56 protein-coding genes and 2 pseudogenes (1 of these 58 only partly in view) are annotated in these 54414 nt (G+C 69.9%); 36 read left to right on the top strand and 22 right to left on the bottom strand.

Annotation, left to right across the window (positions count from 1 at the left end):
* The 8 genes and pseudogenes from AB0G47_RS13195 to AB0G47_RS13230 all read left to right on the top strand — a co-directional run.
* A pseudogene (locus AB0G47_RS13195) lies at positions 1-813 on the top strand (hypothetical protein); the annotation flags it as partial.
* A gap of 66 nt (positions 814-879) precedes the next feature.
* Positions 880-1509: a TlpA disulfide reductase family protein gene (locus AB0G47_RS13200; RefSeq protein WP_360768044.1), complete on the top strand. Its 630-nt coding sequence runs from the start codon at positions 880-882 to the stop codon at positions 1507-1509.
* A 10-nt stretch (positions 1510-1519) separates the two neighbouring features.
* Positions 1520-2287: a cytochrome c biogenesis protein CcdA gene (locus AB0G47_RS13205; RefSeq protein WP_360768047.1), complete on the top strand. Its 768-nt coding sequence runs from the start codon at positions 1520-1522 to the stop codon at positions 2285-2287.
* Between the two features lie 3 nt (positions 2288-2290).
* The gene (locus tag AB0G47_RS13210; protein WP_360768049.1) at positions 2291-4141 is read left to right on the top strand and encodes a cytochrome c biogenesis protein ResB; all 1851 of its coding nucleotides are present in this window, start codon (positions 2291-2293) and stop codon (positions 4139-4141) included.
* Positions 4138-5244, top strand: a complete 1107-nt coding sequence (gene ccsB, locus AB0G47_RS13215; protein ID WP_360768052.1) for a c-type cytochrome biogenesis protein CcsB — start codon at positions 4138-4140, stop codon at positions 5242-5244. Before AB0G47_RS13210 ends, ccsB begins: the two co-directional genes overlap by 4 nt.
* Before the next feature lie 109 nt (positions 5245-5353).
* On the top strand, positions 5354-5983 hold the full coding sequence (locus AB0G47_RS13220) for an RNA polymerase sigma factor (RefSeq protein ID WP_360768054.1): 630 nt from the start codon (positions 5354-5356) through the stop codon (positions 5981-5983).
* Entirely contained in the window at positions 5980-6906 is a 927-nt protein-coding gene (locus AB0G47_RS13225) for a CU044_5270 family protein (RefSeq protein ID WP_360768057.1), read from the top strand. The genes AB0G47_RS13220 and AB0G47_RS13225 overlap by 4 nt, the downstream gene beginning before the upstream one ends.
* Before the next feature lie 84 nt (positions 6907-6990).
* Positions 6991-7515: an SRPBCC domain-containing protein gene (locus AB0G47_RS13230; protein ID WP_360768059.1), complete on the top strand. Its 525-nt coding sequence runs from the start codon at positions 6991-6993 to the stop codon at positions 7513-7515.
* Between the two features lie 4 nt (positions 7516-7519).
* On the opposite strand, the gene AB0G47_RS13235 is transcribed toward AB0G47_RS13230, so the two are convergent.
* The 3 genes from AB0G47_RS13235 to AB0G47_RS13245 form a co-directional block, all read right to left on the bottom strand.
* Positions 7520-8512, bottom strand: a complete 993-nt coding sequence (locus tag AB0G47_RS13235) for a 2-oxoglutarate and iron-dependent oxygenase domain-containing protein (RefSeq protein WP_360768062.1) — start codon at positions 8510-8512, stop codon at positions 7520-7522.
* Positions 8513-8549: 37 nt separating this feature from the next.
* The gene (locus AB0G47_RS13240; RefSeq protein ID WP_360768065.1) at positions 8550-9512 is read right to left on the bottom strand and encodes a phospholipase; all 963 of its coding nucleotides are present in this window, start codon (positions 9510-9512) and stop codon (positions 8550-8552) included.
* 91 nt (positions 9513-9603) lie between these two features.
* On the bottom strand, positions 9604-10053 hold the full coding sequence (locus tag AB0G47_RS13245; RefSeq protein WP_360768068.1) for a nucleoside deaminase: 450 nt from the start codon (positions 10051-10053) through the stop codon (positions 9604-9606).
* A 133-nt stretch (positions 10054-10186) separates the two neighbouring features.
* Between AB0G47_RS13245 and AB0G47_RS13250 the strand changes: the two genes are divergently transcribed.
* On the top strand, positions 10187-11104 hold the full coding sequence (locus AB0G47_RS13250; RefSeq protein WP_360768071.1) for a DMT family transporter: 918 nt from the start codon (positions 10187-10189) through the stop codon (positions 11102-11104).
* Here AB0G47_RS13250 and AB0G47_RS13255 read toward each other — a convergent pair.
* On the bottom strand, positions 11049-11975 hold the full coding sequence (locus tag AB0G47_RS13255; RefSeq protein ID WP_360768074.1) for a LysR family transcriptional regulator: 927 nt from the start codon (positions 11973-11975) through the stop codon (positions 11049-11051). The two genes, AB0G47_RS13250 and AB0G47_RS13255, sit on opposite strands and share 56 nt — an antisense overlap.
* A gap of 15 nt (positions 11976-11990) precedes the next feature.
* A complete protein-coding gene (locus AB0G47_RS13260) occupies positions 11991-12317 on the bottom strand; it encodes a PLD nuclease N-terminal domain-containing protein (RefSeq protein ID WP_360768077.1) in 327 nt (108 codons plus the stop codon).
* 71 nt (positions 12318-12388) lie between these two features.
* Here AB0G47_RS13260 and AB0G47_RS13265 point away from each other — a divergent pair, with 71 nt between their 5' ends.
* Genes AB0G47_RS13265 through AB0G47_RS13275 form a run of 3 tightly spaced genes read left to right on the top strand, consistent with a single transcriptional unit; the run spans position 12389 to position 15448 of the window.
* On the top strand, positions 12389-13840 hold the full coding sequence (locus AB0G47_RS13265; RefSeq protein WP_360768078.1) for a menaquinone biosynthesis decarboxylase: 1452 nt from the start codon (positions 12389-12391) through the stop codon (positions 13838-13840).
* Positions 13841-14764: a menaquinone biosynthesis prenyltransferase MqnP gene (gene mqnP / locus AB0G47_RS13270; protein ID WP_360768081.1), complete on the top strand. Its 924-nt coding sequence runs from the start codon at positions 13841-13843 to the stop codon at positions 14762-14764. It begins immediately after the preceding gene.
* 9 nt (positions 14765-14773) lie between these two features.
* A complete protein-coding gene (locus AB0G47_RS13275; protein WP_360768084.1) occupies positions 14774-15448 on the top strand; it encodes a UbiX family flavin prenyltransferase in 675 nt (224 codons plus the stop codon).
* Positions 15449-15531: 83 nt separating this feature from the next.
* Here the strand turns inward: AB0G47_RS13275 and AB0G47_RS13280 are convergent, their stop codons facing one another.
* Positions 15532-15657 carry a hypothetical protein gene (locus AB0G47_RS13280; RefSeq protein WP_360768087.1) on the bottom strand — a complete coding sequence of 42 codons (126 nt, stop codon included), beginning with the start codon at positions 15655-15657 and terminating at the stop codon, positions 15532-15534.
* Positions 15658-15790: 133 nt separating this feature from the next.
* On the opposite strand from AB0G47_RS13280, the gene AB0G47_RS13285 reads away from it, so the two are divergent.
* The 6 genes from AB0G47_RS13285 to AB0G47_RS13310 all read left to right on the top strand — a co-directional run bounded on the left by AB0G47_RS13285 (position 15791) and on the right by AB0G47_RS13310 (position 21169).
* A complete protein-coding gene (locus AB0G47_RS13285; protein WP_190117749.1) occupies positions 15791-16246 on the top strand; it encodes an Lrp/AsnC family transcriptional regulator in 456 nt (151 codons plus the stop codon).
* 52 nt (positions 16247-16298) lie between these two features.
* Positions 16299-17462, top strand: coding sequence for an aminofutalosine synthase MqnE (mqnE, locus tag AB0G47_RS13290; RefSeq protein ID WP_266863526.1), 1164 nt, complete (start codon positions 16299-16301; stop codon positions 17460-17462).
* 162 nt (positions 17463-17624) lie between these two features.
* A complete protein-coding gene (locus AB0G47_RS13295; protein ID WP_360768090.1) occupies positions 17625-18149 on the top strand; it encodes a GNAT family N-acetyltransferase in 525 nt (174 codons plus the stop codon).
* A 94-nt stretch (positions 18150-18243) separates the two neighbouring features.
* The gene (locus AB0G47_RS13300; protein WP_360768092.1) at positions 18244-18534 is read left to right on the top strand and encodes a DUF4229 domain-containing protein; all 291 of its coding nucleotides are present in this window, start codon (positions 18244-18246) and stop codon (positions 18532-18534) included.
* A gap of 433 nt (positions 18535-18967) precedes the next feature.
* Positions 18968-20329, top strand: a complete 1362-nt coding sequence (locus AB0G47_RS13305) for a dicarboxylate/amino acid:cation symporter (protein ID WP_360768094.1) — start codon at positions 18968-18970, stop codon at positions 20327-20329.
* A gap of 222 nt (positions 20330-20551) precedes the next feature.
* Positions 20552-21169, top strand: a complete 618-nt coding sequence (locus AB0G47_RS13310; protein WP_360768996.1) for a TetR/AcrR family transcriptional regulator — start codon at positions 20552-20554, stop codon at positions 21167-21169.
* Here AB0G47_RS13310 and AB0G47_RS13315 read toward each other — a convergent pair.
* On the bottom strand, positions 21155-22000 hold the full coding sequence (locus AB0G47_RS13315; protein ID WP_360768096.1) for a MaoC family dehydratase: 846 nt from the start codon (positions 21998-22000) through the stop codon (positions 21155-21157). The two genes, AB0G47_RS13310 and AB0G47_RS13315, sit on opposite strands and share 15 nt — an antisense overlap.
* A 206-nt stretch (positions 22001-22206) precedes the next feature.
* Entirely contained in the window at positions 22207-23532 is a 1326-nt protein-coding gene (locus tag AB0G47_RS13320; protein WP_360768099.1) for a 3-oxoacyl-ACP reductase, read from the bottom strand.
* Between the two features lie 72 nt (positions 23533-23604).
* Here AB0G47_RS13320 and AB0G47_RS13325 point away from each other — a divergent pair, with 72 nt between their 5' ends.
* The 3 genes from AB0G47_RS13325 to AB0G47_RS13335 all read left to right on the top strand — a co-directional run bounded on the left by AB0G47_RS13325 (position 23605) and on the right by AB0G47_RS13335 (position 28593).
* Positions 23605-24882, top strand: coding sequence for an acetyl-CoA C-acetyltransferase (locus AB0G47_RS13325; RefSeq protein WP_360768102.1), 1278 nt, complete (start codon positions 23605-23607; stop codon positions 24880-24882).
* A 96-nt stretch (positions 24883-24978) separates the two neighbouring features.
* Positions 24979-26880, top strand: a complete 1902-nt coding sequence (locus AB0G47_RS13330; protein WP_360768105.1) for an AMP-dependent synthetase/ligase — start codon at positions 24979-24981, stop codon at positions 26878-26880.
* Between the two features lie 84 nt (positions 26881-26964).
* Positions 26965-28593, top strand: coding sequence for an alpha/beta hydrolase (locus AB0G47_RS13335; protein WP_360768106.1), 1629 nt, complete (start codon positions 26965-26967; stop codon positions 28591-28593).
* Between the two features lie 6 nt (positions 28594-28599).
* On the opposite strand, the gene AB0G47_RS13340 is transcribed toward AB0G47_RS13335, so the two are convergent.
* Positions 28600-29454, bottom strand: a complete 855-nt coding sequence (locus AB0G47_RS13340) for a helix-turn-helix transcriptional regulator (RefSeq protein ID WP_360768109.1) — start codon at positions 29452-29454, stop codon at positions 28600-28602.
* 180 nt (positions 29455-29634) lie between these two features.
* On the opposite strand from AB0G47_RS13340, the pseudogene AB0G47_RS13345 reads away from it, so the two are divergent.
* The 3 genes and pseudogenes from AB0G47_RS13345 to AB0G47_RS13355 form a co-directional block, all read left to right on the top strand.
* Positions 29635-30216: pseudogene (locus AB0G47_RS13345) on the top strand (MFS transporter); the annotation flags it as partial.
* Between the two features lie 124 nt (positions 30217-30340).
* Complete coding sequence (locus AB0G47_RS13350) at positions 30341-31048, top strand: MFS transporter (protein WP_360768999.1); 708 nt, start codon at positions 30341-30343, stop codon at positions 31046-31048.
* 43 nt (positions 31049-31091) lie between these two features.
* Positions 31092-31751: a DinB family protein gene (locus AB0G47_RS13355; RefSeq protein ID WP_360768112.1), complete on the top strand. Its 660-nt coding sequence runs from the start codon at positions 31092-31094 to the stop codon at positions 31749-31751.
* Between the two features lie 808 nt (positions 31752-32559).
* Here the strand turns inward: AB0G47_RS13355 and AB0G47_RS13360 are convergent.
* Genes AB0G47_RS13360 through AB0G47_RS13370 form a run of 3 tightly spaced genes read right to left on the bottom strand, consistent with a single transcriptional unit; the run spans position 32560 to position 34077 of the window.
* A complete protein-coding gene (locus tag AB0G47_RS13360) occupies positions 32560-32973 on the bottom strand; it encodes a DUF4440 domain-containing protein (protein WP_360768115.1) in 414 nt (137 codons plus the stop codon).
* Positions 32951-33214 carry a DUF397 domain-containing protein gene (locus tag AB0G47_RS13365; protein WP_360768117.1) on the bottom strand — a complete coding sequence of 88 codons (264 nt, stop codon included), beginning with the start codon at positions 33212-33214 and terminating at the stop codon, positions 32951-32953. Before AB0G47_RS13365 ends, AB0G47_RS13360 begins: the two co-directional genes overlap by 23 nt.
* A complete protein-coding gene (locus AB0G47_RS13370; RefSeq protein ID WP_360768119.1) occupies positions 33211-34077 on the bottom strand; it encodes a helix-turn-helix transcriptional regulator in 867 nt (288 codons plus the stop codon). The genes AB0G47_RS13365 and AB0G47_RS13370 overlap by 4 nt, the downstream gene beginning before the upstream one ends.
* A gap of 127 nt (positions 34078-34204) precedes the next feature.
* Here AB0G47_RS13370 and AB0G47_RS13375 point away from each other — a divergent pair, with 127 nt between their 5' ends.
* Positions 34205-34636: an ATP-binding protein gene (locus AB0G47_RS13375; RefSeq protein ID WP_360768122.1), complete on the top strand. Its 432-nt coding sequence runs from the start codon at positions 34205-34207 to the stop codon at positions 34634-34636.
* A gap of 27 nt (positions 34637-34663) precedes the next feature.
* On the opposite strand, the gene AB0G47_RS13380 is transcribed toward AB0G47_RS13375, so the two are convergent.
* The 5 genes from AB0G47_RS13380 to AB0G47_RS13400 all read right to left on the bottom strand — a co-directional run bounded on the left by AB0G47_RS13380 (position 34664) and on the right by AB0G47_RS13400 (position 38415).
* Positions 34664-34939 (bottom strand): DUF1876 domain-containing protein, encoded by a 276-nt coding sequence (locus tag AB0G47_RS13380; protein ID WP_360769001.1) that lies wholly within the window; start codon positions 34937-34939, stop codon positions 34664-34666.
* Positions 34940-35050: 111 nt separating this feature from the next.
* Positions 35051-36208, bottom strand: a complete 1158-nt coding sequence (locus AB0G47_RS13385) for a lipase family protein (RefSeq protein WP_360768124.1) — start codon at positions 36206-36208, stop codon at positions 35051-35053.
* Positions 36209-36312: 104 nt separating this feature from the next.
* On the bottom strand, positions 36313-37335 hold the full coding sequence (locus AB0G47_RS13390) for an AraC family transcriptional regulator (RefSeq protein WP_360768127.1): 1023 nt from the start codon (positions 37333-37335) through the stop codon (positions 36313-36315).
* Positions 37336-37448: 113 nt separating this feature from the next.
* Positions 37449-37820: a hypothetical protein gene (locus AB0G47_RS13395; RefSeq protein WP_266863486.1), complete on the bottom strand. Its 372-nt coding sequence runs from the start codon at positions 37818-37820 to the stop codon at positions 37449-37451.
* A gap of 46 nt (positions 37821-37866) precedes the next feature.
* Entirely contained in the window at positions 37867-38415 is a 549-nt protein-coding gene (locus AB0G47_RS13400; protein ID WP_360768130.1) for a hypothetical protein, read from the bottom strand.
* Positions 38416-38692: 277 nt separating this feature from the next.
* On the opposite strand from AB0G47_RS13400, the gene AB0G47_RS13405 reads away from it, so the two are divergent.
* The gene (locus AB0G47_RS13405; RefSeq protein ID WP_360768132.1) at positions 38693-40537 is read left to right on the top strand and encodes a long-chain fatty acid--CoA ligase; all 1845 of its coding nucleotides are present in this window, start codon (positions 38693-38695) and stop codon (positions 40535-40537) included.
* Here the strand turns inward: AB0G47_RS13405 and AB0G47_RS13410 are convergent.
* Both AB0G47_RS13410 and AB0G47_RS13415 read right to left on the bottom strand, forming a co-directional pair.
* On the bottom strand, positions 40503-40817 hold the full coding sequence (locus tag AB0G47_RS13410) for an AzlD domain-containing protein (protein ID WP_360768135.1): 315 nt from the start codon (positions 40815-40817) through the stop codon (positions 40503-40505). The genes AB0G47_RS13405 and AB0G47_RS13410 overlap by 35 nt on opposite strands.
* Positions 40814-41596, bottom strand: coding sequence for an AzlC family ABC transporter permease (locus tag AB0G47_RS13415; protein WP_360768137.1), 783 nt, complete (start codon positions 41594-41596; stop codon positions 40814-40816). The genes AB0G47_RS13410 and AB0G47_RS13415 overlap by 4 nt, the downstream gene beginning before the upstream one ends.
* 87 nt (positions 41597-41683) lie before the next feature.
* Here AB0G47_RS13415 and AB0G47_RS13420 point away from each other — a divergent pair, with 87 nt between their 5' ends.
* Together AB0G47_RS13420 and AB0G47_RS13425 are read left to right on the top strand one after the other, a co-directional pair.
* On the top strand, positions 41684-42262 hold the full coding sequence (locus tag AB0G47_RS13420; RefSeq protein WP_360768140.1) for an XRE family transcriptional regulator: 579 nt from the start codon (positions 41684-41686) through the stop codon (positions 42260-42262).
* A gap of 113 nt (positions 42263-42375) precedes the next feature.
* Positions 42376-43227 carry an MBL fold metallo-hydrolase gene (locus AB0G47_RS13425; RefSeq protein WP_360768143.1) on the top strand — a complete coding sequence of 284 codons (852 nt, stop codon included), beginning with the start codon at positions 42376-42378 and terminating at the stop codon, positions 43225-43227.
* Positions 43228-43332: 105 nt separating this feature from the next.
* On the opposite strand, the gene AB0G47_RS13430 is transcribed toward AB0G47_RS13425, so the two are convergent.
* Positions 43333-44253, bottom strand: coding sequence for a MurR/RpiR family transcriptional regulator (locus AB0G47_RS13430; RefSeq protein ID WP_360768146.1), 921 nt, complete (start codon positions 44251-44253; stop codon positions 43333-43335).
* Between the two features lie 109 nt (positions 44254-44362).
* Here AB0G47_RS13430 and AB0G47_RS13435 point away from each other — a divergent pair, with 109 nt between their 5' ends.
* From AB0G47_RS13435 to AB0G47_RS13460, 6 genes are read left to right on the top strand one after another with little or no spacing between them, the layout of a single operon-like run.
* Complete coding sequence (locus tag AB0G47_RS13435) at positions 44363-45511, top strand: C45 family peptidase (protein ID WP_360768149.1); 1149 nt, start codon at positions 44363-44365, stop codon at positions 45509-45511.
* The gene (locus tag AB0G47_RS13440) at positions 45508-47169 is read left to right on the top strand and encodes an ABC transporter substrate-binding protein (protein ID WP_360768150.1); all 1662 of its coding nucleotides are present in this window, start codon (positions 45508-45510) and stop codon (positions 47167-47169) included. Before AB0G47_RS13435 ends, AB0G47_RS13440 begins: the two co-directional genes overlap by 4 nt.
* Positions 47170-47181: 12 nt before the next feature.
* A complete protein-coding gene (locus AB0G47_RS13445) occupies positions 47182-48132 on the top strand; it encodes an ABC transporter permease (protein WP_360768152.1) in 951 nt (316 codons plus the stop codon).
* The gene (locus tag AB0G47_RS13450; protein WP_360768154.1) at positions 48132-48977 is read left to right on the top strand and encodes an ABC transporter permease; all 846 of its coding nucleotides are present in this window, start codon (positions 48132-48134) and stop codon (positions 48975-48977) included. The genes AB0G47_RS13445 and AB0G47_RS13450 overlap by 1 nt, the downstream gene beginning before the upstream one ends.
* Positions 48978-48985: 8 nt before the next feature.
* Entirely contained in the window at positions 48986-49927 is a 942-nt protein-coding gene (locus AB0G47_RS13455; RefSeq protein ID WP_360768156.1) for an ABC transporter ATP-binding protein, read from the top strand.
* Positions 49927-50745 carry an ABC transporter ATP-binding protein gene (locus AB0G47_RS13460; RefSeq protein WP_360768159.1) on the top strand — a complete coding sequence of 273 codons (819 nt, stop codon included), beginning with the start codon at positions 49927-49929 and terminating at the stop codon, positions 50743-50745. Before AB0G47_RS13455 ends, AB0G47_RS13460 begins: the two co-directional genes overlap by 1 nt.
* A 201-nt stretch (positions 50746-50946) precedes the next feature.
* Here the strand turns inward: AB0G47_RS13460 and AB0G47_RS13465 are convergent, their stop codons facing one another.
* Positions 50947-51150 (bottom strand): cold-shock protein, encoded by a 204-nt coding sequence (locus tag AB0G47_RS13465; RefSeq protein ID WP_006138897.1) that lies wholly within the window; start codon positions 51148-51150, stop codon positions 50947-50949.
* A 359-nt stretch (positions 51151-51509) separates the two neighbouring features.
* Here AB0G47_RS13465 and AB0G47_RS13470 point away from each other — a divergent pair, with 359 nt between their 5' ends.
* Positions 51510-52367 (top strand): menaquinone biosynthesis protein, encoded by an 858-nt coding sequence (locus AB0G47_RS13470; protein WP_360769004.1) that lies wholly within the window; start codon positions 51510-51512, stop codon positions 52365-52367.
* A 104-nt stretch (positions 52368-52471) separates the two neighbouring features.
* Positions 52472-54196: a serine/threonine-protein kinase gene (locus tag AB0G47_RS13475; RefSeq protein WP_360769007.1), complete on the top strand. Its 1725-nt coding sequence runs from the start codon at positions 52472-52474 to the stop codon at positions 54194-54196.
* A 58-nt stretch (positions 54197-54254) separates the two neighbouring features.
* Here the strand turns inward: AB0G47_RS13475 and AB0G47_RS13480 are convergent, their stop codons facing one another.
* Positions 54255-54414: the final stretch of an FtsK/SpoIIIE domain-containing protein gene (locus tag AB0G47_RS13480; RefSeq protein ID WP_360768163.1), read on the bottom strand. The gene runs 4538 nt beyond the window's last position; 160 of the gene's 4698 nt are visible here — the last part of the coding sequence; the start codon falls outside the window, past its right edge; it ends in the stop codon at positions 54255-54257.

Raw genomic sequence — 54414 nt, forward strand, 5'->3', positions numbered from 1 at the left:
GGCGCGTCCGACATCGGCTATCTCACCGACGGTCACATCAAGGAGACCCTCAAGTACGTGCGCCAGGCCTGGCTCGAGGGCCATGAGATCGGCACACACTTCAACGGGCACTTCTGCGCCGGCACCGGCACCGTCGGCAATTGGACGCCCGCGCAGTGGCAGGACGAGATCGACCAGGCCAAGTCCTTCGTCAAGGAATGGCGTACGAATACGGGTTGGACCGATCTGCCGTCGCTGCCTTTCGACTACGACAAGGAACTCATCGGCGGCCGCACGCCCTGCCTCCTCGGCCAGGACAATCTGCTGCCGACGGCGAAGAAGCTCGGCTGGCGCTATGACGCGTCCTCGCCCGGCGGCCGTCAGCGCTGGCCCGAGAAGAAGCTGGGGATCTGGGATCTGCCGCTGCAGGCCGTGCCGTTCCCCGGGCACTCCTTCGAGGTCCTCTCGATGGACTACAACATCCTCGCCAACCAGTCGCAGAACTCCACGAAGGCGCCGCCGGCCAACTACCCGGGCTGGCGCAAGCAGGCGACCGAGGCCTATATAGCCGGCTTCAAGCGGGCCTACGAGACGAACCGCGCGCCGTTCTTCATCGGCAACCACTTCGAGGAGTGGAACGGCGGCATCTACATGGATGCCGTCGAGGAAGCCCTCAAGCACATCGCCGGCAAGAAGGACGTACGCCTCGTCTCCTTCCGGCAGTTCGTCGACTGGCTCGACGTCCAGGACCCCAAGGTGCTCGCCGAACTCCAGGGCCTCGACGTCGGACAGCGTCCCGGCGGCGGCTGGAAGGGGCTCGGAAAGGCCGCCTGAAATGGGACTTTCCGCTACCGCGGGGGGTGCGGAAGATCCCCGAAACAGACATGCGAAACTTTTCACATGAGTGCCGCCTGCCGCGCCCCCCACAGCACTGACCGCAGCCGTAGCCGCAGCCGCGCCGCCCTTCTGGGCGCTGGGGCCGCGGTCGCCGCGCTGACCCTGTCGGCGTGCGGCTCCGGCGGTACGTCGGGAGGCTCGGGCAACACCAACTTCGTGGCCGGCTCCGACGGCATCGCCACCCTCGGCAAGGGCGATCGCCAGGACGGCCCGAAGATCGAGGGCAAGACCCTCGAGGGCGAGAAGCTGAGCCTCGACGACTACAAGGGCAAGGTCGTCGTCCTCAACGTCTGGGGTTCCTGGTGCCCGCCCTGCCGGGCCGAGGCGCCGAACTTCGTGAAGGTCGCCAAGGACACCGAGGACGAGGGCGTGCAGTTCGTCGGGATCAACACCCGCGACAACGACAAGGGCCCCGCGCTCGCCTTCGAGAAGGACTACAAGGTCCCCTACCCGAGCCTGCACGACCCGATGGGCAAGCTGATGCTGCGCTTCCCCAAGGGCACGCTCAACCCGAACTACATCCCCTCCACGATCGTCATCGACCGGGACGGGAAGGTCGCGGCGCGCTCGCAGCAGCCGCTGAACGAGAAGAAGCTGCGCAAGATGATCGACCCGCTGATCGCGGAGAAGTGATCTCCTCGTGATGTCTCATCTCGCCGCCGCCGTCGGCGAACCCAACCAGACCGTGATGAACGGGGCGCTGCTGCTCGCGCTGCCCGTCGCCCTCCTCGGCGGTCTCGTCTCCTTCTTCTCGCCGTGCGTACTGCCGCTCGTGCCGGGCTATCTCTCGTACGTCACCGGGGTCGGCGGCACCGATCTCGCGGAGGCCAAGCGGGGGCGGATGGCCGCCGGTGCCGGTCTCTTCGTGCTCGGCTTCACCGCCGTCTTCGTCTCCACCGGCGCGCTCTTCGGCTATGCGGGACAGAACCTGCAGGACTACCAGGACGTCATCACCAAGGTGCTCGGCGCGCTGATGATCGTCCTCGGCATCTTCTTCATGGGGCTCATGCCCTGGCTGTCCCAGCGCGAGTTCCGCTTCCACAAGAAGCCCGCCGCCGGGCTCGCGGGCGCCCCGGTCCTGGGCGCGCTGTTCGCCGTCGGCTGGGCGCCCTGCGTCGGGCCGACCCTCACGTCCGTCAACACCCTGGCCCTGGACCAGGCGAGCGCGGGCCGCGGGGCCATACTGAGCGTCGCGTACTGCCTGGGGCTCGGCGTCCCGTTCATCCTCGCGGCCATCGCCTTCCGCAAGGCGCTCGGCGCGTTCAGCTGGGTCAAGAAGCATTACGTCTGGGTGATGCGCATCGGCGGCATCATGATGATCGCGACCGGACTGCTCCTCGTCACCGGCGTGTGGGACGGCATCGTGCAGCAGATGCAGGTCTGGTCGAACGGCTACACGGTGGGGATCTGATCCATGAGCGACACCAAGACGAACACCACGGCCACGGACGACGGCAAGGCGACGGACGACGGCAAGGCGACGGACGACGGCAAGGCGACGGACGAGGGCGCGCAGGACCTGGGAGCCGCGGGCGCCCAGCTGTCCACCGCCCCCGTGGACCGGGCGATGCCCGGCTCCTTCGGCGGGAAGCGGGCGCCCGGTGCCGCAGGCTGGCTGGCCTGGTCGGGCCGCGAGGCCGTCGGCTGGGTGCGCTGGATGTGGCGCCAGCTGACCTCCATGCGGGTCGCGCTCCTTCTGCTCCTGCTGCTCTCGCTCGGCGCGATCCCCGGCTCGCTGATCCCGCAGACCAGCATCGACGAGCTGAAGGTCGCCGACTTCAAGAAGGCCCACACCACGCTCGCGCCGATCTACGAGAAGTTCCAGCTGTTCGACGTCTACAGCTCCGTGTGGTTCTCGGCGATCTACATCCTCCTTTTCGTCTCCCTCATCGGCTGCATCGTGCCCCGCACCTGGCAGTTCATCGGCCAGCTGCGCGGCCGCCCGCCGGGCGCCCCCAAGCGGCTCGACCGGCTGCCCGCGTACACCACCTGGCGCACCGATGCCGAGCCCGAGCAGGTGCACGAGGCGGCGCTGACGCTCCTCAAGGGGCGCCGCTTCCGTGCGGACCTCACCAGCCGTCAGGGCGCGGCCGGCGCTTCCGTCGCCGCGGAGAAGGGCTATCTGCGCGAGGCCGGCAACCTCTTCTTCCACATCTCGCTGATCGTGCTCCTGGTGGCCTTCGCCGTCGGCGCGCTGTTCAAGTCCGAGGGCGGCAAGCTCGTCGTCCAGGGCGACGGGTTCTCCAACACCCTCACCCAGTACGACAACTTCAAGTCCGGCAGCCTCTTCGACACCGAGGAGCTCGCGCCGTTCAGCTTCCGCCTTGACAGCTTCGAGTCGTCGTTCGAGCGGAAGGGCCCCGAGAAGGGGACGGCCCGCACCTACCGGGCGAACGTCACCTACACCGAGGGTGCCGACGGCCCGGAGAAGAAGCAGGCCATCGAGGTCAACAAGCCGCTCGAGGTCGACGGCTCGAAGGTCTACCTCATCGGCCAGGGCTACGCGCCGACCGTCACGGTCCGCGACGGCAAGGGCAAGGTCGTCTACAAGGCGTCCGTGCCGCTGCTGCCCATCGACTCCAACGGCACCGCCACCGGCGCCATCAAGGTCCTCGACGGCTACCGCGACAAGAACGGCAAGAAGGAGCAGCTGGGCTTCAACGCCTTCTTCGTGCCGACGTTCGCGGGCTCCGGCCAGGGCAACATGTTCTCCCAGTTCCCCGCGCTCGACTATCCCGTGCTCGCGCTGTCCGCGTACCACGGAAGCCTCGGCGTGGACTCGGGTCTGCCGCAGAACGTGTACCAGCTGGACACCAGCAAGATGACGAAGTTCGAGGACTCCAAGGGCGAGCTGCTCAAGCAGCGGATCAGGCCCGGCGAGACGATGAAGCTTCCGAACGGGGCCGGCTCGATCACCTTCGAGAAGGACATCAAGCGCTGGGCCACCTTCCAGATCTCCCAGCAGCCCGGCAGCATGTGGGCGCTCGTCGGGGCGGTCTCCGCCATCGTCGGGCTCGCCATGTCGCTGTTCATCCAGCGCCGCCGCGTGTGGGTGCGGGCCGTGCCGGGCGCCGACGGCGTCACCGTCGTCGAGATGGCCGGGCTCGGCCGCAGCGAGTCCGCGAAGCTGCCCGAAGAACTGGCCGACCTCGCCGCACACCTTCACGAGACGGCGCCCAGCGCGCCTGACCCGGCCGACCCCGCCGACCCGGACCGTTCCGACCCCACCCCCGATGTTGTTCCTGCCGAAGGGGCTGAGAAGTGAATCTCGCCACCACCCTCGCCGCCGAACCGAACGAGAACCTCGCGAACATCAGCAATGTGCTGATCTACTCCGCGATGGCCGTCTACCTCCTTGCCTTCTTCGCGCACATGGCAGAGTGGATCTTCGGCAGCCGCAGCAAGGTCGGCCGCACGGCCGCCGCGCTGACCGCCAAGGCCGACACCGAGGCCAAGGCGCCCGCGGTCACCGTCAAGGCCAAGGGCGGCACCGCCGTCCTGGAGCGGCCGAAGGCGGCTCCCAAGGTCGTCACCCGGTCCGTGAGCGGATCACGCGATGTGCCGGACGGTCCCGGTGCGGCGGCCGGTGACGAGAAGGGCGATCTCTACGGCCGTATCGCCGTGTCCCTCACCGTGCTCGCCTTCCTCGTGGAGTTCGGCGGTGTGCTCACCCGCGCGCTGTCGGTGCAGCGGGCCCCCTGGGGCAACATGTACGAGTTCAACATCACCTTCTCCACCATGGCCGTCGGTGTGTACCTCGTACTGCTCGCCCTGAAGAAGAACGTGAGCTGGCTCGGGCTTCCGCTGATCACCACGGTCCTCCTCGATCTCGGCCTCGCCGTCACTGTCCTGTACACCGCCAGCGACCAGTTGGTTCCCGCCCTGCACTCGTACTGGCTGTGGATCCACGTCTCCACCGCGATCTTCTGCGGCGCGACGTTCTACCTGGCGGGCGTCGGGACGATCCTTTACCTCTTCCGCGACTCCTACGAGAACAAGCTCGCGAGCGGCGGTCAGCCCGGCCGCTTCGCGACCTCCGTCCTGGAGCGGCTGCCCGCCGCGGCCAGCCTCGACAAGTTCTCCTACCGCGTGAACGCCGCCGTCTTCCCGCTGTGGACGTTCACGATCATCGCGGGCGCCATCTGGGCCGGCGACGCGTGGGGCCGCTACTGGGGCTGGGACCCCAAGGAGGTCTGGTCCTTCATCACCTGGGTCGCCTACGCCACCTACCTGCACGCCCGCGCGACGGCGGGCTGGAAGGGCCGCAAGGCCGCCTACCTGGCCCTGATCGCCTTCGGCTGCTGGCTGTTCAACTACTACGGCGTGAACATCTTCGTCACCGGCAAGCACTCGTACGCCGGGGTCTGAACCCCCGTACCGCCGTTGCCTGTTGAGGCCGGTTCCCGTGACCTGTGATCCATGTGATCCAGGCCACGGGAACCGGCCTTCGTCGTACGGACAGATAAGGGGTGTGGAGATGAATCAGGGGGAACATCAGGCACGCCTCAGAGCCTTACGCGTCCGTATCAGGGACGGTGACGCGGACGCCTTCGGCGAGCTCTTCGACGCGTACGCGCGCTCCGTCTACAACCACGCCTACCGCCTGACCGGCGACTGGTCGGCCGCCGAGGACGCCGTCTCGCTGACCTTCCTGGAGGCGTGGCGGCTGCGCGGCAGGGTCGACGAGGACGGCGGTTCGCTGCGGCCGTGGCTGCTGGGCGTCGCGACGAACGTGACGCGCAACGCCCGGCGCGCGACCCGGCGGCACGCGGCGGCCGTCGCGCGCCTGCCGCGTGACGAGACCGTCGCCGACTTCGCCGACGAGGTCGCCGAGCGCATCGACGACAAGGAGCAACTGGCTCTCGTACGCAAGGCGCTGAACGCCCTGCGCCGTCCCGAGCGTGAGGTGCTTGCCCTGTGCGTCTGGTCGGGGCTCGGCTATGCCGCGGCCGCCGATGCGCTCGGCATCCCGGTCGGCACCGTGCGCTCCCGGCTCTCCAGGGCCCGTACAAAACTCGCGAAACATATGGAACCGCCTGCCGGGCGCGGACAGATGAGAGATGGCCGCACCACCGCGGTCAGGCCCATCAGGGAGGGAAACCGATGAGTGAATTTCCCGAGCGCGACCTTCCGCCGGGCCGTCATCACCTGCTCAGGGAGCACCTGTTGACAGAGATCCGGCAGAGCGGGGCCGCGTCCGCGGCTTCGCCGAAGAAGACCTCCAAGCGCTGGTTCCGCCCCGCGCTCATCGCGGGAGCGGTGGTCGCGTCCGTCGCGGCGGGCGTGCTGGTCACCTCGCCGTTCGGCGGCCAGTCGGCGCAGGCCGCGCCGTCGGAGGAGACCGTGCAGATGTTGGAGGACATTGCCGCGGCGGCGAAGAAGCAGCCCGTGCCCAAGGACATCCGCGACGACCAGTACGTGTACATCAAGAGCAAGGGAGGCTACTTGGAGATGGAGGAGGGCAAGCCCTCCAAGCTCGATCCCGTGCACCCGCGTGAGTTCTGGCTCTCGGTGGACGGCAAGCACGACGACCTGCTGCACGAGCCCGCCAACGGCTTCAACCACGAGGTCCTGAAGGCGGAGGGGCCGCCCATGCCGTCCGACACCAATTACCGCAACCTGGAGAAGCTGCCGACCGACCCCGTCAACATGCTGGACTGGCTCCACAAGGAGAGCGATGGCAGCTCCAGCGAGGACCAGGCCACCTTCGTGCTCGTCGGCGACCTTTCCTACGAGTCGCTGATGCCGCCCAAGCAGGCGGCCGCGCTCTACCTCGCGGCTTCGAAGATCCCCGGCGTCAAGCTGATCGACGACGCGGTGGACGCCGATGGGCGGCACGGCGTCGCCATCGCCCGCGAGGACCAGGGGGAGCGTCAGGAGCTGATCTTCGACAAGGAGACGAAGCAGTTCCTCGGGGAGCGGCAGGTCGCGGTGGAGGATCTGCCGGACGGGACCAAGAAGGGTGACGTGATCGGCCGCAACGCGGTCCTGGAGCGGACGGTCGTCGACAAGGCGGGCCAGCGCCCGTAAGCAGTCCTGTCAGTGGTCCCGTCAGTAGTCCTGTAAGCAGTCGCAGGGGGTGCGGAACGGGACGTACCGGGCCAGGCTTGTGCCATGAACGCGACGATCGGGCAGGGCACAAGCCGGACGGAGGGCTCCACCGGTACTGGGGGGCCGACCCAGCACCTCCACTACGAGATCCACCTTCCCCACCCTGTGGAGGAGGTCTGGGCGGCGGTCGCGACCCCGGAGGGACTTCCGGGGTGGCTGGCCGCCGCCGACGTGCTCGAACCCCGGCTCGGCGGTGCGGTCACGCTGCGCTGGCTCAACGGGGGCGAGGCGGCGAGCCACTCCGGGCACATCACCGCCTGGGACGTCGAACACGTCGCCGAGTACACGATCGACCTGCACGGACGCTGCCGCTTCCATCTGGAGCTCGCCGCCGGGAAGACCGGCACGACCGTCCGCTTCACCAACGAGTTCACCGGCGACGACGAGCTGCGCCTCGACTGCCTGGCCGGCTGGCACAACCACTTCGAGTTCCTCGTCGACGCGCTCGACGGGCACCCGAAGGACTGGTCGACGTGGAGCCTGGACCGCTGGCACGAGCTGCGGGAGATGTACCGCGCCGCCGAGTGATGAGTCAGGCCACCGTGATCGAGTCCAGCTTGGCCCGCAGATACGTGTGCGAGTCCACCGGCTCGTACGCGACCCGCCCCACCGGCGCGGGCACCGACTCCACGAGCGTGCCCGGCGTGCACTCGCCGAAGTAGACCAGGGACATCAGTTCCTCGGCCGGTGCGTCGGCCGGCGGCGGAAGCACCCGGTGGCGGCCCGAGCGCCAGCGGTCGCCGGTCCAACGGGCCATCAGATCCCCGATGTTGACAGTGAGGGCGTCCGGGTCGTACGGCGCGTCAGCCCAGCCCCCGGCGTCGGTGAAGACCTGAAGACCGCCCTTGCCCGACTGCCGGTCCAGGACGGTGACCGTGCCGAAGTCGGTGTGCGGGCCGATGCGGAACTGGCCCGGCCGGGGTGTGCCGACGACGTCCGTGCCCGGATACCAGTTGATGTTGAAGCCGTACGTGGGGTGGCTCATGTGCCGGGTGAAGAAGTCGGGCTCCTCGCCGAGCGCCTCGCCGAGCAGGGTCAGGAGCCGGTTGGTCAGCTCCTCCATCCGGGACAGGTAGTCCGCGCACAGCGCCTTGAGCCCGGCGGCCTCCGCGGGCCAGACGTTCGGCTCGTACCACTCGGCGTTCACCGCCGGGTCGTCGAAGGGGCGGTCGGTCGCGAAGGTCAGGGACTCCTTCAGGTCGGGCGGCGTCTCGGTGCCCTCCGAGTAGGCGTTGGCCTCGGCGCCGGGGCCGAGCCAGCCGCGGCCGCCGACCTTCGCGGCGTAGCGCTCCTTGACCGGCGCGGGCAGCGTGAAGAACGCGCGGGCCGCCGCGCGGATGCGGGTGCGCAGGGCAGGGTCCACGCCGTGGCCGGTGACCAGCAGGAAACCGGCTGTCCGCAGCGCGCGGTCGACGGTCCGCGCGACGGCGGCGCGGTCCGCCGGGCCGCCCGTGAGCCACGGCCGGAGGTCGATGGTGGGGATGCGGGGCTCGTCCCTGGCGGGTTCTCCGGAGGAGGTCGTCATGGTGACCACTCTCCTCCGCCGGCGGGCGTCCGGAGGGTCAGCTGCCGAAGGGGATGTCCGCCGGGGTGGCCATGCGGCGGGTGTCCGGGTGGGCCTTGACGTAGTCCGTGATGTACGAGAGCGACTCCCGCACGCCGCTGTCGTCGGTGCCGCAGCCCTTCAGGCCGCTGACGCCGTCCGGGTAGCACGACATCCGGTTGCCGTAGATCAGGCTGTCCACCGCGGCGCTCCCGTCGGACGCGTCGAGCAGCGTGGCGGCGCGCTCCCCGTCGCCCTTGCCCACCGTCCAGCCGACGGTCTGCGCGAGCTCTCCGGCATCCCGGGGCTTCCTGGCTGCCTCCAGCTCCTGCCGGATGCTGCCGAACTTCAGCGCCATGTTGAACAGGCCGTTGTCCATCACGCGCTGGCTGCCGGGGACGTTCGGACCGTGCTCGGCGAAGCCGTCCCGGACGTCGGCGTAGGCGCCGCTGTAGCTGACGGCTTCCTTGGAGTTCAGGGCGCCGAGGGCGTTCTTCCAGCCGCGGCCGCCCTCCGTGCCGTAGAAGCCGTAGAGCACCCGGATGCCCCTGCTCTCCAGCTTCTCGCGCGCCATGTCCCGCAGGGCGGCCACGGAGCAGTGGCGCCACTCGGGGTCGGCGCTGTCGCACCAGTCGGGGTTCTTCATGTCCAGCCAGACGAAGGAGACTTGGCGCCCGCCGTCGTGCTCCTTGGCCACCTGGTCGAACATGTCCGACATGGTGTCGCCGGCGCTGGTGAGGGTGCCGTCGTGGTCCGCCCACCAACCCTGCTTCCAGGCCGTGGCGTCGATCTCCAGCGCGTTGGCCCCGTTCCCGAGCGCCGTGGTCACTCCGCCCGTCGTCAGCACGCGGTGGGCGATGGCCCAGGTGGGGCGCTGCTCGGCGGTGCTCGGCGCGGCACTGCTCGGCGTGGTGAGGGTGACCGCGGAGACGGCCAGGGCCAGCGGGAGCAGTGCGGCGCGAAGGCGGCGTGGGGCGGCCATGAGGACGGGTCCTTTCGTTGCCTGGGCTGAGTGCAGCACTGTACGTCAAGTTACCCGCGGGTAATCGTCGGCTGCGCTGCGTACTCGGCCGCTACTTCCCGATGTCCTCGTTCCACAGCTCCGGACGCGCCGCGATGAACTCCCTCATCATCGCCGCGCACCGCGCATCGTCGAGCACGACGATCTCCACGCCGTGCTCGGCCAGCCAGTCGTGCCCGCCGTGGAACGTCTCCGCCTCGCCCACCACGACCCGCGAGATCCCGAACTGCCGCACCAGGCCGCTGCAGTACCAGCAGGGCGAGAGCGTCGTCACCATCGTCGTGCCGCGATAGGTGCGCTGCCGTCCGGCATCGCGGAACGCCGCCGTCTCCGCGTGCAGGGACGGATCGCCGTCCTGCACACGCCGGTTGTGCCCGCGCCCCAGCAGCGTGCCGTCGGCGCCGTAGAGCGCGGCGCCGATCGGGATGCCGCCCTCCGCGAGCCCCTGCCGGGCCTCGTCGACGGCGGTCGCGAGCCATGCGCGGGCCTGTGCCTGATCCATGGACACACCTTTCGGTACACACCTTTCGGTACACGCCATCGTCGGGACCCATCGTCCCCGCCGATGGCCCCATCGGCAGGACGCCCCACTGGCGCGTGGACCAGGGCATACGCCCGCTCGTAGCTTCATGGGCATGACCTCAGAGAACAAGGGCACGGCCCAGCTCACCGCCGCGATGGTGCTCTCCGGCACCCTCGGGATCTTCGTCGTCGAGTCCGGCGCGTCGGCCTTCAACGTCGTCTTCTTCCGCGTCCTGTTCGGCGCCCTCGCTCTCGGGGCGTACGCGTTCGCCCGCGGCTACTTCAAGAACCACGGCCTCACCCCGAAGAAGCTCGGCCTTGCCGCGCTCGGCGGGGCGTTCATCGTCTTCAACTGGGTGTTCCTCTTCAAGGCGTACGAGGCCACCTCGATCTCCCTGGCCACGGTCGTCTACCACACGCAGCCGTTCCTGCTGGTCCTGATGAGCGCCGTCATCTTCCGCGAGCGGCTGACGAAGCATCAACTGGGCTGGCTTGCCGCCGCGTTCGCGGGGCTCGTGCTCGTCTCCGGGGTGCGGCCCGGCGACCTCGGCTCGCTCGCCGGCATCGGCTTCGCGCTCCTGGCGGCCCTCCTCTACGGCCTCTCCACGCTCGTCACCAAGCGCGTCGCCGGGGTGCGCCCGCACCTCATCGCCCTTGTCCAAGTCCTCGTCGGCATCCCGCTGTTGCTGCCCTTCGCCGACTTCGGCGCGATGAGCGGCACGGGCACGGGCTGGGGCTGGCTCGTCGGGCTCGGCGTCATCCACACCGGTCTGATGTACGTCCTGATGTACGCGGCGTACGCCAAGCTCCCCACCGCCAAGATCGCGGTGCTCGCGTTCACCTACCCGGCGGTCGCGATGGTCGCCGACTGGGCCGTCTACGGGCACCACATCGGCCTGGTCCAGGCACTCGGCGTACCGCTGATCGTGCTCGCCAGCCTGAAGATCAACCGCGCCAAGTCGCCGAGGACGGTGGCTAGTTCACCGGCTCCGCGGCCTGCTCCCGCACCAGCCGCACCGTCTGCTCGATGAAGAGCCGCACATGGGCAGGGAGCCGCTTCCCCGACCGCCACGCCAACTGCGTGTGCAGCACGAACGGCGGCTCCCACGGCAGCGCGACGAGCACCCCCGAAGCCAGCTCGTCCCGCACCGCCATCCGAGGCAGCAGCGCCACCCCGAGGCCACCGGCGACACCCCGCTTGGTGGCCTCGATCGTGCCGAACTCCATGAACGGCGGCGGTGCGCCGTTGCGCTCGCGCAGCTCGTCCTCGAAGAGGTCGCGGTACGGACAGCCGGGCTCCGTGCCGACCAGCTGGACCGCCGCCAGATCACCCGTGGCGAGCGAACCGGCCCCGTCCGAACCGGCCCCGTGCGCGGCCAGCGGATGCGTCGGCGAGCAGACGAGCACCAGCGGCTCCTGAGCGAGCACCTCGGTCTCCAGGCCCTGGTGCGCGGTCTCCCGCTCCATCAGGAATCCCACGTCGTACGTGCCCTGGCGCAGCGCCTGACGCGTCTCGTCGCCGAGGGTGGGCCGCAGCGAGAGCTGCACCTTCGGGTAGCGGTGGTGGAAGAGCTCGAGGAGCGGCGGCAGGCGGTAGGAGGTCAGGGACTCCATCGTGCCGACCGCGATCGCGCCGCTCGGCTCCCCGGCGTCGACGACCGCAGCCCGCGCCTCGTCCGCGAGCTCGATGATCTGCCGCGCGTACGGCAGCAGGCGTTCGCCCGCGGCCGTGAGGCGGATCCGGCTGCCGAGCCGGTCGAAGAGCTCGGCGCCGAGCGAGGACTCCAGGGAGCGGATCTGGCTGGTGACGCTGGACTGGGCGTACTTCAGCTCGGCGGCGGCCTGCGTGAAGCTCAGGACGGTCGCGACCTTCTCGAAGGTGATCAGCAGCCGCAGTTCCATCAGCCCTCGCTGCCCCTAGTCCTTCTTCTTCTCGTCCGGGTCCTCGTCCCGCAGGGACTTCAGGAACTCGGGGTTGTCGTCCGGCGCCACCCACTGCCCGCCGCGCCCGCCGCGTACGGAACTGCCGCCGCCCGGAGCGTTGCGCACCTTGCCGGTGACGAACCAGGCGATCGGCCCGAGCAGCACCTCGCCGAAGAGCAGCACGATGATGACCCACACCACCTTCGGCAGATGCCTGACCTCCTTCTCCGGAGTGTTCAGGACATCGATGAAGGCGTAGATCCACACCGCGAGGACGAGCAGGAACGGCAGATACCTGAGCATGGTTGCGCGATTCCCCAAGCGACGAAGGTAGGGCAGTGTCAGGGCCCCGGTGACGGGGCCAGGGTAGCCGGTGACCGATACTGGAACGCATGGCTTATGACGATCTTCGCTCCCTGCTCCGGGCTCTGGACCGCGAGGGCGATCTCAAGCGCATCAAGGCCGAGGTCGACCCGTATCTGGAGGTCGGCGAGATCGTCGACCGGGTGCAGAAGTCCGGCGGTCCCGCGCTTCTCTTCGAGAACGTCAAGGGCTCGGCGATGCCCCTGGCCATGAACGTGTACGGGACGGACCGCCGCCTCCTGAAGGCGCTCGGCCTGAAGTCGTACAGCGAGATCAGCGACAAGATCGGCGGCCTGCTCAAGCCGGAGCTGCCGCACGGTTTCGTCGGCGTGCGGGAGGCGTTCGGCAAGCTCGGCGCCATGACGCACGTGCCGCCGAAGAAGGTGAAGGACGCTCCCGTACAGGAAGTGGTCCTCACCGGCGACGACGTCGACCTGGAGCAGCTGCCCGCGCTCTTCACCTGGCCCGAGGACGGCGGCTCCTTCTTCAACCTGGGCCTGACCCACACCAAGGACCCGGACACCGGCGTACGCAACCTCGGTCTGTACCGCCTGCAGCGCCACGACAAGCGCACCATCGGCATGCACTGGCAGATCCACAAGGACAGCCGCAACCACTACCAGGTGGCCGCCCGCAGGGGCGAGAAGCTGCCGGTCGCGATCGCCTTCGGCTGCCCGCCGGCCGTCACGTACGCGTCGACGGCGCCGCTGCCCGGTGACATGGACGAGTACATGCTGGCCGGGTTCATCCAGGGCAAGCGCGTCGAGATGGTCGACTGCAAGACGGTCCCGCTGCAGGTCCCGGCGAACGCCGAGGTCGTCATCGAGGGCTGGCTCGAGCCCGGCGAGATGCTCCCGGAAGGCCCCTTCGGCGACCACACCGGGTTCTACACGCCGCAGGAGGACTTCCCCGCCCTGAAGATCGACTGCGTGACGATGCGGAAGCGTCCGCTGCTCCAGTCGATCGTCGTCGGCCGCCCGCCGACGGAGGACGGCCCGCTCGGCCGCGCCACCGAACGCTTCTTCCTGCCCCTCCTCAAGGTGATCGTCCCGGACATCGTGGACTACCACCTGCCCGAGTCCGGCGGCTTCCACAACTGCGCGATCGTCTCGATCGACAAGAAGTACCCGAAGCACGCGCAGAAGGTCATGCACGCCATCTGGGGCGCCCACATGATGTCGCTGACCAAGCTGATCGTGGTCGTGGACAAGGACTGCGACGTCCATGACCTGCACGAAGTGTCCTGGCGTGCGCTCGGCAACACCGACTACGCACGCGACCTGACGGTGGCCGAAGGTCCCGTCGACCATCTCGACCACGCCTCCTACCAGCAGTTCTGGGGCGGCAAGGCGGGCATCGACGCGACGAAGAAGCTGCCCGAAGAGGGATACGTACGGGACGGGGGCTGGCCCGACATGGTCGAGTCCGACCCGGAGACGGCGTCGAAGGTCGACCGCCGCTGGAAGGAGTACGGGCTCTAGATGAGTGCTGATTCAGCAACCTCGGATCTCTTCGGCCCGGAGCCCGCGCCGCCCGGCAAGGTCAAGGCCTTCCTGCGGCTCGTGATGATCGAGCACTCGGTCTTCGCGCTGCCCTTCGCGTACATCGCGTCCCTGACCGCCATGTACCAGTGGGACGAGAACATCCACTGGGCGCGGCTGCTCCTGGTCACCATCTGCATGGTCGGCCTGCGGACCTTCGCCATGGCGGCGAACCGGATCATCGACCGCGAGATCGACGCCCGCAACCCGCGCACCGCGCATCGCGAACTCGTCACGGGCGCCGTGTCGGTGAAGTCCGCGTGGACCGGCGCGCTCATCGCGCTCGTGGTGTTCCTCGGCTCGGCCGCGCTGCTCAACCCGCTGTGCCTGGCGCTCGCGCCGATCGCGGTGATCCCGATGGTGGTCTATCCGTACGGCAAGCGGTTCACGAACTTCCCGCAGGCGATCCTCGGCTTCGCCCAGGCGATGGGCCCGGTCGGCGCCTGGATCGCGGTCACGGGGGAGTGGTCGGGGCAGGCGGTCATCCTCGGGCTCGCCGTCGGCGTGTGGATCGGCGGCTTCGACCTGATCTACGCCTGCCAGGACGTGGAGACGGACCGCGAGGTCGGCGTGCTCTCGGTGCCCGCCCGCTTCGGCATCCCGGCCGCCGTCCGGGGTGCGCGCGGCTGCCATCTGGTGACCACGGCGCTCTTCGTCTGGTACGCCGCTTCGACCGACGCGGGAGGGTTCTTCTGGCTCGGCATCGCGATCGTCGCCGGCGCGTTCGTCTACGAGCACTCCATCGTGAAGCCCCACGATCTGTCCCGGCTCAACCGCGCCTTCTTCCAGGTCAACGGCTTCATCGGCATCGCGCTGTTCGTCTGCGCGCTGCTCGACCTGCTGGTGCGTGGTCTCACCGTCTAGGCTCACAGTGTGAACCCAGGAGATACGCAGCGTAAGCCTTGGATCGTGGGGGTGTCCGGCGCCTCGGGGACTCCGTATGCCGCAGCCGTGCTGCGCGCGCTGCTCGCGGCCGGGGAGAGCGTGGACCTCGTCGTCTCGCGGGCCTCGCGCCTGACGCTGCTCGACGAGACGGGCATCGCGTTCCGGGACGCGCACTGGCGCGACGATCTGCACGCGTGGCTGGGCCGTGGCGCCGACGGGAAGCCGGAGACGTTCGACGTGCCGGTGGACGACGTGCGGTACTGGGCGCCCGGTGATCTGGCCGCGGGCCCCTCGTCGGGGTCGTACGCGACCAAGGGAATGCTGATCGTGCCCGCGTCCACGGCGTGCGTGGCGGGGGTGGCGCTCGGTCTCTCGAAGGACCTGCTGCAGCGGTCGGCGAGCGTGACGCTCAAGGAAGGCAGGCAGCTGGTCGTCTGCGTACGCGAGACGCCGCTGAACGGGCCGACGCTGAAGCACTTGGTGAGCCTGAACGAGGCGGGCGCGATCGTGCTGCCCGCCTCTCCGGCGTTCTACGCGGGGGCGACACACATCCAGGACCTGGTGGACTTCGTCGCCGGACGGGTGCTGGACGCGGCGGGTGTGCCGCACACGCTGTACCGCCGGTGGGAAGGGGAACTAGGAGGCGCTTCCCGTGCGGGATGAGCGCCCCCGAAGGGGCGCGGGGAACTGCGCGAGCAACCACGACGAACCTGCAGCCGGTGCTGATCCGCACTCCCGCGGCGGGACTACCGCTTCTTGGCGCCCCGCGGCTTCTTGGCGGTCTTCTGCGCCGCCGCAACAGTCGCACGCGAGCGGTTGGCTATGTCCTGAAGCTCGCGCATCCGGGCGTAGGCCATCTCGATCGAGTACACGGGTGACTCACTCCTGAAGGATCGTCGTTGATCTGCTGAGATTGAGAAAGATTCACAGGGTGTAGACCCTGTTGCGCCTTAGATTCTACACATAGACTCGCGGTATCGCTGAATAATGAAAGGCATCGCACCTATGGACGCCGTGGACAGGCAGCTCATCCAGGCCCTGCGGGAGAACGGCAGGGCCTCGTACGCCGAACTCGGCCGCCTCGTCGGCCTCTCCGGCCCGAGCGTCACGGACCGGATCAACCGCCTGGAGGCGGCCGGTGTCATCACCGGTTACCGCGCGACCGTCGACTCGGCATCGCTGGGCCTCGGGGTCATCGCCCTCATCGGCATCTCGCTCTCGGACGCCGCCGACCACGAGGACGTGGCGCGCCGTCTGAAGGACCTGCACGAGATCGAGGACTGCTGGTTCATCGCGGGCGACGACTCGTACATGCTCAAGGTCAGGGCCAGTGACGTGGACGGCCTGGAGAAGACGATCCGCAGGCTGAGCGGCACGAAGGGCGTCTCCAGGACGCGTACGACGATCGTGCTCTCCACGAAGTGGGAGAACCGGGTCGGGGAACTGCCTGAAGAGGTGTAGGCGTACCGTGGGCGAGGCCTGATTTACGTAGACATTGGAGAGGCGGCCGGGTATGGACGCGGGGCTGAAGCGCGAGCTGGAGCAGAAGGTTCGGGCCGGCGAGCGGCTGTCCCGCGAGGACGGCATCGCGCTCTACGCGTCGGACGATCTGGCCTGGCTCGGCGGTCTCGCCCACGAGGTGCGCACCCGCAAGAACGGCGACGTGGTGCACTTCAACGTCAACCGTCACCTCAACATGACCAACGTGTGCACGGCGTCCTGCGCCTACTGCTCGTTCCAGCGCAAGCCGGGCGAGAAGGACGCGTACACGATGCGCATCGAGGAGGCCGTCCGCCTCGCCAAGGCGATGGAGGGCGAGAACCTCACCGAGCTGCACATCGTCAACGGCCTGCACCCGAACCTGCCGTGGCGGTACTACCCGCGTTCGCTGAGCGAGCTCAAGAAGGCGCTCCCGAGCGTCTCCCTGAAGGCCTTCACGGCCACGGAGATCCACCACTTCGAGACGATCTCCGGGATGTCGGCCTCCGACATCCTCGACGAGCTGATCGAGGCGGGCCTGGAGTCCCTCACGGGCGGCGGCGCGGAGATCTTCGACTGGGAGGTCCGCCAGCACATCGTGGACCACCGCACCCACTGGGAGGACTGGTCGCGCATCCACCGCCTCGCGCACGAGAAGGGTCTGAAGACCCCGTGCACGATGCTGTACGGCCACATCGAGGAGCCCCGGCACCGCGTCGACCACGTCCTTCGGCTGCGTGAGCTGCAGGACGAGACGAACGGCTTCCAGGTCTTCATCCCGCTGCGCTACCAGCACGACTTCGTGGACATGAAGGACGGCAAGGTCCGCAACAAGCTCCAGGCGCGTACGACCATGGCGTCCGGCGCGGAGGCCCTGAAGACCTTCGCGGTCTCGCGGCTGCTCTTCGACAACGTCCCGCACGTCAAGGTCTTCTGGGTCATGCACGGCCTGCAGACGACGCAGCTCGCGCTGCAGCACGGCGCGGACGACATGGACGGCTCGGTCGTCGAGTACAAGATCACGCACGACGCGGACGACTTCGGCACGCCGAACAAGCTGACGCGCGAGGACCTCCTCGACCTCATCCGCGAGGCCGGCTTCCGCCCCGTGGAGCGCAATACGCGGTACGAGGCGATCCGTGAGTACGAGGGTCCCGACCTGTCGCTGCGGGAGACCCCGCAGGCGATGCGGGTCTGACCCGTCCCTTCTCGAACCGTGTGCGAGCCCCGGCCTCACAAGGCCGGGGCTCGCTGCGTCTGGCAGAGGTCCGATCGGAGGTCTGTCCGAGGTCCGTCCGAGGTCTGTCCGGGATGCGAAATGCGCTTGAGGCGGAGAGCCTGTAATGGTTAGTCTCCCATTATGGTTCTTACCTTCCGTCTGGATCCGGAGATCGACCCCGCCCTCCGCGACGGCGTGCTCGCGCTCTGGGCCGATGTGTCCAACGCCGGCGGCGCGGTCGGTTTCGTACCGCCCGTGACGGTCGAGGACATACGCCCCGAGTGGCTCAAGCGCCTTGCCCAGCTGAGCCAGGGGGAGACTCGGCTGCTCGTCGGGTACGACGAGGACGGTGCCGTCGCCGCGACCGCGTTCCTCGCCTACAACGCGCACCGCCTGATGAAGCACTGGATCTGGCTGTACGTCGTGATGGTGCACCCCAAGCACCAGGGCAAGGGCTACGGCCGGGACCTGATGGCCGCCGCGGCCGACGCCGCCCGGGGGATCGACGGCATCGATGCGATCCGGCTGACCTGCCGGGGCGGCACCGGCGTCGACCGCTTCTACGAGTCCTGCGGATACAAGGAGGTCGGGCGGGTGCCCGGCGCCATCCGGGTCGGCCCCGGCGACGACCGCGACGACATCACGATGCTGCTCCCGCTCGGCTGAGGGTTCACCCCCCTGCTGGACCCGGGCCCTCCCGTGCTTCACTGGAGGGGCTCGTCCTGCTCGGGCCCATTTCGGAACGGAAGAGTGGATTGACATGCTCCGCTACACGCTGATGCGCCTCGGAATCTTCGTGGGCTGCTTTTTCGCGATCTGGGGACTTGTCTATGCCGGGATCCTGCCGAGGGGTCTCGGGGACTCCAACCTCCTCTGGGTGCTGCTGCTCGCCCTCGTCGTCTCCGCGCCCATCAGCTTCGTGGCGCTGCGCAAGGAGCGTGACCGGGCCTCGGTCCAGGTCGTCGAGCGCGTGGAGCGGACCAAGGCCAGCCTCGAGGCGAACCGCACGCAGGAGGACCTCGCCGACGACGCGGCCCGCGCGCAGTCGTGAGGCCTGGTGAGGCCTCGTGAGGCCGCGTAAGACCGTGTAAGGCCCCCGTAAGGTTCGTCACACAGATCTCGGCCCCGGTACCGGAGCGATCCGCTCCAGTACCGGGGTTTTGTGCATTTTGGGAGCCGTTGGCCTCTGATTGGCCGCCTCTACCTCAAACAAGACCTTTGATGTTCCCAAAGTTCGAGTGTTAACGTGTTCGACATGAAGACAGCAGCCGCGCCCCACGTCCCCATGAGCGTTCCGCTCGTGGCGCGCCTGCATGTCGATCTCTGCCGCTGCATGTCCGCGGCCTGTCGTTGCTGTCGTTGAACAGCGCGAGCGACAAGCACCAAGTGACATCTGCACTGCAGCGGCGCCGTAACGGCCGTTCCGTCTGACCCCTCGCGGTCGCCGCTCCCTCACGTCCCCTGCCATTACCCGGAGTGTGTCCGTGTCCGCGAACTCCCCCGTAGCCGCCGGCGATCAGCCGGACGAGAAGTCGAAGCCCGGCTTCCGGATACCCAAGTTCCTCAAGGTGCCCTTCTGGGCCCAGATCCTCGGCGGTCTGGTCATCGGCGTCCTGCTCGGCTGGCTCGCCCGCAGCCAGGACGTCTCTTGGCTGGTCACCACCCTGGACAAGGTGGGCGGCACCTTCATCGGGCTGCTGAAGCTGGCGGTCGCCCCGCTCGTCTTCTTCGCCATCCTGGTGTCGATCACCAACCTGCGTAAGGTCAACAACGCGGCGCGGCTCGCCTCGCAGACGCTGGTCTGGTTCATGATCACGTCGCTGATCGCGGTCGTCATCGGCCTCGCGATCGGCCTCATCACGAACCCCGGCGCCGGCACCGGCCTCACCCCGAAGGACGGCGCCAAGCCGGACGAGGCGGGCTCGTGGATCGACTTCCTCACGGGCATCATCCCGACGGACGTCATCACGCCGTTCACCGACCTCAACGTCCTGCAGATCGTCTTCATGGCCGCCGTCGCCGGTATCGCCGTACTGAAGATCGGTGACAAGGCCCAGCCGATCCTGGACCTGAGCGAGTCGGTCCTGGCTCTCCTCCAGAAGGCCCTCTGGTGGGTCATCAAGCTCTCCCCGATCGGCACCATCGGCCTCATCGGCTTCGCGATCGCCGACTACGGCTGGGACCTGATCTCCAAGTACGCGACGTTCACCGCGGACATCTACATCGGCTGCGCCCTGGTGATGTTCGGCGTCTACCCGCTGCTGCTCGCGTTCGTCGCCAAGGTCAACCCGCTGCAGTTCTTCAAGGGCGCCTGGCCCGCGATCCAGCTGGCCTTCGTCTCCCGCTCCTCGGTCGGCACCATGCCGGTCACCCAGAAGGTCACCGAGCGCCTCGGCGTCCCGAAGGAGTACACGTCCTTCGCCGTGCCCTTCGGCGCGACCACCAAGATGGACGGCTGCGCCGCGATCTACCCGGCGATCGCCGCGATCTTCGTCGCGCAGATCTTCGACGTGCAGATGGGCATCAAGGAGTACCTGCTCATCGCCTTCGTGTCGGTCGTCGGCTCCGCCGCCACCGCCGGTCTGACGGGCGCCACGGTCATGCTGACCCTGACCCTGTCGACGCTGGGCCTCCCGATGGAGGGCGTGGGCCTGCTGCTCGCCATCGACCCGGTCCTCGACATGATGCGCACCGCCACGAACGTGGCCGGTCAGGCCGCCGTGCCGGTCATCGTCGCCGCCCGCGAGAAGATCCTCGACCGCGAGGCCTACGAGAACGCGTCGGCATCGCCGCTCGACTCGTTCGACGTGGCCGACGAGCCGCAGGCGGTTCCCGCCGCCGCCTGATCTCCCCCGGCTCGTTCCCTCTGCCGCGCCCCGTTCCCGGATCTTTCCGGGGGCGGGGCGCGGTGGTCGTCGGGGGCTGACCGTAGGCTGGGCCGTCTGTGCACAAGTTGTGTGGAAGGCGGGCGGCCGGGGGTGGGCGAAGTGAAGGCCGGGGTGGCCGGAGGAGCCAGGGTGGCCGGTGGGGGCGGGGCTTCCGGAGCGGTCGGGAAGCGGCAGAAGCGGATGCCGCGGGCGGTGCGGGAGCAGCAGATGCTGGATGCCGCCGTGCGGATCTTCGGGCAGCGTGGTTACCGTGCCGCGTCCATGGACGAGATCGCGGAGCTCGCCGGGGTCTCGAAGCCGCTCGTCTATCTCTATCTGAACTCCAAGGAAGAGCTGTTCACGGCGTGCATCCGGCGGGAGGCGGCGGCGCTTGTCGCCGCCGTGCGGCGCGGGGTGAGCGGCGGCGGGCCCGCCGACCGGCAGCTGTGGGCCGGGCTGCGGGCCTTCTTCACGCACACCGCCGAGCGGCCCGACGCGTGGGTGGTCCTGCACAACCAGGCGCGGACGCAAGGGGAGCCGTTCGCGGCCGAAGTCGCCGTCATGCGCGAGGAGATCCTGGCCTTTGTGACGTCCCTGATCGCCGAGGCGGCGCGGGAGGCGCACGGGAATCCGGCCCTGGCCGAGCGTGAAGTGGCGGGTCTCGCCCAGGCGTTGGTGGGCGCGGCGGAGTCGCTGGCCGGCTGGGCCAACGAGGACGCCTCCGTCTCCGCGAAGGAGGCCGCGGCGACGCTGATGAACTTTGCCTGGGCGGGGCTTGGGGATCTGATGGAGGGGCGCCGGTGGTCACCCGGCGGGTAGCACCGTGCCGGTGAGGTGGACGGCCCCGGTGGGGGAGCGTAGTTCGAAGGCGGGGCCTTCGGCGGCGTAGACGACGGTGCCGGGGAGCAGTACGGGGGCCTTGAACTCGGCGCGCACGTGGACCGGGCCCGGGGTGTCGTGCTCCCGCCGCCGCTCGGCGAGGCAGCGGGCGAAGGTCCACATGCCGTGGGCGATGGCTCGGGGGAAGCCGAGGGCGCGGGCGGTCAGCGCGTACAGGTGGATGGGGTTGCGGTCGCCCGTGGCGGCGGCGTAGCGGCGGCCGAGGTCCGGGGGGAGCTGCCATTCGGCTCGGGCGGGGAGGGGCGTGGTGTCGGCCGGGGCGCTGCCGGTCGCCTGTGGGGTGTTGTTCCTGCTGCTGGTCTTGTGCCGGGCCAGGTAAGTGCTGGTGGACGTCCAGACGGTCGTGCCGTCCGTGGCGCGTGCCTCGGTGACGACGGTGGCTTCGGTGCCGCGGCGGTGAGGGCTCAACTTGGCCGCGTGTACGCCGATTTCGAGCTCCTCGGTGGGCCTGAGGGGCCGCTCCTGTGCGATCTCGATGGAGGTGTGGACGAGGCCTAGGAGGGGGAGCGGGAAGGCTGGGGTGCTCATGATCCCCATGGCGAGGGGGAAGCCGAGGATGTGCGGATAGGTGAGGGGGAGGGCGGCGTCGGGGGCGTTGTCGTATCCGCAGAGGTCCGCGTAGGTGGTGAGGTGGCGGGGGTCGGGGCGGGCTGCGGGGCGGGTGCGGGGCGTGGTGTCGAGCGGTGCGTCTGGGCGGGGGCGCTTGAAGGGGGAGAGGAGGGCGCCGCGCAGGAGTTGGGGGGCGAGCATGGGGGTCCTTGTCTGTTGGGGGGCGGCCCGTCGTGGGTGGGGCGCCTCGCCGTTCTGGGGCGGGGCCGCGCCGGTATGCCATCTCGGTCTGGGCGTTTTGCTGCTTCGGCTGGGGAGTGCTGCGTACCGTGCTCCGTGCGGACATACCGACACGTCCCCTCGCGTCCGCTGCCGGGTAATCGGGCGGGCGGGTGGGAAAGGCCTGTTCATGCCCCCAGCAGGGATTGGCCGCAGACTCGGATTACCTGGCCGTTCACTCCGCCGGAGGCCGCGCCGGACAGCCAGGCCGTCGTTTCCGCCACGTCCACCGGGAGGCCTCCCTGCGCAAGGGAGTTCATGCGGCGGCCGGCCTCCCGGATGAGGAGAGGGACCGCCGCCGTCATCTTCGTCTCGATGAAGCCGGGGGCCACCGCGTTCACCGTCACCCCGTACTCCGCGAGAGCCCGGGGCGCCAGCGAGCGGACGAGGCCGATGATGCCCGCCTTGCTCGCCGCGTAGTTCGTCTGTCCGACGTTCCCCGCGATCCCGGCGATCGACGCCGTGGCGACCACGCTCCCGCCCCGCTTCAGCGTCCCGGACGAGAGTAGGGCGTCTGTCGTACGCAGCACGCTCGTGAGGTTGACGTCCAGGACCGGGCCCCAGCGGTCCGCCGCCATGTTCGCCAGCTTCCGGTCCCGCGTGATGCCCGCGTTGTGGATCAGTACGTCGAGGCCGCCCCCGGCGGACACCGCCGCCGCGATGCGTTCGCCCGCGTCGTCCGCCGTGATGTCCAGCGGCAGCGCCGTACCGCCGAGCCGGTCCGCCACCCGCACCAACTCCGCCTGGGCGGACGGAATGTCGAGTACGACGACGTGCGCACCGTCCCTGGCCAGGACCTCCGCCACCGCCTCGCCGATGCCCCGCGCCGCGCCCGTGACCAGCGCCGTGCGGCCGGCCAGCGGGCGGTCCCAGTCGCAGGGGGCGGGTTCGGCGTCCCCGACCTCGATCACCTGGCCGCTGACATACGCCGACCTCGGCGAGAGGAGGAAGCGGAGGGTCGATTCCGCCGCCGGCGCCGAGCTGATGCGGGTGAGGGTCGCGGTGCGGCCCTTGCCCAGCTCCTTGCCCAGCGAGCGTACAAAGCCTTCCAACGCTTGTTGCGCTGCCGCCTGATGGTGGTCGGATGGTGAGACCGGTGCGCCGATGACGACGATGCGGCCGTTCGCCGCCACCTGTCGCACGACCGGGTGCAGCGCCGCGTGGACCTGGGCCAGGCCCGGAGTGTCCGACAGTGCCGTCGCGTCGAGAACGACCGCCGACACGTGCTGGGCGGCGTCGGTCGCGGTGATTTCTTTCAGGCCGGTACGGGCCAGGATCTCCGCCAGCGCCGAGGTGTGCCGCGAATCCCCCGCCGTCAGGTGCAGCAACTCGCCCTCCAGTGTGGGGTGTTCGGCTGACCAGCGGCGCAGCGGCGCCGGCTGGGGGAGGCCGAGCCTGCGGGTGAGGAAGCGGCCGGGTGCGGTGCCCGTGAAGTTCAGATAGCGATCGGCCATTGTCCAACTCCCAGCTCGGTCGTAAATTTACTTCAGAGTAAGGTTACTCAAGGGTCAGGAGCTGGTCGAGACATGAATCTGCCCACCACCCGCCGCGTGGCGGTCATCGGCGGCAGCCGTATCCCCTTCGCGCGCTCCGACGGCCCGTACGCGACCGCCTCCAACCAGGAGATGCTGACCGCCGCCGTCGACGGGCTCGTGGAGCAATTCCGTCTTGAAGGGCCGGGCGCCGTAGGGGAGTTCGTCGCCGGCGCCGTGCTCAAGCACAGCCGGGACTTCAATCTCGCCCGCGAGACCGTCCTCGGCTCGCGGCTCGCGCCGACCACTCCCGCGTACGACATCCAGCAGGCCTGCGGTACCGGTCTGCAGGCCGTCATCGCCGCCGCCAACAAGATCGCGCTGGGGCAGACGGAGTCCGCCGTGGCGGGCGGCGCCGACACCGCGAGCGACGCGCCGCTCGGCGTCAACGACTCCCTGCGCAAGATCCTGCTGGCCGCGCGGCGGGCGAAGACGGCCGGGGCGAGGGTGAAGGCGCTCGCCGGGATCCGCCCCGGGCATCTCGTGCCGGACATTCCCCGCAACGCCGAGCCCCGCACCGGTCTTTCGATGGGCGAGCACGCCGCCGTCACCGCGGAGGCGTGGGGCGTCTCGCGGGCCGCCCAGGACGAACTGGCCGCCGCCAGCCATCAGCGGCTCGCCGCGGCGTACGAGCGCGGCTTTCTGGAGGGGCTTGTCGTTCCCTTCCGTGGACTGGACCGGGACCAGAATCTGCGGCCGGGGTCCACTGCGGAGAAGCTGGCGGCGTTGCGTCCGGTCTTCGGGGTGAAGGGGGCCAACCCGACGATGACGGCCGGGAATTCGACTCCTCTGACGGACGGGGCGGCGGTCGCGCTGCTCGCGAGCGAGGAATGGGCGGGGGAGCGGGGCCTGGATCCGCTGGCGTATTTGACCGCCTACGAGACGGCCGCGGTGGATTTCGTGGGGGGTGATGTCGTCGGGGGTGAGGACGGGTTGTTGATGGCGCCTGCTCATGCGGTGCCGCGGATGCTGGAGCGGGTGGGGCTCGGGCTCTGCGACTTCGACTTCGTCGAGATTCACGAGGCGTTCGCATCGCAGGTGCTTGCGACGCTGGCCGCGTGGGAGAAGGCGGGCCTTGGGGCGGTGGACCGCGGGCGGCTCAACGTCGCCGGGTCGTCGCTGGCGACGGGGCATCCCTTTGCGGCCACGGGGGCGCGGATCGTTGCCACGCTGGCGAAGCTGCTGGCGGAACGGGGGGCTCCTGGGCGGGGGTTGATCTCGATCTGCGCGGCGGGTGGGCAGGGGGTGACGGCCGTTCTCGAGCGCGGCTAGTCAAGACCGCCGCTTCGCGGCGGATCTTTTCCCGCCCTCCCACCCGATTGCCCGGCAGCGTCCACCTCCCCTCCCCCGACATAGGAGCCGCCACCCATGTCCCCCACCCCCCAACCCGCCCTCGTACCACCCCACATACGCACCCTCGACGGAGTCGTACGCGAAGCCGTCACGCCCCCCTTCGCCGCCCCCGTGGCCACCGGCTCCCTCGCCGACATCCCCTTCGACAACGCCCGAGAGGCCCCCGCCGAAGCCGTCCTCTCCCGGAAGGGAAGCGACGGCCGCTGGCGGGACGTCAGCGCCGGTGACTTCGCCGAGGAAGTCCTCGCCGTGGCGAAGGGGCTCATCGCGGAGGGCCTCGCCCCGGGCGACCGCCTCGCGATCATGGCGCGTACGACGTACGAGTGGACGCTCCTCGACTTCGCCGCCTGGGCGGCCGGGCTCGTCACCGTGCCGGTGTATCCGACCTCCTCCGCCTACCAGACCCGGTGGATCGTCCAGGACTCCGGAGCCGTCGCCCTCGCCGCCGAGACCGCCGAACTCGCCTCGTCGCTCGGCCCGGAGCGCGACCGGATGCCCGGCCTCGAGCACCTGTGGTCCTTCGAGAAGGGCGACATCCGGCGCCTCGCCGAACTCGGGCGCGGCAGCGACATCTCCGACGGCGAAGTACACGGCCGCAGGGAGGAGTTGAGGCCCGGCGACATCGCCACCCTCATCTACACCTCCGGCACCACCGGCCGGCCCAAGGGCTGCGTCCTGACCCACGGCAACTTCTTCGCCGAGGTGGACAACGCCATCGAGCTGCTCCATCCCGTCTTCAAGTCGGTCAGCAAAGAGCCCGCCTCCACGCTGCTCTTCCTGCCGCTCTCCCACGTCTTCGGGCGGATGGTCGCCATCGGCTGTCTGCGCGCCCGTGTGCGGCTCGGGCACGCGCCGAGCATCCAGACCGAGGATCTGCTGCGGGACCTGGGGAGTTTCCGGCCGACATTCCTCCTCGCCATTCCTTACGTCCTGGAGAAGGTCTTCAACACGGGGCGTGCCACCGCCGAGAGGATGGGGCGTGCCTCGTCCTTCGACCGCGCGGCGCGTATCGCGGTGCGGTACGGCGAGGCCGTCGAGGCGGCGCAGCACGGCACAGGCCCGGGTCCGGAGCTCGGGCTGCGGGCGGCCCGTGCGCTGTACGACCCGCTGGTCTACCGGCGGATCCGCGCCGCGCTCGGCGGCAAGGTGCGGTACGCGATCTGCGGCGGCTCACCGCTCGGGCGCCGGCTCGCCGCCTTCTATGCGGGGGCGGGCATCGAGATCTTCGAGGGGTACGGGCTGACCGAGACCACCGCGGCGGCGACCGTGACACCGCCGCTGAAGCCGCGCCTGGGGACGGTCGGCTGGCCGCTGCCCGGCACGAAGGTGCGGATCGCGGACGACGGGGAGGTGCTGTTCGCCGGCGGGCAGGTCTTCGCGGGGTACTGGGACGGGCGTACGGGGCGTGCGGTGCCTTCCGGGCGGGATTGGTTCGCCACCGGGGACGTCGGCGAGCTCGACGCCGACGGGTATCTCTCGATCACCGGGAGGAAGAAGGACCTGCTCATCACGACCGGCGGCAAGAACGTCGCCCCCGCCCCGCTGGAGGACTGGCTGCGGGCCCATCCGCTGGTCGGCCAGTGCATGGTCGTCGGCGACGCCCGGCCGTACATCACCGCCCTGATCACGCTCGAAGCGGACGGCATCGCGCACTGGTGCCGTATGAAGAAGAAGGCGCCGGGGACGACGCCGGCCGGTCTTGTCGACGACGTCGAGTTGCGGGAGACCCTGCAGCGTGCCGTCGACGAGGCGAACAAGCTCGTGTCCCGCGCCGAGTCCATCCGGCGGTTCACCGTCCTGCCCGTGGATTTCACGGAGGAGAGCGGTCATCTCACGCCGTCCCTGAAGCTGCGGCGGGCCGCCGTCGAGCGTGACTTCGCCGAGGAGATCGAGAGGCTCTACGGACACGGTCGGTAGTCGTCGTCACTGACTGTGAGCTGGACGGGCGGGGCCGGACCGGCGCGCTTAGGGTGATCGAGGGGCAGACCCTGGGAGGTTGCCGTGCGCAGAGCTGTTGCGCTCGCCGGCGTCACCGCGCTGGCCGTCATCGGGACAGGAATCGGACTGCCGGGCATCGCAGCGGCGGCCACCGCCGCCGCTGCCGAGGAGGCCCCGTCGCCCGGTCAGCGGCCCGATCTCTCCCGGTACTACACCCAGAAGATCAAGTGGGGTGACTGCGAGGGGGAGGGCGAGGGGACGGGGCTCACCACCGAGGGCCCTGCCACCCCGGCTCCCGCGAAGGACGAAGTGCAGTGCGGCAAGATCACCGTCCCGCTCGACTACGCACAGCCCAAGCGCGGCAAGGTCGACCTCGCCATGATCCGCATCAAGTCCAGTGGCGACAAGCGCGGTTCGCTGCTGCTCAACTTCGGGGGGCCCGGCGGTGCGGGGGTCTCCGGACTGCTCGCGTCGCAGAAGGAGTTCGCGTATCTCGGCAAGGGGTACGACGTCGTCTCCTTCGACCCGCGCGGGGTGGGCCAGAGTTCGCCGGTGACCTGCGGTGACGACGATGCCGAAGATCCGACGGCGCCGGCCGAGGAGTCCGATGACGACCCCGCTGCCTTGCTCGACGAGGTGAAGAAGATCTCCGACAAGTGCGCCAAGAAGTCCGGGCCCGTTCTTCCGTACGTCGGGACCATCAACGTCTCGCGCGACATGGACGTCATGAGGCAGGTCCTCGGCGACAAGAAGCTCAACTATCTGGGCTTCTCCTACGGGACGCGGCTCGGAGCCGTCTACGCCACCCAGTTCCCCAAGAAGGTCGGCCGGATGGTCCTCGACGGCGTGGACACGCTGACCGAACCGGTCGCCGAGCAGGCCCTGGTGACCGCGGAGGGGCGCCAGACCGCCCTCGACAACTTCCTCGACTGGTGCACGGACAACCCGGGTTGCGTCTTCGGCACGGATTCACGGGCCGCGCGCGAGCACATGGCCGAGCTGATCCGAGGCCTTGACAAGTATCCGCTGCAGTCCACGGACGGCGCGGAGTTCACCGGCCAGGACGTCGTGGACGTACTGGGACAGGCGCTCTACAGCAGGCAGTCGTGGCCCGCCCTTTCGCAGGCGCTGGGCGCGCTCCTTGCCGACGGCGATCCGCGGGCGCTGCTGCGGATGAGCGGGGCGATGGCCCAGCAGACGCCAGCCGGCCGCCCTGTCCCGAAGGATCTCACGGAGGACATTCCCCCCGACAACATGGCCGCCGCGCTCATGGCCGTGAACTGCGCGGACGACCCCGACCGGCCGGACGCGGACAGCATCGAGAAGGAAGTCACCAAGCTCCAGAAGGAGTTCGCGTCGACGTCCGCCATCTTCGGGAAGTCGATGCTGATGCCGGTGCTCTTCTGCTTCGGCCGGCCCGCCGGTACGGACTACATCCGTGACGAGGTACGCGATCTGAAGGGCCCCGACTTCCTGCTCGTCGGCACGCGGGGCGACCCGGCGACCCCGTACCGCTGGACCGAGGAGACGGCCGAGCGGCTCGGGTCGCACGCCATCGTCCTGGACAACAAGGGGGACGGGCACACCGGTTACGCGGGGTCCAAGTGTGTGCGGGAGAAGGTGGATGGGTTCCTGCTGTACGGGGAGATGCCGAGTAGCGGGAGTTCCTGCGGGGCGGACGAGGAGGACTGACGCCGTTCAGTGAGTGCGGGACGCCGACTCCAGGCGCAACATGGCCTCCTCGTCCGGGGTACCGGGCGCCGCCTGGTAAGTGATGAGCCGCTGCCCGCCCGTACGGGCAAGCTGCATCGCCTCGAACGTGAGCGTCATCCGCCCCGTCTTCGGATGCGCGAAGGTCTTCCTCCCTCCACCCCGCTCCCGCACGTCATACCGCTCCCAGAGTCGCGCGAAGTCCGGTGACTTCAGGAGCAGTTCACCGACGAGCGCGGCCAGCTGCGGCGAGTCCGGGTCGAGTCCGCCGATCGCCCGCAGATGCGCGACCGACGTGGCGAGGGTCTGCTCCCGGGGGATGTAGAGCTCGCTGCCCACGGGGTGCAGGAACACATAGCGGGTGAGGTTGCGCTGGGCCGGCGCGTAGTCGTCCCACAGGCCGGGGAAGAGCGCGCGGCCCGGCGGGTTCGCGGCGAGTACGTAGTTGTGGCGGTTGACGACGTACGCGGGCAGCGGCCGCAGGGCTTCGAGCATCCGGAGGACCGATTCGCGCACGGTGTTGTCGTCGGTGGGGCGCGGTTCCGTCACGCGCCCCGATGCCAGCTCGGCCAGGTCGTGCAGGCGCTCGTGGGCGTCGCCGCCGAGGCGCAGGGTGCGGGCCAGGGAGTCGATGACGGCCGGGGACGGGTTCGTCTCGCGGCCGCGTTCCAGGCGGGTGTAGTAGTCGACGCTGACCCCGGCGAGGGTCGCGAGCTCCTCGCGGCGGAGGCCCGGGGTGCGGCGAAGTCCGGTGCCGGCCGGGAGGCCCGCGTCCGCGGGGGTGATCTGCGCCCGCCGCGCGCGGAGGTATCTGCCGAGTTCCGTTCCTTCTGCCGGTGCCATTTCTTTATTGTCGCCGGTAGGGGGTCGGCCTGGGGGGCTGTGTCAGGGCCTGGAACGTTGCGGTCTGCCTGGGCGGCGGGCCTGGGCGGATTCTTGGCGGTGCCCCGGGCTACCGGTCCCCGGCGGTCCGAACTGCCTCTCCCGCCCACCCGCCCGATTGCCCCGCAGGAGCCACCGTCCATGCCGACGCCCAGCGTCACCTCCGCCCACGCCGCCACCGCGCCCCAGCCCGTCGCACCCCGCAGGCATGCGACCCTCGCCCCGCTCCTCGCCTCCCTCCTCGGTTTCACCGTCATCAGCATCGACGTGTCCGCCGTGAACATCGCGCTGCCCGACATCCGTTCCTCCCTGCACGGAGGCATGGCCGGGCAGCAGTGGGTCGTGGACAGTTACACGCTGATGTTCGCCGCGCTGATGCTCTCCGCGGGGGCCCTCGCCGACCGGGCGGGGGCGCGGCGGGCCTACGTCTGGGGAGTCGCCCTCTTCACCCTCGCCTCGCTCGCCTGCGCCCTCGCCCCCGGCATCGGCGCCCTCATCGCCGCCCGTGTCGCACAGGGCGGGGCGGCGGCCGTAGTGCTGCCCGCATCCCTCTCGCTGATCCGGCAGGCGTACGACGATCCGCGCCGCCGGGCCCGCGCCATCGCGATGTGGACGGTGGGCGGTTCCGTCGCGATGGCCGCGGGTCCGGTACTCGGCGGCGTACTCACGGAAGTGGCCGGCTGGCGTGCGGTCTTCCTCCTCAACTTGCCCATCGGGGCGTTGATCATCGCCCTGCTCACCCGCACCGCCCCGTCCCCGCGCCGTCCCGCGCCCCTCGACCTCCTCGGTCAGGCCACCGCGGTGCTCGCCCGCCGGCCTCGCGTTCGCCGCGATCGAGGGCGGGCACCTGGGCTGGACCAGCGCGCCGGTCCTCGGCGCGGCCGCCCTCGCCGTCGTGGCGGGCTTCGCCTTCCACGCCACGGAGAAGCGGCACCGCGCGCCGATGGTGCCCCTTGCCATGCTGCGGCAGCGGCAGGTCGGCGTCTCACTGGCGATCGGCTTCGCCCTCAACGCCGGGTTCTACGGGATCATCTTCATGCTGGGCCTGTACTACCAGCAGCTGCGCGGAATGTCGGGGATCGCCGCCGGCCTGATGTTCGTCCCCCTCGCGGCCGTCATCACGTCGACGAACCTCCTCTCCCCACCCATGGCCGAGCGGTTCGGCCGCCGCTGGGTGATTGTGATCGGGCAGGCGGTGATGGTCCTGGCGATGTTCGCCGTCATCCCGCTGGACGCGGACACCCCGCTCTGGCTCGTCCTCGTCCTCCTCGTCCCCACCGGCATGGGCGGCGCGTTCGCGGTCCCCGCGCTGACCGCCCTGCTGATGGACGCGGTCCCCGCTGACCGCGCGGGCACGGCGTCCGGACTGCTCAACTCCCTTCGCCAGACGGGCGGGGCGATGTCGGTCGCCCTGTTCGGCGTGCTCCTGGCGTCGGACGCCGACGGGACGGGCTTCTCGCTCACGGGGATGCGGGAATCCCTGCTCGCGGTGGGGCTGCTGCTGTGCGCGACGACGGCGCTGTCGGCGTGGCTGCTGCCGAGGGACGGGCGCTGAAAGTCGGTGGGGTGCCGGCTCACGCGCGACTACCGTGCCCCGCATGCGCCGAGAAGCCGAACAAGATGCCGCAACGCCGGGACCCGTCACCGCCGATGACCTGGACCGCTCCATCCAGCTGGCCCTCGCCACCCTCCGCGGGGCTCCTGCGGAGGCCTGGCACGGCAAGGCGGGCACGCTGCGGTGGACCTGCTGGGAGACGGTCGAGCACCTGAGCGACGACTACTTCGCGTACGCCGCCCAACTGGGCCCGAGGGCACCGTCTTTGGACGGCGCTGTCCCCTTCATCTGGGAGCCACGCCAGACGGACGGCCCGTGGAACGCCATCCACGCGGACCGTGAGTCGGGTCCGGAGGGGCTGCTCCAGGTCCTGGAGTCGACGGGCGCGATGCTCACCGCCATGGTGCGTACGGCGCCGCCGGAGCTTCGGTCGTTTCATGGCTTCGGGGTCTCGGATCCGGAGGGCTTCGCGGCGATGGGCATCGTGGAGACGGTGGTCCATACGTACGACTTGGCCGAGGGGCTTGGGCTGGAGTGGGAGCCGCCGGCGGACGTGTGCGCCCGGGTCCTCCACCGTCTGTTCCCCGACGTCCCGTCGGGTTCGGAACCCTGGCCGACGCTGTTGTGGGCGACGGGGCGGGGGGAGCTGTCGGGGCAGGAGCGGCGTACGTCTTGGCGGTGGTACGGGGAGGTGCGGGGGTAGGGGGCTTTGCTGGGCCGGTGGTGGTGTTCGTACCGGGGCCGCCCGGTTCTCCCGAGGTTGGCGGTTCCGGGCCGGGTGTAAAGGGCGCTCCTTCGTCGCGTCGGCTGCGCCGATTCCGCTTCGCTTCACCCTTGACACCCAACCCTCCACCGCGAGAAGCGAATTGACCGGGCGGCCACGAAAGGGGGCTCTCGGGACTGCGGGGATGGGTCATCCGGCTTTCCTGCCGGGTGCGGACTTGTTCGTAGCAGCGCTGCACGCTGGAGGGGTGCGCGGCCGGTCCGGGGAGCGGTGCCGGTCTCGTCAAGCGTCTGGCGTCCGGATCTTCCGGGGTGACCGTCACGCCTCACCGGTGCTGGGTGGGGGTGGGGGACCTACTTTGGGAAAGTAGTGTTCTGGCACAAGGGGGGCGCGCGGCACTGCGAAACGCAACTTTGCCGAAGTAGGTTCCCCACACCCCCCTCTCCCCCTCTCTCCCGGTCGGGGCCGGGAGATCCGGTCGGCACACGCTTGACGAAGCCGGGACCCATCCCGAGCGGACCGCGCACCCCTCCCACTCGGCTGCGCTGCTACGAACTAGTCCGCACCCGGCAGCGAAGCCGGACGCCCCAAGGACCCGTCCCCGTGAGCCCCGCTTCGTGGCCGCCCGGTCAATTCGCTTCTCGCGGTGGAGGGTTGGGTGTCAAGGGTGGAGCGCAGCGGAATCGGCGAAGCCGACGCGCAGCGCAGCGGAGCGCCCTTGACTCCCGGCCCGGAACCGCCAACCTCGGGACAACCGGGCGGCCCCGGTACGAACACCACCACCGGCCTACTCGTCGTCCCAGGCCATCGAACTCATCCGCCAGCCGTCGGGCGTACGGACGTACTGGGTGGTCTTGTGGCCGATTCCCTCGAACCACTCGCCGTCGAGGTAGCCCGACTTCCGGTACTCGCTGAACCTGTGCGCGATCGACCCGTAGATCTCGGTGCGTTCGGCGACTTCCCACTCGGAGAACTCCGTCAGCTTCCCGCCGTCGCTCAGCATCTTCTCGCGGGGCGCGATGAAGCCCTCGATGTCGTACACCACGGGTGCGCCGTCGCCGACGTTGCTGATGATCATTCCCTGCGGGATGAATACGTCACGGACCGCGCCGAGGTTCGCCTTGCTGCCACCGGTGTTGGTGAACGCACCGAGGAACGTGCGCATCAGTTCGTCGAGTTCAGCCTTGGTGACGTCGGTCATGGGATCCCGTCTGCGTGATGAAGGCGGTCCAGGTGGCGGGGGCGACTGTGAAGGTGGGACCTTTGGGGTTCTTGGAGTCGCGTACGTGGATGGCGTGGGGGCAGGGGGATACCTCCACGCATGAGCCCCCTTCGCCGCCGCTGTGGCTGGACTTGCGCCAGGCATAAGCGACTTCGAGGCATTCGCCGCCCTCGCCGCTGCTGTAGCTGGACTTGAACCAGTCCAGTTCCATCGTGGTCATCGTTCCCCCAGCATCTTCTCGATCAGGGCCAGTGACTTCCGTGGATTGAGAGCCATTCCGCGCATGCTCCCATAGCGGTCGGCGATAAGCCGGACCTCTTCTGGTTCGGTGATCAGTCGGGGATGCCCCTGCGTCTCTGTGTAGGCCACCTCCTGGTGTCCCTTTGGCGTAAGGAGATTGAACGCGCTGTCCAGGTTGGGGTGTTCCTCGCTGTCGGTTGGCAGCACGTGAATCTCCACGGTCCGCTTCCGGCCGATGCGCAACAGGTGCTTCAACTGTTCTTCTTGGACGGCTCGTCCACCGATTGGCCGTTGCAGTACGACCTCCTCCAATACGTAACTGAAGGAAGGGGAAGGCCAGCGCTCGAAGACCTGCTGACGGGCCAGCCGGTCGGCGACCCGCTTCTCGATGGTCTCCTCGTCCAACAGAGGTCGCCGGTGGGAGAAGACTGCCCGCGCGTAATCCTCCGTTTGAAGCAGACCCGGCACACCCTGGTTGGCGTAGAAGTGCAGTTCGACCGCCTCCGACTCCAGCTTCGCGTACCCCCGGTACCAATCCGGGTGCCTCGTACGCGACTTCTTCTGCGCCTCCCGCACATCATCGATGGCGGCGATCAGCACGCCATCGGCGCCCAGCACGGGATCGGCCAGCTCAAGGAATTCCGGCTGCGGAGTGCGCACCCCGCGTTCCATCGAGGAAATCAGCGCCTCCCCGCAATGAACGGCTGCCGCGAACTCCTTCTGGCTCAGCCCGGCCCGCTCGCGCAGCACCTTGATCTGTTTGCCCAGGGCCCGGAAGAGATGAGCCGTACCGTCCGCCTCCGACGGTCGCTCCGGCCGCTCCTCATGATCCGCGTTGGTCATACCCCGTACCGCCCTTGCGTGGTCACGGTCGACGTCTCATACGCCCAACGCGCCGCACTCATACAGCTACGCGGAGTCGTGGTGTCGTACCTGGTCAGCGTAAGACGAACCGACCACGCTCAGTGACATGAAAGCCCAAATCTCCACCCCCATCAGCGACTTCACCCAACGACTCAGCTCCACCCGAAGAGGCGCCCGCCTGGCTCGCAGGCTGGTCGCCCACCAACTCGACCTCTGGGGAATCCCCCACGGCAGCGAGCTGTCCGACGCGGCGGCGCATGTCGTCGCCGAGCTGGCGGCCAACGCCGTCACGCATGGACACGTACCCGGAAGGGACTTCGAACTGCGGCTCGTCTACGCGGAGGCGGCGCGCACGCTGCGTATCGAGGTGTCGGACGCGCGGGGCGACCGCGTCCCGCAGTTGCGGCCGCCGGATCCCGGGGCGGAGACGGGGCGGGGGCTGCGCCTGGTGGAAGCGGTCGCCGCAACCTGGGGCGTCAGGGAGCGGCGTATCGGCAAGACGGTGTGGGCAGAGCTGAGGGTCCGCCCGAGGGAGTAGTCGCGCTCGGGCGGACCGTGGTCGGCGTCAGTGCAGCGTGTGCGACGTCCTTCCCGATGCCTCGTCGATCTCGTCGTGCGCCTTCGTCAGCAATTGCATCGCCAGTTCGTTCAGGGCACGTGCTCCCGCTATCTCCTCGCCGACCCTCGCCTGCTGCGTGTCGGAGGGGTGGCGGCTCGCGTATCCGTGGGCCCGGACCTCGTTGCCGTCGGGGAGTCGTACGAGGGCGGCCGCGCGCGTGCGGTGGTCGTCCTCCTCGAATTCCAGCTCGATGTGCCAACCGACTGCGGTCTTCATCGTCATCACCTCCGGAACTGCTGATTCCAGGGTGCGCCCACTGCCCGTGGTGGTCCAGCGGGCGGCCCTGGCGGTCACCGTCGGTGTGGGACGGCATGCGAGCTGTCAGGGCCCCGGCTAGCAGTTGCCTCGGGCCGGCTTCCCCGCGAAACGGTCCGCAAGCCAGTTCGCGGCCAGCGGGGACTGGGTGATGACTCCGGAGACGTGTTCGCCCAGGGGGACCGTGTGCCATTCCACGTTCGCGCCCTTCGCGCACCAGTCCGTGCGGACCTGTTTGCCGACGTCGTACGGGATCAGCTCGTCGGTGATCACGTGGTACTGGTACACCGGCGCGTCCGGCGCCCGCGTGCCGACGCTCGACTCGCGCAGACGTTGCTGCCAGTCCGGCTGGTCGAGGGGGTTTCGTGTCGTCATGTCAGTGATCTTTTTGAAGGCGCCGAGCACCGCGCCGTCCGCCACGCAGCTGTTGCGCAGTGCGCCGATCAGCTTCTTGCCCGCCGGGTTCAGGTACGACTCCAGGTTCAGTTCGGGGAAGGCCGCGTTCTGGCCGATCGCCGCCATGAAGATCAGGCCCGAGCCGTACGAACCGTCGTTGAAGTCCGCCGCCTTCCGCAGGTTGCCGGGGATGCCGCCGGCCGCCGTGCCCTTGACCTTGAGGTCGGGGGCGTACGAGCCGTGCAGTTCGGCTGCCCAGCCGGCTGCCTGGCCGCCCTGGGAGTAGCCCATGATGCCGACCGGGGTGTCCGAGGAGAGGCCCGCCTCCGGGAGGCGGATCGCGGCGCGGGCGGCGTCGAGCATGGCCTGGCCCTCGGCGCGGCCGACCGTGTAGGTGTGGTCGCCGGGGGTGCCGAGACCCTCGTAGTCGGTGACGGCCACCGCCCAGCCCCGCAGGGTGAGCTGCTGGATGAGGTTGGCTTCCATGGTGGTGCCGCGCGGGAAGCCCGCGCTGGGGGCGCAGTGGTCGCCCATGCCGATGGTGCCGACTGCGTACGTGATGAGGGGGCGGGGCCCTTGCCTGCCGTCCTGCGGCACGATGACCGTCCCGGAGACGGTGTTCGGCTCGCCCTTCGCCGTCGTCGAGCGGTAGTTCACCTTCCAGGCCTTGGTGTTGGTCGGCTGGCCGGGGAGGGGGTGGAAGCTGGTGGGTTCGGAGGTGACGATGTCGCCGGGGGATGCGGTGTCCTCCGGGGCGGCGTCGGCCGTGACCGGGGTGATGGCCGACAGGCCCAGCGCGGCCACCACCGCCAGGGCTCTGGCGCCGGTACGTACGTGCATGCGGCTCTCCCAACTGTCCTCAGTGGCTGGGGTGGTCATTCTGCGTATGCCGTGCAGGCGTCGACCGTAGTGACGCGCGGGGCGCTGAGTGCTGGCGGGGAAGCTCAGCTTTGTTGACCGGTTCGATAGGCGCCCGGCGTCGTCCCCGTCCACCGCCGGAAGGCCCGGTGGAAGGCGGTGTCCTCGGAGAAGCCGAGCCGTGCGGCGAGGTCGGCTATCGGCTCGCTCCCCTCCGCCAGGCCCGCGATGGCCGCGTCGCGTCGTACCGCGTCCTTCAGCTGCTGGTACGAGGTGGACTCCTGGGCCAGGCGGCGGCGCAGTGTCGCCGGGCTCACCGCGAGCCGGTCGGCGATCTCGCCGAGCGAGGGGAGGCGTGGCGAGGTGCGCAGGGCGTGGGCGAGGGTGCGGCGTACCTGTTCGGCGACGGTCGTGCCGTACTCGCGCCGTGAGAGGAGGTCGAACGGCGCCCGGTGCAGCATCGCCTCGAGCGCTTCCTCGTCCCGGATCAGCGGGGCCGCCAGCCAGTGCGCGTCGAACCCGGCGCCGGTGCGGGCCGCGCCGAAGCGGACGGGGCAGCCGAAGAGAGTGCCGTACTCGTCCTTGTGCGGGGGCGGCGGATGCCCGAACTCCGCCCAGTGGAGCGGGATCCGGCGGCCGATCAGCCAGCTGCACAGCCGGTGCCAGATGATGACGAGGCACTCGGCTAGGAAGTGGTCGTGCTCCAGATCGTTGCGTACGGCGAAGACGGCGCCGCCGGTGCCGCCGTCTCCGGTGTCGCAGCGCTCCAGGGTCAGGTCCGGGCCGCCCGGGAACAGGCCGTAGAACGTGACGCCACGCTCCAGCGCGGCGCCCAGGTCGCGGCAGCCGAGGGAGGCGTGGCACATCATCGCGAAGGTGCCGGGCCGGCTGACCGCCGAGCCGAGGCCGAGGAACTCGTCACCGGTGGCGCGGTACAACTCCCGGAAGAGCCGGGCGAACTGGACCTCGGTGACGCGGGCCCGGTCGTCGCCGAGCAGCAGCGGGGGAATCTGGGCGGTGCGCAGGAGCGGAACGGTGTCCACTCCGCGCCGCTCGGCGCCGCGGAGCACGCAGCGCACGTGGTGCACGGTGATGGTCCGCCTGGGCATGAGGGTCCCTTCCCCGCCGCGTCGCCGCCCGAACCCGAAGGTGCCGCACGGCGGCGGTCTAGCGCGGTGGGCGGGGGGACGTGTACGCCCCCGCCCACCGCACGCCCAGGGCGTCAGACGCCGGACAGGCCCGCGAGCACCCCGAAGCCGATGGGCAGCAGGAAGGCGATGCGCCCGTACTCGGGCCGCCCCCTCTCCCCCCGGCGCAGGAACGCCGCGAATCCGGCGGTGACGATGCCGAAGGTCACCGCGTACAGCAGCATGTCGCTCGTCGAAAGGCCGCTCCAGCCGTCCGACAGGAGCGCGGTCAGCGTCATCGTGCCGCCGAACAGCGCGGCGGCGGCCACCGCGTCACCACCGGTGAACACCAGGGGCGATGTGCCGCCGTGCCGCTCCTTGCGCGCGACCTGGAAGACCAGGACGGCCACCAGGGCGACCTCGGCGACCACGGCGAGCATGAACGATGCCTTGAAGGCGGTCTCCATGGTCAAGGCCTCCTCACATTTCTCGTGCAGCGTGTCACGTGCGGACTCAGCCGCAGGCCGTTGCGACGGTCGACAGGCCGGTGACCTCGCCGAAAATGGCTACGAGGAGCTTGATCCGCTCCTCCTTGTTGCCGGCCTGCACGATGAGCTTGGCGCCCTTGAGTACGCCGCCGAACTTGGTGGCCTTGGTGACGAGCAGCGCGTTGCCCGCGATGAACGCGCCGATCGAGCCCACGCACTTGGTCACCTTCCAGGCGGTGTCCCAGCCGCTGCGCAGCTGCACGCCCTGCGGCTCCAGCTTGGCGAGCGCGGCCTGCTGGGCGGCCTCGTCGCCCGGGTACATCGCTTCGACGAGCTGCTGGGTCGTCGGGTTCTGCGGAAGCGCCCCCAGTCGCTCCTCCAGACCCTCTTCGACGATCTGCGGTGCGCCGGTGTCGTCGGCGACCGCCGTCAGCACACCGGCGGCGGCCTTGTGCTGCTCGGCGCGGGCGTTCGCGGCCTCGGTGGCGGACGCGATGGGTCCGGCCGCGGCGAGCGCGAGGGCGGCGGAAACGGAAACCGCGGCGGTGCGCAGCGCGGTTCTCGATATGGACATATGTGTTCCCCTTTTTGTTCATCGCGTGGCGATGCACCCGCGCCGGCTGGTTACGCCCTGGTCAGGGGCGTTGGGCGCGGGCTTGGGAGGGATACTGGTGCCGGGGCGGCTGGGGCAACAAGAGTTTTGAGGATCTTCTGAGCCTTGCGGTCAAACCTTTGGCACGTGCGGCGTGTTGCCCGGTGGAGTCGCGGGGGTCCCGCTGAGCTTCCCGGCCAACCCCGCTGACGTTTCCCGTCATCCCGCGAAGGGCCGCGGTGTCCCTAGCGTCGTACGCATGCAGCCGACCGAGCGCCCCGAGACCCTGGCCGTCCTCGCCGAGTGGGCGGCCGACCGGCACGGCAAGCTGCCCGCCCTCCGCCGCAAGACCGAAGGCGGGGCGTGGGAGCAGGTCGATTACGAGCAACTCCGGGAGAGAGTAAGGGACTTCGGGCAGTGGCTGCTCGCTCTCGGCGTCCGTGCGGACGACCGCGTGGCGATCCTCGCCGAGACCCGCCCCGAGTGGACCTTCGCCCACTTCGGCACCTTCGCGGCGGGCGCGGTCGTCGTCCCCGTCTACCCGACGGCGGGCGACGAGGAGGTCGTCTGGGTCCTGGGGGACAGCGGGGCGTCGGTGGTGATCTGCGAGGACGCGGCGCAGGCGGCGAAGATCGAGCGGCTGCGGGCCCGGCTGACCGGGGTGCGGCATGTGCTGCTCATGACGGAAGTCCCGGAGGGTGCGGGTGCGGGTGCGGGTGCGGGTGCGGGTGCAGGGGTGGGGCAGGGGCCGGAGGCCGAGTCGTCGGACGCCGCCGCCCTGCTGGCCCGCGCCCGCGATCGCGTCCCCGCCGATCTGGCCACCATCATCTACACCTCGGGCACGACAGGGCCGCCGAAGGGCTGCCTCCTCACCCACGCCAACCTGGGCGCCGTCCAGTCCGCCACGCTGCCCCTCATCGAGGGCGGTCCCGGCGACGCGACGTACCTCTATCTCCCGCTGGCCCATCTGCTGGCCCAGCTCATCGAGTTCACCACGCTCATCGAGGGCGGCGAGCTCTGCTTTTTCGGTGGCGCGATCGAGAACGTCGTCACCGAACTCGCCGAGGTGAGCCCCACCCATCTGCCGTCCGTGCCGCGCCTGTTCGAGAAGGTGTACGCGGTCGTCCGCTCCCTCGCGGAGTCCGCACCCGGTGGCGGCGAACGCTTCGAAGAAGCCGTACGCATCGGGGTCCTCGCCGCGGACGACGCCCTGCCGCCCGGTCTCCAGGACGCGTACGAAGCCGCCGAGAAGTCCCTCTACGGCCCGGTCCGGCAGGCGCTCGGGGGCCGCGTCCGATGGGCGCTGACCGGCGGCGCCCCCATCGCGCCGCATGTCGTCGACTTCCTGCGGGCCTGCGGCATCGCGGTCTTCGAGGGGTACGGGATGACCGAGTCGGCCGGGGTCATCAGCCTCAACCATCCGGGCGCGGTGCGGTACGGCACGGTCGGCCGCCCCGTCGACGGCTGCGAGGTCCGCATCGCCGACGACGGGGAGATACTCGCCCGGGGCGAGATGGTCTTCCCGGGCTACCACGCCGACCCGGACGCCACCCACGAGGTGCTGGACGCCGAAGGGTGGCTGCACACGGGCGACTTGGGTGCCGTCGACGCCGACGGCTATCTCTCCGTGACCGGCCGCAAGAAGGACCTGATCATCACGTCGGGCGGCAAGAACATCACGCCATCGCTGAGTGAACTGGCCGTCCAGCGCTCGCGTTTCGTGTCGCGAGTGGTGATGGTGGGCGACCACCGCCCTTACCCGGTGGCGCTCATCACCCTGGACGCGGAGGAGGTCGCCGGGTGGGCGGGGCGCGAGGGCGTACGGTTCACCGGCCCGCCGTCCCGCGATCCCCGCGTCCGCGCCCTGGTCCAGGATGCGGTGGACGCGGCCAACGCGGAGGTCTCGCGCCCGGCCCGCATCCGTGAATTCGCGCTCCTGGACGAGGACTTCACGGTGGAGGGCGGGCTGCTCACGCCGAGCCTGAAGGTGCGCAGGCGTGCGGTGGCCGAGCGGTACGCGGGGGTCGTGGACGCACTGTACGGCTCCGGGGGCGGCACACCGGACGGGTCTACGCGACCCCCGCGAGACGCAGCAACGCCGTAGTCGCCGCGGCGCCGATCACGACTACCGCGAACGGCGCCTTGCGCCAGGCGAGTACGCCGCCGACCAGGACGCCGAGCGGGCGGGCCCATCCGGCGGGGCCGCCGCCCTCGGTGAGCGCGCCCGTGGCGAGCAGCGCGACCAGCAGGACCGTCGCGCCGATGGTCAGCAACTCCTGGACACGGGCGGGGAGTTCGATGCGGCCGTGCAGTACGGGTCCGGCCAGGCGGAAGGCGTACGTTCCCGCGGCGAGGACGAGGACGCAGGCGAGCTGGGCGTTCACGAGGCGCTCCTCGGGGTGGTGCGGCGGGCGGTGCGAGGGGTGGTGGTTCGGGCGGGGCGGCTCGGCCCGCGCCGCGCGGCGAGCAGACCGAGCAGGGCGAGCAGCACCGGCACCCCGGCGGGCAGCAGCGGCGTCGCGGCCACCGCGATCACGGCACCGGCGCCCGCCGCCCGCCGCGTCATGCTGTCGGCCCGCAGCGCGGGCAGGACCAGGGCGAGGAGTACGGCAGGGAACGCGGCGTCGAGCCCGAAGCGGGCGGTGTCGCCGATCGCGGAACCGGCGAGCGCGCCGCCGAGCACGCTGACGTTCCATACGGCGAACAGGCCGACCCCGGATATCCAGAACGCGGCCTTGCGCCGCTTCTGGTCGGGCTGCGCGAGGACGAACGCCGCCGTCTCGTCGGTGATCAGATGCGCGCCCACGAGCCGCGCGGCCCAGGACCGCCCGAGGCTGTCGGCCACGGCCAGACTGAACGCCGCCGTACGGGAGTTGAGCAGTAGACCGGTCGCCGCCGCGGCCACCGGGCCGCCGCCCGCCGCGAGGATCCCGACCGCGCTGAACTGGGCGGAGCCCGCGTACACGAGCAGCGACATCAGCACCGGCACCCACACCGGTAGCCCGCCGGCGATGGCGATCGCGCCGAAGGAGACGCCGACGACGGCGTCGGCGAGCCAGACGAGGGCGATGTCGCGCAGGACGCCGCGGGGGAGGTGGGAGAGCCGGACGAAACCCTCGCTCGTTCGGTCAGGCGGGCTGTCTGTTCGGTGTGGCGAACACATACGTCGTAGGATGGGCGGTACGGGTCCCGTTCGTCAAGCCGAACGAATGGTCCCTTATGGCGAACGCATGAGAGAGAGCGGTACGGCATGACTGACGGCAAGGGCGACGCCGCCCGATCCCGGCTGCCCCGTGAATGGGTCGCGGCCGCGCTGCGCCGGGAGCGGGCCAAGGCAGGGATCTCCCTCTCCGAGCTGGCCAAGCGGGCCGGGATCGCGAAGTCGACGCTTTCGCAGCTGGAGGCGGCCACCGGCAATCCCGGGATCGAGACGCTGTGGGCCCTCGCCGTGGCGCTGGGGGTGCCGTTCAGCGTGCTCGTGGAGTCGCCCGCACCCGCCGTCACGGTGATCCGCGCGGGGGAGGGCCCGACCATGCACGCCGAACAGGCTTCGTACGCGGGCACGTTGCTGTCACCGGGCCCGGCCGGGGTCCGGCGCGACATCTACCACGGCGCGATGGAGCCGGGCTCGGCGCGGGAGTCCGACGCGCACATCCCCGGCTCGGTGGAGCACCTGGTCGTCAGCACGGGCCGACTGCTGGCGGGGCCACGAGGCGAGACGGTGGAGCTGGCGGCAGGGGATTACATGTCGTACCGGGGAGACGTGCCTCATTTGTACGAGGCGCTGGAGCCGGGGACGACATTCGTGCTGGTGATGCAGCACAGCTAGGGGCTGTTCTGAAAGTCCCGCACGACCGTCACGAGTCCTGCGTTTGACGACAGCACGGCACGGGGCTGCACTGGATCTATGGAGGCTGCGGCGACTCTGTCCTAGGAGCAGCGATGACAACCATGGAGAGTTTCGACCTTCTGCAGCCGTACAAGATCGCCGAGGAGACGTTCGTCATCCCGTGGGCGCTTGAGGCCCCGCCGGTCGGCCACTTCCCGATGAACTCGATGGTGATCCGGGGAGCCGAACCCGTACTCGTGGACACCGGGGCGCCCGCAGTGCGCTCCCAGTGGCTGGAGGCGGCCTGGTCCATCGTGGACCCCCTGGACGTACGGTGGATCTTCCTCACCCACGACGACCGCGACCACGCCGGCAACCTCCTGGCGGTCCTCGCGGAATGCCCGAACGCGACCCTGCTGACGACGTGGTTCTCCATCGGCCGCATGGCCGAGGAGTGGGAGACCCCCATCAACCGGTGCCGCTTCATGACCGACGGCGACACGATCGACGCGGGCGATCGCACCCTGGTCGCCAAGAGACCGCCCCTGTACGACAACCCCACGACCCGAGCCCTGTTCGACCCGAAGGCCAACGTCCTGTGGTCCGTGGACACCTTCGCCACGAACGTGCCGACCCCCATGCCCGAAATGGCGGCGCTGTCGCCGGACGAATTCCGCGACGGCCAGTTCTTCGGCGGAAGGCTGGTCTCCCCCTGGGTCGCCCTGCTTGACGCCCAGAAGTTCGGGACGGTCGTCACCGACTTCCAGCACCTGAACGCCGAGGTCATCGCCGGCTGCCACTGCCCGGTCCTCCGCGGAGCCCAGATCCCCGAGGCCTACGACCTTCTGCGCCGGCTCCCCGGAGTCCCACCGTGGACAGAGTTCACCCAGACCGACCTGGACCAGTGGATGGCGATGGCCGAGAGCTCGGTCCCACCGGAGCAGCCGAGGCCATCGGGGACGTGAGAGGCGCTGCAGGGGCGCCCCGAAGGGGCGCGGGGCTGTGACATTTGCGGCTCCGCCGCGTGGGCGCGACAAGCCACGACGGCGCCGCAGTCACACCTCGACCCGCTACCCCTTACGAGCCCTAGGACCAAGCAACTGCTCCCGCAAAGCGGTCAGTTGATGCGAGGTATCCACCGCCCGAGCCTCATCCAACGTGGCCAGCGCCAGCAAAACCGCATCGGCGACGACCAGCGCCGTCAACGCCTCCGTAGTGATCCCGGTCGGCGTATGCGGAGCAGTCAGCACCGCATCCACCCGCGCCCCGTAAAGCTCGGCCAACTCGTCCGTGACGAGGACAACCCGCGCCCCGACCGCCCGCGCCCGCTCGATCAGCACCGACAGCTCGGCAAGCGCCCGCCCCGGCTGGAAGATCACCACCGCGTCGCCCTGCCGCACGGCGAGCAGATGGTCGGCCAGAGCGAACCCCGTGTCGCCGAAGTACCGCGCCCTGCGGCCGATCCTGCCGAGCGCCAACGCCAGGTGCCGCGCGGCCAGTTCGGACGCCGCGATGCCATAGCAGTGGATCTCGGGTGCTTCGGCGAGGATGCCGACCGCGTCCCGCAGCGCCTCGCCCGGCGTCAGGCGGCGCGCGTGCTCGATGCGCTCCTGCGCCTCGTCGAAGACCTCGCCCCAGATGCCGTCCAGGTCCCGGCCCACATGCGCGATGCGCTGCTTCAGGCGCACCTCCGGCGCCACCGCCGATGTGAAGTCCGACGCCAGCTCACGCTTGAGCGCGGGCAGGCCCGCATAGCCGAGGCGCTGCAGGGCGCGCACGACCGTCGCGTTGCTGGTGCCGCTCGCCGAGCCCAGCTCCTGCGCGCTGGCGAAAAGCAGCGACTGTGCGGGGGCGCTGACCAGGTACTGGGCGACGGCCCGTTCGGACGCCGACAGCGTCTCCCACTGGTCGCGCACGGCGGCCCGCAGCCGGGCAAGGCCCGCTCCACCGGACGCCCCGGTCTCTTCCGTCCCACCCTCTGAAATTTCCATTACAGCTATTGACTCTCGTGTGATGGACGTTACTCTCCTGGGCAACGCATTCCAAAAGGAGAGTTCTTCGTAACGCACGTTACAACAGCTCTCCGCCGCGAGGAGAACAATGGCACTGCCCCTCATCGAGATATCCGGCACCCCGATCGAACGCGGCCACCAGTACGGCGAAGCCGTCCGCCCGCAGCTGCACGCCGCACTCGCCTACTACGAGGAGGCGTTCGGCCAGTCGTCGGGCCTGACCTGGAACCAGGTCGCCACCCGCGCGGCCCGCTGGCTGGAGCCGGTCCGCGGCTACGCCCCCCACCTCCTGGAGGAGATGCGCGGCATCGCCGAGGGCGCCGGAGTCGACCTCCCGGACATCCTCGCCCTCAACGCCCGCGGCGAGGTCATCTACGACCGCTCCTTCGCCGACATGAAGGCGGAAGACGCTGAAGACGAGGAGCCCGCCGAGGGCTGCACCTCCTTCGCCGCGTACGGGGAGGCCAGCGGGGACGGTCACGTCTGGGCCGGGCAGAACTGGGACTGGCGCGCCGGGGTCGCCGGCACCGTCGTCATGCTCCGCGTCGTCCAGCCCCCTCGCCCGACCCTGATCATGCAGGTCGAGGCGGGCCAGATCGGCCGCCAGGGCGCCAATTCGGCGGGCATCGCACTCAACGCGAACGGCCTCGGCGGCCGCTTCAGCGACGCCGTCGGCCTCCCCCAGACCGTCGTACGCCGCAGCGTCCTGGACCAGCACACCATCACCGACGCCCTGGACGTGCTCTGCCGCACCCGCGCCCACATCGCGTCCAACGCCCTGCTCGCCTGCCGCGAGGGCTTCGCCGTCGACCTGGAGACCACACCCGCCGGGCACGGCTGGATGTATCCGACGGACGGGCTGCTCGTGCACGGCAACCACTACCAGGCGGGCATCCCCGCCGCGATCGCGGCCAACTACCGCCCCATGTCGTCGGATTCGCTCGTCCGCGTCCCGCGCGCCGAGCTCGGCCTCAATGCCCTGCGCTCCTCCACAGGCCCTGACGAGTCCCGGAAGCTGATCAAGCAGGCCATGTCCGACCACCTCGGTTACCCCGAGTCGCTGTGCACGCACCCCGACCGGCGCAGGCCCGAGGTCAAGCACTGGGCCACGCTCGTCTCCTCCTGCGTGGACCTGACCGGCGGCGACTATCACGTCACCGCCGGCACCCCCTGTGACCGCGACTACCAGCACATGCCCTGGAACCTCTACGACGGCCCGTACGGAGACAGCAGATGACGACGACCCGGACCATCAGCCGGCCCCTGGTCGCGGGCCTCACCGCGGCCGCCCTCCTCACCGCCGCCGGATGCAGCGGCGCCGACACCGCCGCCACCGGCACAGAGCCCGCCGACGCGGCGAAGCTGAAGCTGAGCGCGACGACCATGGCCGCCAAGGGGCAGCTGGACAAGGCCAATTGGCTCCTGGAGGACGAGCCCGACTCGCTCGACCTCGACACCCAGGGCACGAGCGCGGGCCGCGTCGTCCTCACCAACGTCTGCGAGCGGCTCTACCAACTGCAGCCCGACATGACGACGAAGCCCTTCCTCGCCGAGAAGGCCGCGACCCCCGACGACAAGACCCTCGTCCTGACGGTCAGGGACGGCGTCACCTTCCACGACGGCTCGCAGCTCACCGCCGACGACGTGCTCTGGTCGCTGAAGCGGCACGCGGACCCGGACATGGAACAGGCCGACGAGTTCGGCAACGTCAAGTCCATGAAGAAGACCGGCGGCCGCGAGATCACCATCCGCTTCAAGGCCCCCGACGCGCTCTTCACCAAGGCGCTCGCCGGTGACGCGGGCATCGTCTGGAACAAGGAGCAAGTGACCGCCGCCGGAAAGGACTTCGGCACGCCGGGACAGGGCGACGCGTGCAGCGGACCGTACGCCCTGAAGGGCTGGAAGTCCGGCGACTCGATCACCATCGAGCGGTACGGCAAGTACTGGGGCGACAAGCCGCTGACCCGGCAGGTCGTCTTCCGCTGGGCCTCCGACAGCGCGCTGGTCAACGCCCTGAAGACGGGCGCCGCCGACGGGACGTACGCGGAATCCCCGAACACCGCGTCCGCCCTGCGCTCCACCAAGGGCCTCGACCAGCACTACGGCCCCTCCACCGCGTCCCTCGTCCTCATCCCGACCGCGCGCGGCGGCCTGAAGGACCCGCGGGTCCGGCAGGCGCTGTCCCTCGCGCTCGACCGCTCGGGCATCGCCAAGTCGGGCTACGGCGGCCTCGTGCAGCCGTGGGCCACTCCGGTCGGCTCCGGCGCCTGGGGCTATGAGAAGGCCGAATTCGCCGCCGCACAGGAGAAGTTGGAGGGATCGGCACCCGCCACGCCCTCCGCCGACGACCTCGCCAAGGCCAAGGATCTTGTGAAGGAGGCGGGCGCGCCGACCGACCCCATCGTGATCGGCACGGACAGCAGCCAGGGCCGCACGGTCGTCGCGAACGCGGTGCGCTCCGCGCTCCAGCGCGTCGGGCTCAAGGGGCAGATCAAGACCGTCCCGACCGCCCAGTTCGAGGAGTTCTACAGCGACCCGGCCGCCCGCGCGGACATCGACGTCCTGGTCGGCGACTGGTACATCTCCAAGGCCGACCCCATGGGCTTCTACGACAACGGCCTCTCCGACTCCGCCAACAACTGGGTCGGCTTCAAGGACGCCACGTACGACAAGAAGGTGCGCCAGGCGCTCAGCACCCTGGACGACACCAAGCGGGCCGAGCTCGCCATCGACGTACAGAAGAGGTTCGTGGACGCGGGCGTCTGGATCCCCGTCGCACAGGTGCCGTCGGCCCTCGTCATCAGCGACAAGCTGACCGGACCACCCGCCTCGCAGGCCTACCTCTACTACCCGTGGGCGGCCGGACTCGGCGCCAAGAGCGCCAAGAAGGGCTAGGTGAGGAGCCCCATGCTCGCCTCCCGACTGCTGCGGCGCCTGGCCGGCCTCGTCGCCACGCTCTTCGCCGCGTCGTTCGTCATCTTCGCCGCCGTGTACGCGGCACCCGGTGATCCCGCGGTGTTCCTCGCGGGCGGCCGCGACAAGTTGACACCCGAGCGGCTCGCGCAGGTCCGCTCGCAGTACCACCTGGACGAGCCGCTGGTCGTCCAGTACGGCCGCTGGCTGTGGGACTGCGTCCACTTCGACCTGGGCCGGTCCTTCAAATACAGCGACCAGGTTGCCGACCTGATCACGTCCCGCTTCCCGACCACCCTCCAACTGGTCGCCTACGCCACGGTGTTGTTCGTGGTGCTCGGCGTCGGCGCCGGAATCCTGGCCGCCGTGAAGCGCTCGACGTGGATCGACTCGGCGGTGGTCGGCGGCACGACACTCGCGGCATCCGTCCCGTCCTTCGTCGCCGCGATCGCGCTCGTCTCGCTCTTCGGCGTACAGCTGGGCTGGTTCCCGGTGACGGGGTCGGGCGAGGGCTTCACCGGCACGCTCCACCATCTGACGCTGCCCGCCCTGTCGTTGGCGCTCGGCGCGCTCGCCATCATCAGCCGGGTCACCCGCCAGGCGATGGCGGACGCCGCGGCATCGGACCACGTGGAGGCGGCGCGGGCGTCAGGTGTCCCCGAGCGCGACATCATCCGCCGCCACATCCTGCGCAACGCGCTCGGCCCGATCATCACCATGTGCGGACTCGTGATGGCCGGAATGCTCGCGGGGACGGTGGTCGTGGAGACGGCCTTCGGCATCAGCGGCATCGGCTCGCTCCTGGTGGGCGCGATCAATACGCACGACTTCCCGGTGGCGCAGGCGGTCCTGCTGCTCATGGTCACCGGCTACATCGTGGTGACGACGCTGGTGGATGTGGTCCATCCGCTGCTCGACCCGCGCGTCAAGGAGGCGAGGGCCTGATGGCTGAGGCTGTTGTGGGGCTCACGCCCTTGGTCGTACGTGACAGGCGCCCCGTCGGAGTGATGGTGGCCGCCGGCCTGCTCGCCCTCGTGGTCCTCGCGGCGGTGTTCGCACCGCTCCTCGCCCCCTACGCCCCGGACGCCATCGACCTCTCGGCATCGCTGGTCGGCACCTCCGGGGACCACCTCCTCGGCACCGATTCCTCGGGCCAGGACCTGTTGTCGCGCGCCCTGTACGGAACTCGCACGAGCCTGATCGCCCCGATCCTGCTCCTCGCCGTGGCCGCAGTCCTGGGCGTCACGCTCGGCGTGCTCGCGGCCTGGCGCGGGGGATGGGTGGACGCGCTGGTCTCACGGCTCACGGACGTGATGTACGCGTTCCCCGGCCTGCTGTTCACCGTCCTGATCATCGCGGTGTTCGGCGCCGGAATGACGACATCGGTCCTGGCCCTGGGCCTCGCCTTCACCCCCACGATCGCCAAGTACGTACGCTCACTGGCCCTTTCGGAGACCCGCAAGCCATACGTCGACGCCTACCGGGTGCAGGGCATGGGCGGGGCGAGGATCTGCGTCGCGCACCTAGTCCCGAACCTGGGCCGCGCGATCCTCGGCTACCTGGTCGTCCTCTTCGGCGAGGCCCTGATGTCCCTGGCGACCCTCTCCTACCTGGGCTTCGGCGCCCAACCACCCTCCTCCGACTGGGGCTTGATGGTCCAGGAGGGCCAGGCGGCGGTGGTCCAGGGAGCGCTGCTTCCGGCCCTCGTCCCCGGCACGGCCATCGCCCTGGTCGTCGTGTCCTTCAACGTGGTCGGGGTCTGGGCCGCCGACCGGCTAGGAAGGCAGTGAAAATGCAAATGCCGCTGCTCGAAATAGAAGACCTGACCCTGCGGGTCCCGGGCGCCGCCCGCCCCCTCCTGGACACCGTGTCCCTCACCGTCGCTCCCGGTGAAGTCGTCGGCCTGGTGGGTGAGTCGGGCTCGGGCAAGTCGACCACGGCGAAGGCGGCGCTCGGCCTGCTGCCGGCACGGGCGGTGACATCAGGTTCCGTACGCGTGAACGGCACAGAGATCCTCCCCCTCACCGGCGAGGCCCTGCGCACCCACCGCGCCCGGACGGTGGCGATGGTCCACCAGGACCCCCGGGCCGCGCTGAACCCCGTACGCAGGATCGGCGACTTCCTGGTGGAGCGGGGCGCGAGCCGCGAGAAGGCGGTCGAACTGCTCTCCACCGTGGGCCTGTCACACCCCGAACACCGCGTACGCCAGCGCCCGCACGAACTCTCCGGCGGCATGCTGCAACGCGTGGTCATCGCGGGCGCGCTTGCGGCGGAACCGAGCCTGCTCCTGGCGGACGAGGCGACAAGCGCCCTGGATGTCACCACCCAGGCCGAAATCCTCGCCCTCCTCCGCGACTTGCGCGCGACCCGCGACCTGGGCCTCCTCTTCATCACCCACGACCTCCACCTGGCGGCCGCGTACTGCGACCGGGTGTACGTCATGTACGCGGGCCGGATCGTCGAAGAGCGTTCGGCAAAGGCCCTGTTCAAGTCCCCCGCGCACCCCTACACCCGAGGCCTGCTCTCCTGCTCCCCAACCCTGGGCGAAACACCCCACACCCTCCACCCCATCCCGGGCCGCCCCCCGTCCCTCTCGGACACGTTCGACGGCTGCCCCTTCGTCTCCCGCTGCGGGGACGCGGAACCGGGCTGCGAGACGTGGACTCCGGGGCAACTGCCACTGCCGGACGGGGGCACGGCGGCCTGCGCCGTCTCTGTTCAGCGAAAGGTGCACTCCTGATGCCGTCAGACCTGCTGGAAGTATCCGGCCTGGGCAAGAGCTACCCCCTGCCGGGCGGCGGCCGCCACCAGGCGGCAAGCGACGTGACGTTCACGGTGCCCCCCGGCGGCTCCATCGGCATCGTCGGTGAATCCGGCTCGGGCAAGACGACGGTCGCCCGCATGCTGGTGGGCCTGGTCCGGCAGGACACCGGCACGGTAAAGGTGAATGGCCGCCCCCGCGAGCCCCGCACCCCCCGAGGCCGCGAGGCCCGACTGACGCGAGCCAGGGAGATCCAGATGGTCTTCCAGGACCCCTACCTCTCCCTGGACCCCCGCCTCACTTCAACCCAGTGCCTCCGTACGGCACTGACCCTGCACGGCAGGGACGAGAAGCAGGTGGGGGACCTCCTGGACCAGGTGGGCCTGGGCGCGAGAGAGGCCGGCGCCCGCCCCCGCGAACTCTCCGGCGGCCAACGCCAGCGCCTGGCCATCGCGAGAGCCCTCGCGGTGGACCCCCAAGTCCTCGTCCTGGACGAGGCGGTGGCGGCACTGGACGTATCGATCCAGGCCCAGATCCTCCAACTGCTGGCCGAGATCCGCCGCGACACGGGCGTGGCCCTGGTCTTCGTGAGCCACGACTTGGCGGTGGTCCAACACATCACGGACGAGGTCCTGGTGATGCGGAGAGGAAAGGTGGTGGAACAGGGCAGGACGACCCAAGTCCTGACAACACCAGAGGACCCGTACACAACCCTGCTGCTCGCCGCGGTCCCTCACGAGGGCTGGAACCCCCGGAACGCAATCAAGGCAAGGGCCGAAGCGGACCGGGCCCCGTAAGGGGCGCGGGGAACTGCGCGAGCGACCACAACGCACCCGCAGAAAGAAAAGCACCCCACCGCTCAAGGCGCCCACGCCAGAAAAAGGCAGGGGCCCCGCGCCTCGCCATAAAGGCGAGGGCAGGGCCCCTTGGGTACTGCTATCCATGTCCGGATCAAGTCACCGGAACTGTCACACGCCCCACGCGAATGGGGCGCCCCACTACATGGGGGTGACGTTCTCCGCCTGCGGACCCTTCGGGCCCTGCGTGACGTCGAAGCTCACGGCCTGGTTCTCCTCAAGGGAGCGGAAGCCGTTCGCGTTGATCGCGGAGTAGTGGACGAAGACGTCGGGGCCTCCGCCTTCCTGGGCGATGAATCCAAAGCCCTTTTCGGCGTTGAACCACTTCACGGTTCCGGTAGCCATAAGCCCTCCTTGGGCCAAAGGGTTGCCCTGCTCCAGAACCTGCGATTGTTGAAACAACTGCATAAGTCTGAAAACGACGAGAGCCCGCGGGTCACATGCTCCGCAGGCTCTGTACTGCAAGGGAAACCAAACTGCAACTTGCGGCGAGCTTAGCACGCAGGCAGCCGAAAGCAATAGGGGGCAAGATCACGTCACCCGGATGTTTGACGGACCCCCCAGAGGGGTTGACGGACCAGGTCCGAAGGGGTTGACAGGGGCGCGTTTCGGCCCCGCTCACTGCACGGTACAGCAAGGGGGCTAGCCTCCCCGATGTGGACAATTCTCCCGTTGACACCCTCGCGGGTGCGGGCGCCGATCAGCTGCCCAGCCCCCGCCGCACGCCCCGGCCGCGCGTCGGTCACATCCAGTTCCTGAACTGCATGCCCCTCTACTGGGGACTCGCGCGCACCGGAACGCTCCTCGACTTCGAGCTGACGAAGGACACCCCGGAAAAGCTCAGCGAGCAGCTGGTGCGGGGTGAACTCGACATCGCGCCGGTGACGCTCGTCGAGTTCCTCCGCAACGCCGACGACCTCGTCGCCTTCCCCGATCTCGCGGTCGGCTGCGACGGCCCCGTCATGTCCTGCGTGATCGTCTCGCAGGTGCCCCTGGATCAGCTGGGCGGCGCCCGGGTCGCGCTCGGCTCGACGTCGCGCACCTCTGTGCGCCTGGCGCAGCTGCTGCTCGCCGAGCGCTTCGGCGTACGCCCCGACTACTACACGTGTCCGCCCGACCTCGGGCTGATGATGCGGGAGGCGGACGCCGCCGTGCTCATCGGGGACGCGGCGCTGCGGGCGAATCTGATCGACGGGCCGCGGCTCGGCCTGGACGTCTATGACCTGGGCCAGATGTGGAAGGAGTGGACGGGGCTTCCGTTCGTCTTCGCGGTCTGGGCGGCGCGGCGCGAGTACGCGGAGCGCGAGCCCGCCGTCGTCCGCGAGGTGCACAAGGCCTTCCTGGCCTCGCGTGATCTCTCGCTGGAGGAGGTCGGCAAGGTCTCCGAGCAGGCGGCGCGCTGGGAGACCTTCGACGCGGGGGTGCTGGAGCGGTACTTCACGACGCTGGACTTCCGGTTCGGCAGCGCGCAGCTCGAAGGCGTGGCGGAGTTCGCGCGCCGGGTGGGGGAGACGACGGGCTTCCCCGCGGATGTACGGGTGGAGCTGCTTGAGCCCCGGTAGGACAACTGCGTGGCCGCAGCCAAGCGGACTACGCTGAGCTGCAGACAATGCCCGCGGTCCCGGTGGCCGCGGCCGCGCGGCACCGTCTGGGGGAGGCCTTCGTCATGCACCCGCTCGATCCCGGCGAACCGACCGCCATCGGGCCCTACCGGCTGCTCGGCCGGCTCGGCTCGGGCGGCATGGGCCGGGTCTATCTGGGGCGCAGCACGGGCGGCCGTACGGTCGCGGTGAAGGTCGTCCATCCGCACTTCGCGCTCGACGAGGAGTTCCGCGCCCGCTTCCGGCGTGAGGTGGACGCGGCGCGGCGGGTCGGCGGCGACTGGACCGTGCCGGTCCTCGACGCCGATCCGGAGGCGGCCGTCCCGTGGGTGGCCACGGGGTACGCGGCGGGCCCTTCGCTGGCGGAAGCGGTGCGCGATCTCGGTCCGCTTCCCGCCCATTCGGTACGAGTCCTGGTGGCGGGCCTGGCCGAGGCGCTGACGCACGTACACGGACTCGGCCTTGTCCACCGCGACGTGAAGCCGTCGAACGTACTGCTCACGATGGACGGCCCGCGGCTGATCGACTTCGGTATCGCGCGGGCCACGGACGGCACGGCCTCGCTCACCTCGACCGGTGTCTCCATCGGTTCGCCCGGCTATATGTCGCCGGAGCAGATCCTCGGCAAGGGGGTCGCCGGGGCGGCGGACGTCTTCTCGCTGGGCGCGGTGCTTGTGTACGCGGCGACGGGGGCGTCACCGTTCCCAGGCGACTCGTCCGCTTCCCTCCTCTACAAGGTCGTACACGAAGAACCCGAACTGGACGGTCTCGACGGCGAGTTGCGCGACCTCGCGCGCGAATGCCTGGCCAAGGACGCGGCCGCGCGCCCGGCCCCCGCGGAGATCGCGCGGCGCCTCGCGCCCTCGGGAGCGGACGCTCTGGTGGCGGCCGGGTGGCTGCCGGGTCCGCTGGTTGAGCGGGTCAGCCGGAGCGCGGTGCGGATCCTCGACCTGGACACGGACGGGACGGGAATCCCGGAACAGCCGTCGGGGCCCGTGCCGTTCGGCAACTCGATGGTGGGCGGACCGCCGTCGACTGCGGGCTCGGCGGGAGGGTCCGATGCGCTGGTCGCGGGACGTGAAGTGCCGCAGGGCAGCGGCTCGTTCGGCCCGCCGGACGCGTCGTACGCACCGGTCGCCGCCCCGACTTCAGCACCCTATGTCCCCACCCAGACGTCAGCCCCATCGGGACCGCCCGGCCGGGTCAGTGTCTCGGTGGCCGCGACCTCCGTGCCGGGCGGCGTCGACGGCAAGGGCCGCAAGGTCAGTTGCACCCTCGTCCTGGGCGTCGCGGGCGCGCTCGCCGCGGTGACGGTCGGCTCCGTCTTCGTACTGGGACTGCTCCCGGGGGACGGCGGGAATTCGAACGACGCGGGGAAGCGGCCGCCGAACGCGACCGCGAGCCAGCAGCCGGGCGACGGCGCGGACCAGGGCGGCGGCAAGGTCCCCGCCTCCTACCGCGGCACCTGGGAGGGCCAGGCGGTCGCGGCCAACGGCGCCGTCCCGATGGGCACGTTCAGGCTGAAGGTCGAGCAGGGCAAGGTCGGCGAACGCTTCGCGGTCATGACCCAGACCGACCAACTGGGCGGCACCTGCGCCGTGGACCTCGTCCTGAAGTCGGTGTCGGCCAAGGAGATCGTGGCCCAGGGCAAGGGCCAGGCGGACAGCGCGGCTCAGTGCACGAAGAATGCCCATACGGTGCGACTGCGCCCGGTGGGCGACGACCTGCGCTATCTGTCGGAGAACGAGAAGTCGGGCAATCCGGAAGCGCGGATGTCGCGGGTGAAGTGAGGGGGCGGGGGCAACCCCGCACCAGGGGGCGGGGAAATCCCCGCCCCCTGATGGCACGTCACATCGGCGTGGTGACCGTCGCCAGCTCGCCGCCCCCGAGGTGCAGCATGCCCTTGCCGGGGGCGACCGGGCCGCCCACCACGCTGCGGGAGATGCGCAGACCGATGAGGTCTCCGCTCGAACTGTCCTGCGGGGAGAGCAGGATGCCGCGGCGGGCC

It is taken from the genome of Streptomyces sp. NPDC021622, from assembly GCF_040640795.1.
Lineage (GTDB): Bacteria > Actinomycetota > Actinomycetes > Streptomycetales > Streptomycetaceae > Streptomyces.

Bases quoted from the DNA above. Each gene is read 5' to 3' on its own strand.
- AB0G47_RS13405 (WP_360768132.1), top strand. From the start codon at position 38,693: ATGCAGCCGACCGAGCGCCCCGAGACCCTGGCCGTCCTCGCCGAGTGG.
- AB0G47_RS13435 (WP_360768149.1), top strand. From the start codon at position 44,363: ATGGCACTGCCCCTCATCGAGATATCCGGCACCCCGATCGAACGCGGC.
- AB0G47_RS13370 (WP_360768119.1), bottom strand. From the start codon at position 34,077: ATGACCAACGCGGATCATGAGGAGCGGCCGGAGCGACCGTCGGAGGCG.
- AB0G47_RS13460 (WP_360768159.1), top strand. From the start codon at position 49,927: ATGCCGTCAGACCTGCTGGAAGTATCCGGCCTGGGCAAGAGCTACCCC.
- AB0G47_RS13445 (WP_360768152.1), top strand. From the start codon at position 47,182: ATGCTCGCCTCCCGACTGCTGCGGCGCCTGGCCGGCCTCGTCGCCACG.
- AB0G47_RS13390 (WP_360768127.1), bottom strand. From the start codon at position 37,335: ATGCCCAGGCGGACCATCACCGTGCACCACGTGCGCTGCGTGCTCCGC.
- AB0G47_RS13360 (WP_360768115.1), bottom strand. From the start codon at position 32,973: ATGACCGACGTCACCAAGGCTGAACTCGACGAACTGATGCGCACGTTC.
- AB0G47_RS13310 (WP_360768996.1), top strand. From the start codon at position 20,552: ATGCCGCGGGCGGTGCGGGAGCAGCAGATGCTGGATGCCGCCGTGCGG.
- AB0G47_RS13355 (WP_360768112.1), top strand. From the start codon at position 31,092: ATGCGCCGAGAAGCCGAACAAGATGCCGCAACGCCGGGACCCGTCACC.
- AB0G47_RS13285 (WP_190117749.1), top strand. From the start codon at position 15,791: ATGGACGCCGTGGACAGGCAGCTCATCCAGGCCCTGCGGGAGAACGGC.
- AB0G47_RS13475 (WP_360769007.1), top strand. From the start codon at position 52,472: ATGCACCCGCTCGATCCCGGCGAACCGACCGCCATCGGGCCCTACCGG.
- AB0G47_RS13250 (WP_360768071.1), top strand. From the start codon at position 10,187: ATGACCTCAGAGAACAAGGGCACGGCCCAGCTCACCGCCGCGATGGTG.
- AB0G47_RS13230 (WP_360768059.1), top strand. From the start codon at position 6,991: ATGAACGCGACGATCGGGCAGGGCACAAGCCGGACGGAGGGCTCCACC.
- AB0G47_RS13455 (WP_360768156.1), top strand. From the start codon at position 48,986: ATGCCGCTGCTCGAAATAGAAGACCTGACCCTGCGGGTCCCGGGCGCC.
- AB0G47_RS13465 (WP_006138897.1), bottom strand. From the start codon at position 51,150: ATGGCTACCGGAACCGTGAAGTGGTTCAACGCCGAAAAGGGCTTTGGA.
- AB0G47_RS13400 (WP_360768130.1), bottom strand. From the start codon at position 38,415: ATGTCCATATCGAGAACCGCGCTGCGCACCGCCGCGGTTTCCGTTTCC.
- AB0G47_RS13245 (WP_360768068.1), bottom strand. From the start codon at position 10,053: ATGGATCAGGCACAGGCCCGCGCATGGCTCGCGACCGCCGTCGACGAG.
- AB0G47_RS13265 (WP_360768078.1), top strand. From the start codon at position 12,389: ATGGCTTATGACGATCTTCGCTCCCTGCTCCGGGCTCTGGACCGCGAG.
- AB0G47_RS13325 (WP_360768102.1), top strand. From the start codon at position 23,605: ATGAATCTGCCCACCACCCGCCGCGTGGCGGTCATCGGCGGCAGCCGT.
- AB0G47_RS13340 (WP_360768109.1), bottom strand. From the start codon at position 29,454: ATGGCACCGGCAGAAGGAACGGAACTCGGCAGATACCTCCGCGCGCGG.
- AB0G47_RS13375 (WP_360768122.1), top strand. From the start codon at position 34,205: ATGAAAGCCCAAATCTCCACCCCCATCAGCGACTTCACCCAACGACTC.
- AB0G47_RS13395 (WP_266863486.1), bottom strand. From the start codon at position 37,820: ATGGAGACCGCCTTCAAGGCATCGTTCATGCTCGCCGTGGTCGCCGAG.
- AB0G47_RS13385 (WP_360768124.1), bottom strand. From the start codon at position 36,208: ATGCACGTACGTACCGGCGCCAGAGCCCTGGCGGTGGTGGCCGCGCTG.
- AB0G47_RS13205 (WP_360768047.1), top strand. From the start codon at position 1,520: ATGTCTCATCTCGCCGCCGCCGTCGGCGAACCCAACCAGACCGTGATG.
- AB0G47_RS13415 (WP_360768137.1), bottom strand. From the start codon at position 41,596: ATGTGTTCGCCACACCGAACAGACAGCCCGCCTGACCGAACGAGCGAG.
- AB0G47_RS13220 (WP_360768054.1), top strand. From the start codon at position 5,354: ATGAATCAGGGGGAACATCAGGCACGCCTCAGAGCCTTACGCGTCCGT.
- AB0G47_RS13295 (WP_360768090.1), top strand. From the start codon at position 17,625: ATGGTTCTTACCTTCCGTCTGGATCCGGAGATCGACCCCGCCCTCCGC.
- AB0G47_RS13450 (WP_360768154.1), top strand. From the start codon at position 48,132: ATGGCTGAGGCTGTTGTGGGGCTCACGCCCTTGGTCGTACGTGACAGG.
- AB0G47_RS13315 (WP_360768096.1), bottom strand. From the start codon at position 22,000: ATGCTCGCCCCCCAACTCCTGCGCGGCGCCCTCCTCTCCCCCTTCAAG.
- AB0G47_RS13235 (WP_360768062.1), bottom strand. From the start codon at position 8,512: ATGACGACCTCCTCCGGAGAACCCGCCAGGGACGAGCCCCGCATCCCC.
- AB0G47_RS13365 (WP_360768117.1), bottom strand. From the start codon at position 33,214: ATGACCACGATGGAACTGGACTGGTTCAAGTCCAGCTACAGCAGCGGC.
- AB0G47_RS13200 (WP_360768044.1), top strand. From the start codon at position 880: ATGAGTGCCGCCTGCCGCGCCCCCCACAGCACTGACCGCAGCCGTAGC.
- AB0G47_RS13425 (WP_360768143.1), top strand. From the start codon at position 42,376: ATGACAACCATGGAGAGTTTCGACCTTCTGCAGCCGTACAAGATCGCC.
- mqnP (WP_360768081.1), top strand. From the start codon at position 13,841: ATGAGTGCTGATTCAGCAACCTCGGATCTCTTCGGCCCGGAGCCCGCG.
- AB0G47_RS13225 (WP_360768057.1), top strand. From the start codon at position 5,980: ATGAGTGAATTTCCCGAGCGCGACCTTCCGCCGGGCCGTCATCACCTG.
- AB0G47_RS13210 (WP_360768049.1), top strand. From the start codon at position 2,291: ATGAGCGACACCAAGACGAACACCACGGCCACGGACGACGGCAAGGCG.
- AB0G47_RS13440 (WP_360768150.1), top strand. From the start codon at position 45,508: ATGACGACGACCCGGACCATCAGCCGGCCCCTGGTCGCGGGCCTCACC.
- AB0G47_RS13240 (WP_360768065.1), bottom strand. From the start codon at position 9,512: ATGGCCGCCCCACGCCGCCTTCGCGCCGCACTGCTCCCGCTGGCCCTG.
- mqnE (WP_266863526.1), top strand. From the start codon at position 16,299: ATGGACGCGGGGCTGAAGCGCGAGCTGGAGCAGAAGGTTCGGGCCGGC.
- AB0G47_RS13420 (WP_360768140.1), top strand. From the start codon at position 41,684: ATGACTGACGGCAAGGGCGACGCCGCCCGATCCCGGCTGCCCCGTGAA.
- AB0G47_RS13430 (WP_360768146.1), bottom strand. From the start codon at position 44,253: ATGGAAATTTCAGAGGGTGGGACGGAAGAGACCGGGGCGTCCGGTGGA.
- AB0G47_RS13300 (WP_360768092.1), top strand. From the start codon at position 18,244: ATGCTCCGCTACACGCTGATGCGCCTCGGAATCTTCGTGGGCTGCTTT.
- AB0G47_RS13320 (WP_360768099.1), bottom strand. From the start codon at position 23,532: ATGGCCGATCGCTATCTGAACTTCACGGGCACCGCACCCGGCCGCTTC.
- AB0G47_RS13380 (WP_360769001.1), bottom strand. From the start codon at position 34,939: ATGACGATGAAGACCGCAGTCGGTTGGCACATCGAGCTGGAATTCGAG.
- AB0G47_RS13255 (WP_360768074.1), bottom strand. From the start codon at position 11,975: ATGGAACTGCGGCTGCTGATCACCTTCGAGAAGGTCGCGACCGTCCTG.
- AB0G47_RS13330 (WP_360768105.1), top strand. From the start codon at position 24,979: ATGTCCCCCACCCCCCAACCCGCCCTCGTACCACCCCACATACGCACC.